Source organism: Bradyrhizobium sp. CCH5-F6, assembly GCF_001556045.1.
GTDB lineage: Bacteria > Pseudomonadota > Alphaproteobacteria > Rhizobiales > Xanthobacteraceae > Bradyrhizobium.
Window position 1 is genome coordinate 1 of sequence record NZ_LSIC01000003.1, and the last position, 47,182, is coordinate 47,182.

Below are 47,182 nucleotides of genomic sequence, written 5' to 3' on the forward strand. Positions count from 1 at the left end.
GCGTCGAGCAGTAGGGGCAGATGATCTCGTTGTCGTTGCCGAGGTCGAGGAAGACGTGCGGATGGTCGAACGGAGGATTGGCGCCCACACACATGAACTCTTTCGAGCCGATCTCGATGACGGGGACACCGGCATCGTTATGGAAGTGCGGGACGACATGGTCGGACATCGTAACTCATCCTGGAGTGGCAATGGCGGCAGATACAATCAAAACTGACGCGGCATAGGTAAGGCGCCGCGGACCATACTGGCGGGTGCAGATGATTGCTAGTCCAGCGGAACCGAAAGCCCCGCAATTGCCCCATGCTCATTTGCTCATGCAAATTCGACACAATCTTGCGGCCTGAGAGAAGCCCTTCTTTCGTCGGGGACGTTGTGTCGCAATTTTGGCATACTATGTCTGTGGACGAGCGCATTTGCGACCAAAGACGAATCGTCCGGCCGACGCTTCCAGGATCCTCCAGGTTTTCCGCATGAAATGGCTGCGAATCAGCACAGCGTTGGCCGGTGTCGCGGCATGCAGCTTCATGCTCGCGCAGATTGCGCCGCACGCCCGCGAGGCCGGCGCGATCCTCGCCGCCCAGGATGATCCGGCCGTGCTCTCCGAGCTCAAGCTCGATGCACTGTTGCGGCAGAACGAGCGCATCGTTCAGGACAACATCGAAGCTGCGCTCGCCGCCGGCGATGCCGACCTCGCCGACAGTTTCGTGGCGCTCGCGCGTGACCGCAACATCGCGCTGCCGGACGATCTCCTCGGCCGCGTCAGCGATGCGGTCAAGGCCGAGAGCTCCACATCCCATTTCGCCAAGCGATTTGCCACCGGCCTCGTCACCGGCAACGCCGACGACGTCGCGAGCCTGTCGGGAACGGTGGCCGGCGATCTCTTCGTGTTCGGTGACATCAGGGACGTCGTCCGCGAGGGCAAGCACCTCGCCATGGGCGAGGACACCGACCGCCTCGTGCTGGGGCTTGCGGCCGCGGGCCTTGCGGTGACGGCGGCGACCTATGTCTCCGTCGGCGGTGCCGCGCCGGTGCGCGCCGGCCTGACGTTGGTGAAGGATGCGCGCAAGGTGGGGCGGCTCGGCGAGGGGCTTGCCGCGTGGGCCGGCCGGTCCGCGCGCGAGGTCGTCGATGCGCCGATGCTGCGGAACGCGGTGGTATCAGGCTCGGTGTTGCGGCCGGGCCAGACCGTGAGTGCGATCAAGGCAGCGTTTCGCGCCGAGAAGGCGGGCGCGCTGGTCCGGCTCGGCAAGGACGTCACGCGCGTCGCCGAAAAGACCGGCACGCGCGGGGCGATGGACACGCTGCGCATCGCCGACGGTCCCAAGGACGTCGCGCGCGCGGTGCGGCTCGCTGAAGCGCAAGGCGGCAAGACGCGTGCGGTCATGAAGCTGCTGGGTCGCGGCGCGCTGTTGCTCGTCGGCGGCGCGTTCAATCTGGCGCTCTGGTTGTTCGGCGCGGCTCTGACGCTGTTCGGCCTTCTCTCCTCCATCAAGGCGACGACCGAGCGCCTGACCCAGGCCTGGTGCGATCGCAGGCGGGCGAGGCGGCTTCGCCGCGCGCAGGCCGCCGCCGAGACCGCTCTGGCGGATGCGGCCCTCAGGGCCTGAATCACGGTGAGATCAAGGAAATTCGTCGTCGCGTTTCGGGCGATTGTTTGAGCATGTTCTCCGTGCAAACGCGTTCCGCGTTCGTCGCTTGGAAAAACCGCTGCACACTTGTCCGGATCGTGTTTTAACATCGGCTTTTCCCCTCGAGACCTCTGGAACTGATGATGCCGAGCTTCCACAACGGCGCCGTTGAAATTGCCTATCTGGACGAAGGCGAGGGCGATCCGATCGTCCTGGTGCACGGCTTTGCCTCCAGCAAGAACGTGAACTGGGTCTATCCGACCTGGGTCTCGGAGCTGCGCAAGAACGGCCGCCGCGTGATCGCGCTCGACAATCGCGGCCACGGCGAAAGCGCAAAGCTCTACGAGTCTGCACAGTACTCGATCCCGACCATGGCCGGCGACGTGCTCGCGCTGATGGATCACCTCGCCATCCCGCAGGCCGACATCATGGGCTATTCGATGGGCGGGCGGATGACGGCGTGGCTCGCGCTCAAGGAGCCGCATCGCCTGCGCTCGGCGATCCTCGGCGGCATCGGCATCGGCGGCCTGATCGAGGGCTCCGGACCCGGCGAGAACGTCGCGAAGGCGCTGGAAGCGCCCTCGCTCGACGACGTCGCCGATCCCGTCGGCCGCACCTTTCGCGCGTTCGCCGATCAGACGCGCTCCGACCGCCGCGCGCTCGCCGCCTGCCTGCGCGGTACGCGCGACCTCATGACGAAAGACGAGGCTGCGCGCATCGAGGTGCCCGTGCTGATCGCGGTCGGCAGCACCGACGACGTCGCCGGCTCCGCCAGCGCGCTCGGCGCGATCATCCCGGGCTCGGAAGTGCTCGACATTCCCAATCGCGACCACATGCGCGCGGTCGGCGACAAGGTCTACAAGACCGGCGTGCTGGATTTCCTGTCACGGCGCGGGTGAGTCCGCAAAGGGCCAAGAGGGGTCTTCGCCTGCTGATTCCGAGGACCCGCGGCTCGGGTTTCTGGCGACCAAACTTCGGTGCCGGCCGATGCTTCACGCTGCCTTGTCGCTGAACCCTGCGGGAAGCGTGTTGAGGAATGATATGACGCGCTGTGTGCGCAGGGGCGGGCGGCGGCCCGAGGTGCGTACCATCCACAGGGGTTCCGCAGGCGCGCGCCAGGGCGCCAGCACCTCGACCAGCCGGCCGGCGCGAAGGTCTTGGCCAACGAGCCACGCTGGGCCCCAGCCGATCCCAAACCCATTCGCGACCAAGGCGAGCGAGGCATGCGCGTCGTCGCAGATGTGCTTGGGCTTGGGCGTGACGCGAATGGGTGCTTTGCCGCGCGGGTCGGCGAAGCGCCAGGTCAGGATCTGACCGCTCGCGGGATTGCGGAAGCCGACATGGTCGTGCGTGGAAAGCTCAAAGGGAGTGGCCGGCGCGCCGCGCGCTTTCAGATAGGCGGGCGAGGCGCAGGCGATCCAGGAGAACGTGCAAAGCCGCCGCGCCTGATGGCCCGGCGCGCGGTCGAGCGGCCCTGAGCGGATCGCGACGTCGACGCCTTCCGCCGCGAGATCGAGAATCTCGTTGCGGAATTTGACCTCGATCTCGATCTCCGGCCGTTCCCGCAGGAACGCGGGCAGTCGCGGCAGGATGCAGGCGCGCGCGAACGAGGCGGGGGCGGTCACGCGCACCCGTCCGCCGTCGTCGCGCGCGACGTCGCCGAGCGCGGACTGGACGCGGGCGAGACTTTCGACCAAAGCGCGCCCCGCCGTCATCAGCCTGTCGCCCTCGTCGGTCAGCGCCAAAGAATGGGTGGAGCGGTGCAACAGCCGCAGCCCATGAGCCTTTTCGAAGCGGGCGACCGCCTTGGACATCGCCGAGGTGGTGGTCCCCGCCCGCCGCGCGGCTTCGGCGAATGAGCCCGCCTCGACGACGCGGACGAAGGCGAGCAGACGCGAGAGATCGGGAGGCAAGGTCGTTGTTGACATGGAGTCCACATAGTCATGGCTGCGGGGTCACTACAAGAGCCATTCCCGAACGGGCTAATCAGGGAACGTCAGCGCGCATCCTGCGGCGCTCCAAACACCGGAAGTCCGATGAATCCCATCGAAATCACTCTGCAAGCCCTCGACGCCGCCGAGCGGGCGATTCCGCCCGGCCAGCCCGTTTATATGCTCAATCTGTTGCGCTACCGCCCGCAGGCGCGTTACGAGGACGGCTTCGACGCCGCGCCCTGCTCGGGCCGCGAAGCCTTCAATGAACGCTACAGGCCGGCATTCCGGCGTCTGGCGGCCGGCAAGCCGCTCGTGCGGCTGTTTTCCGTTCCGGTCCTGGCGAACCTCGTCGGCTCGCCAGGCGAACGCTGGGACGAAGCGGCGATCAACGAATACGGCGATTTCGCCACCTTCCGCGCGATCGTCGACACCGAGACCTACCAGCGCGACGTCGCCCCGCATCGGCACGCGGCACTGGAAGCTTTCCGGCTGTTCGCGCTCGCCAAGGCGATGTGAAATTGGCGACGTGAAACTGAACGGTGACAGTGCACAATCGTTTGCCTGACCAGCGCTGTCAGACATGGCATTGGTGCACTGTCATCGCTCTGGCCGCAGCTGCGCCGACGCATCTCGACCAACGACAGTCGCCCATTCGCGAATGCGCCAGCTTCGGATGAGACCGTTGTTCACATAGGGGTCTTCCTTCACGAATCGCTCGACGACCTCCTTGCTCTCCCCTTTGAAGAGAATGACGCCGGTATCGAGCGGATCGGTGAGCGCACCGGCAAGGACGAGTTCGCCGCGCTCGGCCGCAGCCCAGGCCTTCGTGAGGTGAGCATCGCGAAATTCTGGCCTGCGGGCCTCGTACGTCTCCCCGAACTCCAGAAGGAGAAGATAGTGCCTCACGTTCAATCCTCTTTGGTTGGGCTCAGGACGGGCGGACGTCACGTCCGCGAGAGAGTGCTCGATAGCGGCGGCAAGCCAGGCAGAAGCTTGTCGAGCGTAATCGGAAACTCGCGCACGCGCACGCCGGTGGCATTGTAGACCGCATTGGCGACCGCCGCGCCCGAGCCGCATACGCTCAGCTCGCCTACGCCCTTCGCAAGCAACGGATTGGCCAGTGAATCCCGCTCATCGAGGAAATGAACGTCGATGGCGGGGATGTCGGCATGGACCGCCACATGATACTCGCCGAGGTCGCGATTGACGACCTTTCCGGAGCGGGGATCATGGATGAGCTCTTCGCTCAGCGCACCGCCAATTCCGAGCACGACGCCGCCGATCGCCTGCGACGTCGCGGTTTGCAGGTTGAGGATTCGGCCGGCTGCAAAAACGCTATTCCATCGCGCGACCCGCACCTCGCCGGTCACCGCATGCACCCTGACTTCGCAGAAATGCGCGCCGTAGGACGTCTGGTTGAAGCGACTGTTGTTCTCGCCCGGCTCTACGACGCCTTCGACTGCCAGCCCATTGCCGACCAGCTCGGCGATCGCCCGCCGGATTCCCGGCGCCGTCAGCACGCCGCCCGCCAGCGTGATCGCATCGGCCGGCGCACCGGCCGCAGCGGCAAGCCGGGCGCGCAGTTCTGCGCACGCAGCATAGACCGCCGAGCCGCTCGTCGTCGCGCCCCAGCTGCCGCCCGAACCGGCGCTTGCTGGATCATCGGTATCGCCCAGCCGCACGTCCACCTGAGCGAGCTCCACGCCGAGCATGTCCGCCACGATCTGCGCGAGGATGGTGTAGGTGCCGGTGCCGATATCGGTCATCTCGGTTTCGACGGTCACCCGCCCGTCGCCTTCGATCCGCACCCGGGCTCGGCTTGGCCCGAACAGATTGCCGCGCGCCGCAGCCGAGACCCCGTGCCCGACCAGCCATTCGCCGTCCCGGAGCCCGCCGGGATCACGATTGCGCGCGGACCAGCCGAAGCGCTCTGCGCCTTGTTTGAGGCACGCCACGAGCGCGCGGCTGGAGAAAGGGGCACCGGTTTCGGGATGCCGCTCCGGCTCGTTGCGGAGGCGGAGCTCGATCGGATCGAGCTTCAACGTCTCTGCCAGTTCGTCCATGGCGCATTCGAGCGCGAGTTGTCCCACCGCTTCGCCGGGTGCGCGCATCGAAACGCCGAGTAGCTTGTTGGTGCGCACGACCTTGTGGTCGACCAGCCGGTTCGCGCCGGCATAAAGCAGGTGCGTGGCGAGGCCTGCGGGTTCGAAAAATACCTCGCCCGCGAGTTGATCGCTGATCGTTTCATGCTGGACGACTGTGAGTCGTCCGCCCGCATCCGCGCCAAGCCGCATACGCTGATAGGTCATCGGCCGCCGGCCGGTGATCTCGAACACCTGCTGGCGGGTCATCACGACCTTCACGGGACGACCCAGCTGCTGCGCGGCGATCGCCGCCGCCACGGCCTCGGGCATCACCCCAAGCTTGCCGCCAAATCCGCCGCCCACGAAGGATGACAGGACCCGAACCATGGAGGGCTCCACTCCCATCACTGTCGCCAGCTGATCTCTCGTCACGACCGGCGACTGATAGGATCCATGCAAGGTCAGTCGTCCGTCCTGCCAAATTGCCACGGAGGCGTGCGGCTCCATCGCCGCATGGCTCTGACTGGGCGTCTGCCAGACTGCGTCAATCAGAGCCGCCGCCTCGCTTGCGGCACGCGCGACATCGCCCTGTTCGGTATGGATGAGGAAGAGGCCGAAGATGTCGTCGGTCGGCGGTAGCGCGGTTTCACGCGCTGCAACCATGTCGAACACGCCGGGCGCCGTATCGAATTCCAAGCGTACGCACAACGCTGCCGCGCGGGCGCGCTCGAAACTGTCCGCGACCACGAGGCCAATCGGCTGGCCGAAATAGGCGACGTCCTCCACCCCCTGCACCGGCGCCGCTGCACCAGCAAAGCTGCCGCCATTGCGGATCAGCCGTTCGTCCCGGATCACCGCGAGGACGCCGGGCATTGCCAAGGCCTCCGCAGTGTCCACCTTGGTGATCCGGCCACGTCCGAGCGGTGCGCGCAGGAGAACGCCATGCACCATGCCCTCCGGAAAATGCTCGGCGGCGTACCGGGCGGTGCCCGTCACCTTGCGCGGTCCGTCGATCCGCGGCAGCGCGGTGCCGACGATCGCGGCCGGCGCGCGGTCGAGCAGGCTATCCGTGAAGGGCGCATCCATCTTCAGGAGTGCCTCGGTCATTGCGCATTCCCCGTCAGGTCCATGAGGCAGGCGGCGAGTGTCCGCCGCAGCAGCGTTATCTTGAAGTCATTTCCGCCATGGCCCTGCGCCTCGGAAGTTACGGCCTCCGCGACGCGGTCGAACAGGGCCTGGCTCGGCGGTTGGTCGATCAGGAGTGCCTCCGCTGCACGGTCTCGCCACGGCATGGGAGCGACGCCGCCAAAGGCCATGGCTGCTTGCGCGATCCTGCCGTCTTCGACAGCAAGCGTCGCGGCGACAGATACGAGTGCGAAGGCATAGGAGGCGCGATCGCGCACCTTGCGGTAGCGCTGCCGGCCTTTCGGCGGCGGAGGAAGCACGACGGCGGTGATCAGTTCGCCCATCGCGAGCGTGTGCTCGATATGCGGCGTTTCGCCCGGCAGGCGATACAGCTCGTCGAGCGTACGGAGCTCGACTTGACCATCCTGGCGCCGCGTCTCGACTTGCGCATCCAGCGCACGCATTGCCACCGCCATATCGGACGGATGAGTCGCGATGCAATGCGCGGAGGTGCCGAGGATCGCCATGATCCGGTTGACCCCGCCGATCGCCGCGCAGCCGGTCCCCGGTTCGCGCTTGTTGCAGGGTGAAGCGGGGTCGTAGAAGTAGTAGCAGCGGGTTCGCTGAAGCAGGTTGCCGGCGGTCGTCGCCTTGTTGCGCAGTTGGCCTGACGCACCCGCCAGGAGCGCCTGCGACAGCAACGGATAGCGTTCCCGCACCAGCGGGTGCGCCGCCAGCTCGGCGTTCGTCACCAGCGCCCCGATACGCAGGCCACCGTCCGGCGCCTTCGTCACGGCGCGCATGTCGAGTCCGCCTATATCGATCAGATGCGGTGGCCGCTCGACGCCGAGCTTCATGAGATCCAGCAAATTGGTGCCGCCGGCGATAAAGCGCGCGCCGGGGCGATCCGCGGCTGCCTGAAGCGCCTCCGCTTCATTGCCGGCACGGAGATAGTCGAAGGGCATCATGCGGAGGCTCCTTCGTCGGCGGCGTAACTTTGGATAGCCTCGACGATCCGCGGATAGGCTGCGCAGCGACAGAGATTTCCGCTCATCCGCTCGCGGATCTCGGCTGCATCGATCGGCTCGGCAGCGGCATGTTCGCCGACGTGGCTCGGCCAGCCTGCGCGCCATTCCTCGAGCATTCCGACTGCTGAGCAGATCTGGCCAGAGGTGCAATAGCCGCATTGCAATCCGTCGGCGGCCACGAACGCGGCTTGCAGCGGGTGCAGAGCCTCCGCGGTGCCAAGGCCTTCGATCGTGGTGATGGCGTCCGCGCCATGCATCGCGGCGAGCGAAAGGCAGCTGTTGATGCGGCGGCCATTCACCAGCACGGTGCAGGCACCGCATTGACCGTGGTCGCAGCCTTTCTTGGTACCGGTCAGTCGCAGATGCTCGCGCAAGGCGTCGAGCAGAGTCACGCGTGCGTCTACTTCCAGGCGGTGGGTGACGCCATTCACCGTCAACGTCAATGGGACGCTGGCGTTCGCTTCGATCCAGGGCACTGATTTTCCTCTTGAGAATACAATGAAAGGAGCAGGTAGGCTCAATCAGATCGCGCGGGCAACGCGAGCGCGGCCTTGAAGGCGGGGATGTCAAGGAACGCGGTGACCGCGACGATCTGCTGGTCTTTGACCGTCATGATCCACAGATAGCTGTTCCGGTAGAGGTTGCCGTTGATGAGCTCGGCGCTTCCGTCCCAATGGACCAGCACATCGTCGCCATCCGCCCAGACCTTGCGGACGTTGGGCTTGAGCGGTGTCTTCAGCCGCGCGGCGAGCGGGCGCGCGGCCGCCGCCAACAATGCTTCCCGGCTATGATAGGTCTTGGCGACATCGGGATCGGCACCGATGATCTGCCATTTCGCGTCATCGGCCAGAAGAGCAAAGATGTCTCCCTCGGCGCGAGCCCAGCGTTCGAAAGCGGCGGTGATGAAGGCCCGGTTCTGTCCCTCGGCGGGGCTCTTGCGGATGCTTTCCTGTGCTCGGCCCAGAGCCGGCGTGGCGAGGGTGAGGCAGAGGGCGAGGAGCATCGCCGTTCGAGGGGACATGTTCGCGCGTCTCCGATCCGAAAACTCGCTCTGTTAATAGCGTGACCCCCTCTCTGGTTCGTCTCCGAAATGTCGCGACAGCGGGGACCGTGGGTCAACGGTCCATCAGCGCGCGCCTTAGGAAGTCGCGTTCGAAGACGAAGCGTTTGAACGCCTGGATGGCCGGAGAGGGGTGCGCGGTTTCGGGCGTGTAGAGATAGGCAGGCCACATCCGCCGATTCCACGTCGGCAACACCTCGACCAGCCGGCCGGCACGCAGATGCTCCTCGGCAATGAAGTCGAGAAGCCGGACGATACCGACATGATTCAGCGCGGCTGCCACCAGCAGCGGCGCGTCGTTGACGACAAGGCTGCAATCCGGCGCGATCGATCGGGTCTCGCCGGCATGGTTCAGGAAGTCCCAGCTGTGCGGCTTGCCGGTGACATCGTCGATCAGGCGGACGCCGCTGCGGTCGGCGATATCCTCCGGTGCCTCGGGTGTCCCGTGCGCCGCTAGATAGGCGGGCGTCGCGCAAGTCACCACGCGGCTCTGCAGAATGGCCTGCTTGTCCAGTCCTCGCGCATCGGGGTCTCCAAACCGGATCGCCACATCGACCCCCTCGGCCAGAAGATTGTCGATTCGATCGCGAACCAGCACATCGATCCGCAATCGAGGATGTGCCGTCAGAAGTTCGGGCAGAGCGGGCATCAGCAGGAAGGGGCCGAACGCGGCATCCGTCGAAACCCGCAAGCGACCCCGCACCTCGGCCAGCGAATCGGGCGTGGCGATCGCGCCGAGCCGCTCCATCAAGGGCGCCACTTCCTCCAGGAAGCCGCGCCCTTGATCGGTCAGCTTCAGCGCACGACTATTCCGGTCGAACAGGCGCATGCCGGTCCGCTCTTCCAGGCGCGCGATGGCCTTGCCGACGCCGGAACGCGAGAGTCCCACCTGATCGGCGGCGCGGGCATAGCTTCCCGCTTTGGCGACCGCGACAAAGACGGTGATGCCACCGATGATCCTTCCGTCGAACACGATGATCTAACCTTTTTCTTCCGGCCGAGCTGGCGCGCAGACGTCTGCCCGCGAGATGCGCTCACTTCGTTGCCGGCAACGTGGGTGGCGATTCAGCGATCCACATGGTCGCGGCAGCAGCCCCATAGCGTTCACCGGAAACCGAGAAAGCAACGAGCGCGCCATTTAGCCGCTCCACGTCATCGGCAGAGAGCGTCAATTTGTCCGCCCCGAGATTCTCCTCGAGATAGCTTGGTCCCGAGAATCGGAACGACTTGGTCTTGGTCCCCGATCTGGAGCAGCCAGGCAAGCGCGACCTGGCCGGGCGTTGCGCCATAATCTAGATGCGTCCCGGGTTCCAGCCCCTGAGATCGCCTGAAAACAAAAACGCGATGACGTTTCATCTCAATCTCATCGCCTCTTGCTGTTCTCCCCAACCCTCCGCCCGACCGCCACCAGCACCACGAACGTCGCAACCCACACCATCCGCGCGCCGTAGCGGTCGTGCGGGCCGGAGATCACGCCGCAGATGAAGGCGTTGCCGAGCAAGGCCAGCGTCACCGTCGCGGCCAGCAGCGTCAGGTCGTCCAGCCGGCGCTTCGCCAGCGCATGCGCGAGCAGGGCAACCAGCCCCAGCATCGAGGCCAGCGCGACGGGGACATGCAGCCAGTTGACGTAGTCGAAATTGATGTCCCAGTGCTGCTGCCGCGCGGCGCGCATCGGCGCGACTTGCGAAGGCACGTAGCGCTCGATGATGCCGTAGGTGTGCGGGATCCAGCCGTTGGTGCCTTCGCCGGTCGCCACATGCAGCAATTGCCGTCCCATCGCGCGCAACGCGGCGCCGGCCTGCCAGGCCGGATAATCCGCGAGCGAATGCGCGACGATGTAGCTCATCTCGTCGTTCATGCCTTCGAAGCGGCCGAGCGTGTTGAACATGCTCTTGCCCCACAGGAATTCGTCGGCACTCGTCGGCAGCTCGTTGCGATAGGGGCAGAGCTTGTAACGTTCGCGCGGGCAGCGGTCGTTGAGATATTGTGCAACGATGCCGTCCTGCATCATGCGGCCGAAGGCGACGCCATAGCCGCCGGGCGTCCACGTCCATTTGCCCGACAGCGCATAATTCGCCGACACCAGCATCAGGCTGCCCGCGACGATGGTGAGGCTCGCCTGTGTCAATCCGGCAAGCGGAAGCCGTTTGCCCACGAACGGCCGCGCCATCCAGCCGGCGGCGCAGAGACCGAACAGCACGCCGAGCGTCGCGCTGTGGGTCGCGGCGGCAAAGGCGGTGAAGGCGAACAGCGCGATCTTTTCGAGCCGCGACGTGCGCTGTCCTCCGACGACCAGCAGGAACAGCGACAGCACCGAGAGTCCCGCGAAGATGTCGGTGAGCAGCATGCTTGCAAGCCAGGGCAGGGCGGTCGCCAGGATCAGCCCGAGGCTGATCGCGACGAAGCGAAAGGTCTGCATCATCGAGAGCACGCGCAGCGTGAGCTGCAGCAGCCACAGCGTCGCCAGCGACTGGACCGCGAGGTTGATCCAGAAGCCGGAACTCTCGCCATAGTGCAGGTAGAGGCCGAACACCGTGGAGCGGCTGGGGACCAGATAGCCCTCGTACCAGCGCGCCAGATAGCCGCCGGTATCCCATTGCAACAACGGATAGCCGTTCCAGAACGCCGGCGCGATCAACAGGAGGGGCAGGGCTACCGCCGCGAGCCGCAGCCAAAACGTATCAGCGGCGCGCGCGCGCAATCGGTCGGTGGTGATGCTCAAATCCGCTCCCGCCCTCGTTCGGACCCATGATCGCAATAACGGTTCGGGGAGAATTCACCAATAGTTTGACGCCGCCCCGCTTGAATTTGGCAAAACCCTGACCAAGTTGAGCCGACCTCGCCGTTTGGGGGCGTCAGAAGAAACTGTTGTGTTTCAAGGCCTTGGCGCGCCCCCGCGGGGCAAGGTGCTGTTCACTCTCAGGCAAGCCCGTCAGGATTTTGTCGCCTAGACTGTGCTATACAGCCAACAAAAGAAGCCAATTCGAGAGAGCAATCCATGGCAATGCATCAGGTCAATCCGGGAGGAAAGCTCGCATCCCTCGATCCGATCTGGGACCGGATCAGGAGCGAGGCGGAGGATATCGTCCACCGTGAGCCCGAGCTTGCGACCTTCATCTATTCGACGGTGCTGCACCACAGCCGCCTGGAAGACTCCGTGGTCCATCGCGTCGCCGACCGTCTCGATCACTCCGCGCTGTCGGGCGATCTGGTGCGCCAGACCTTTGACGAGGCGCTGCGCGACGATCCCGATATCGGCAACGCCTTCCGGGCCGATCTCGTCGCCATCTACGATCGCGATCCCGCGACGTCGCGCTTCATCGACCCGTTGCTCTACTTCAAGGGCTTTCACGCCATCGAGACCCATCGCCTCGCGCACTGGCTCTATCTGAAGGGGCGCAAGGATTTCGCCTATTACCTTCAGAGCCGATCGTCGGCCGTGTTCCAGACCGACATCAATCCCGCCGCGCGCATCGGCCGCGGCATCTTCCTCGACCACGCCACCGGCTTCGTCTGCGGCGAGACGGCGGTGATCGAGGACGACGTTTCGATCCTGCACGGCGTCACGCTCGGCGGCACCGGCAAGGAGAACGAGGACCGTCATCCGAAGATCCGCCACGGCGTGCTGATCGGCGCCGGCGCGAAGATTCTCGGCAACATCGAGATCGGCCATTGCGCGCGCATCGCCGCCGGCTCGGTCGTGGTCAAGCCGGTGCCGCACAACGTCACCGTCGCGGGCGTGCCCGCCAAGATCGTCGGCGAGGCCGGCTGCGCCGAGCCGTCGCGCACCATGGATCAGATGATCAACGCGATGGGCCTTTGACATCGCGTGAAAGGGCCGGATTTCCGGCCCTTTTTCGTCCCCAGATTGTTTGACAATTCATGCTGGCGGTTCGTCGCGTCTCGTCCTAAAACCCCGCCGACCAATTTCGATCGGAGGCTTGCCGTGGACGTCAAAGAAGTCAGAAAGTTAGATGCGTATCTGAAGCGCGTATTCGGCAATCCCAAGATCCGCGTCGTGCCGCGGCCGAAGAAGGACGATTCCGCCGAAGTCTATATCGGCGAGGAATTCATCGGCGTGCTCTTCGTCGACGACGAGGACGACGATCGCTCGTTCCAGTTCCAGATGGCCATCCTCGAGGACGATCTCGTCGATCAGGAGTAGAGCAGGCGCCTGCAAAGCTCGGCGTCACGCATCCATCGCGGCGAGCATGTCGGGGATCGTGACGAATTTCTCCCGGGGCTTGCCCAGTTCGGCTCCCCTGCGCTTCTCGGCCGCGTCGATCGTGCCCCAATCGGGATAGCTCACGATGCGTGCGACGCGGCCGGTCAGGCGCGCAAGCAGTGCCTCAGGTGTATCCGAGCGCGGCCGTCGATGGGTGATATCCGTTAGGACGGCCTCTGCGGTCGCAATCCCGCAGCCGCGATTGGTGCCGATCGTGCCGTTCGGCCCGCGTTTGCTCCATCCGCAGACATAGAGGCCCTCGATCACCGAACCATCGACTGCGACACGTCCGTCGACGTTCGCATGCACGCCCCGACGCGCGTCGTAGGGAACCCCAGCCACCGGTGTGGTCTTCCGGCCGACGCTGCTGAGCGAGAGGCCGCATGCGATGTCCTCGATGGCGCCCGACGCCTGCTTGAACGCGATGGCCTCCAGGCGGTCCCGTCCTCGGAGCGCGACGGGTGACAGACGAAATCGAAAAACGCAGCGCCGCTGCTTCGTCACGGACGTCCGCGAGAACGCGCGCAGCAACGACAATTTTTCGGTCAGCTCCGGATCGTCGGGAGGTCGCGGCTCGAATTCATCGGGGGCGACGTTGCCCATGTCGACGCAAGTGTCGCATGTGTCGAGTTCGAGAAAGTCACGCAATTCCTTTGCGGTGAACCTGGCCTGCGCCGGTCCGCCGCGGCCGACGACGTGGATTTCGCGGATCCGGCTCTCGGCGAGCACGTCGAGCGCGTGGCGCGCGATGTCGGTCCGGCGCAGCTCGTCCGCGGTCTTGGCGAGGATGCGCGCCACGTCGAGAGCGACATTGCCGTGGCCGATGACGATCGCGGTCTCATGATGGAGATCGAACCGCAGATCCGCAAACTGCGGATGTCCGTTGTACCACGCGACAAATTCGCCCGCCGTATGGCTGCCCGGGAGAGCTTCGCCGGGGATGTCGAGCGCCCGGCTCAGTTCCGCGCCTGTCGCTAGCACGACGGCGTCATAGGCCTCGCGCAGCTCGTCGATCGTGAGGTCGTCTCCGATGGTCACGCCGCCGATGAAGCGAAACCCGGGCATGGCGGCGATCCGGTCGAAGGCCGCAGTGACCTGCTTGAGCTTCGGATGGTCGGGGGCTACGCCGAACCGCACCAGCCCGTACGGTACCGGGAGCCGCTCGAACATGTCGACAGTCAAGGGCACGCCCGAGCGCAACAGGGCCTCGGTGGTGTAGAAGCCGCTCGGTCCGCTGCCGACGACGGCGATGCGGTTTTTGTTTGCAGCGGACCCCGTCATCGGCCCAGCGCCTGCCTGCGTTCATCGGCCCCCGGCAGGGCCGGCAGGCGCGCACTGATGACGGGAGTTTCGCTCGCGCGCTTGCGGTTGACGTCGATCCAGTACTTCTTGTCCGCGGCGAGGCGGTAGTCGGGCTCGATCGCGCCGACCGGGCAAGCCGGCGCGCAGCCACCGCAATCGATGCAGTTTTCCGGATCGATGTACGTCATGGTGTCGTCGACGTGGAAACACTCCACGGGACAGACGGTAACGCATTCGGTGTAGCGGCAGCCGCGGCAATTGTCGGTGACCACATATGTCATCGTCAGGCCCCGCTGACCTGAACGAGGATGTCCGAGAATGTTGGGGCACGGCCGAGGTCGGCGAAGGCGGGAGGCGTCAGCACGTGAACCGTCGCGCCCTGCGATTGGATCGCTGCCAGTAGCCGGACGGGGCCACCACCACACCCGGCATGACGTCGGCCGAAACGGTCGCGAAGGCCTCGAACGCGCCACGATCGTTGAACACGCGAATGGGCGCGCCCGCGACGATGCCACGCTGTGCCGCATCGTCCGGATTGAGGAGCACCGCTTGTTCCTCGCCCGCTTGCGCGGTCTGCGCCGGCAGGTTGCCGTAGTTCGAATTCAGGAAGGCGTGGCTCTTCGGCGAGATCAGGCTGAGCGGATAGCGCGTTGCGAGCATGGGCGCCGTGCGCGGGTTCTCGTTCGGCGGGATGTAGTGGGGCAGAGGATCGACCGGCGCGGCGTCCTGATCGCCATTGTAGCCCTGGCGGAACAGCGGCACCACGAAGTTGCCGCCGGCGGCGATGCTCGAGCTGAACTCGCACTTCCCTGATGCGGTCGGAAAATTTCCCTCGCGGTGTGGTGCCCAGTCGGCCGGCGCGGGCATGTTGAGGCGCGCGTAGCCCTTGGCCTTGACGTCGTCGAGCGTGATGCCTGCCAGAACCGGGCTGCTCCAGTCGAGGGAGGCTTCGATGATCTCGTCGTCGCTCCGGAAGAAGGAGGGGTCCGTGATGCCCATCGCGCGCGCGAGCCGGCGAAACAGCTCGGTGTTGGACACGGCTTCGCCGAGCGGCGCGATCGCCTGGTTGTTGTAGGATAGATAAAGATGCCCCCAGGAGAACATGATGTCCTTCTGCTCGAGCTGCGTGGTCGCAGGCAGAACGATGTCGGCGTATTTCGCAGTGTCGGTCAGGAAGTGCTCGCTGACGACGGTGAAGAGATCCTCGCGTTCCAATCCCTTTTCGAGCTTGCCCTGTTCGGTCACCATCGCCATTGGATTGGCGTTGTAGACGAACAGCGCCTTGATCGGTGGATCGAAGCCGAGTTCGCCCGTCAGCGCCGCTCCGAGGCGCCAGGAATTGAGCACGCGCATCTTCTCCGGCTGGAGATCGGGACGCATCAGCACGTCCCATCTGACCGGGAAAGCCCAGATCGGGAGCTGGAGCAGCCCGCCGCCGACGTGCTTCCAGGCGCCGATCAGTCCCGGAAGACAGGCGATCGCACGCACGGTCTGACCGCCGCCGGCATGCCGCTCGACCGCGACGCCGATGCGCACGACGGCCGGAGGTGTCGTCGCATATTCCCGCGCCAGCTTGACGATGTCGTCGACCGGAATGCCGGTTTCCTGCGAGGCGAATTCGGGTGTGTAGCTGGACGCCCGTTCGGCCAGCTCGTCGTAGCCCACGGTGTATTTGTCGATATAGTCGCGATCGATCAAATTCTCCTTGATGATGACGTGGATCATCGCGAGCGCCAGCGCAGCGTCGGTGCCGGGACGGATCGGAATATGCCAGTCGGCGAGGCGGGCGGTGCGGGTGCGGACGGGATCGATCACCACGAGCTTGGCACCGGCCTTTTTGGCCTGCTCGATGAACGGCCAGTGATGCGAGTTTGTGCTCAGTGTGTTGCAGGCCCACAGGATGATGTACTTCGAGTGCACGAAGCTTTCGGGATCGACGCCCGGCGTGTGCCCGATCGTCATCATGTACGCGGTGCAAGAGCCGGAATCGCAGAAGGTGCGCTCCAGAACCGTCGCGCCGAGCTTGTTGAAGAGGGGATCGCCGACGTTCAGCCCATTGATGATGCCCTGCGTGCCCAGATAGCTGTAGGGTAGGATCGCCTGCGCACCATCCTCGGCAATGACGGATGTCCAGCGCGAGGCAATGGTCGCGAGCGCTTCCTCCCAGGAGATCCGCTGGAATTGCCTGGTGCCCTTCGGTCCGACGCGTTTGAGCGGATACAGGACGCGCTTGTCACTGTAGACACGCTCCTCGTAGTTGTTGACCTTGACGCAAAGCCGTCCGCGCGTGAACGGATGGTCGGGATTGCCGCGGACGGCGACGGCCTTGCCGTCCTCGACCGTGGTCAGAATCGAGCAGGTGTCCGGGCAATCGTGGGGGCATGCGCCGATGACCGTGGTCCTTGCCATGGATCTCTCCGCTTCCTGATTTGAGGCAATCCGAAGGATGCGGTCGTCAGGCCCGGCCTGGCTTCTCAAAATGTGCGGTGTTGTTGTCCCAGCCTGCTCTCGGCCGGTGGACGCCCGGGCCGGTCTCTGGCATGCTAATTGCTGGATCCGGCACTACCTATGACCCGCACATCGCGTTATCTGACGGAGAGACACGATGGGTATGCTCGGCAATTCTGTCGATAAATATGTTACCGGCAGAATGCTTCAGACATCCAACGAGCGGCGTTGGTCGCACCTGCTCGCGGAGCGTTGGACCCATGATCCGGGCGATCTGCCGCCGCAATTGCCGCGCGACACCGAGATCGCGATCCTGCTCCGCGGCAATTCGGTGGTCGACCGCGAGGGCGCGGGGATGCGTCAGCGCACCTTCGCCAGGAGGGGCACCGTTTGGCTCTGTCCGGCCGGCATCCGCGAGGATTTCATCCGCGTCGAGAACCCGATGCAGGAATGCCTGCATGTCTTCCTGCCGGGCGAACCGTTCGATGATACAATGCTCAGGGATCTCGACATCGACCCGTCCGGAATGTCGATCCGCTACGAGAGCATCGACCAGGACATCTTCATCGAGCACGTCGCGGACCGGATCCTTGGCGAGCTCGAACATGAGACCTCGACCGGTCGCCTCCTGATCGAGAGCCTGGGACGGGCCCTGTCGGCTCATCTCGTTCACAGCTATTCGGCCACCTCGGTCCGCCTGAAGCAATCCCATGCCGTTCAGAAACCGCTGGACGCCAGGCGCCTGTCGCGCGTGACGGAGTTCATCGCGGCGTCCGTCGATCGAGAATTCACAGTGAAGGATCTGGCGTCAGTGGCCTGCATGAGCCCGGCGCATTTCTCCCGCAGCTTCAAGGCCGCGACCGGCGCGGCGCCGCATGAATATGTCAGCCGGCAGCGCCTCGACCTCGCCAGGCATCTCTTGTCGACCAGCGATCGTCCGCTGGTCGACATTGCTTACGCCACGGGATTTTCGTCGCAGGCCAATTTCAACCGCGCCTTCCGCAAGGCGGTCGGGACGACGCCGAGCCTGTATCGGGCGCAGAAGATTCGGGACTGAGGCCTCTGTCAGGGGTGGACGGACCTCGCCGCCGCGAGAGCTATGTCCTGTCGAGAACCCGGAGCTGCGCGGTCGCCTCCGCGACCGTCACCCCATGCCCGATGGGTCAAATTTACTTCGAAAAATACGAACAAGCGCAGAGGCTTGGCTACTGTGCATGGGGTTGTTTTCGATGTTTTGTCAGGGCTTCGGACTTGCGGCGGGCCAGGGGAGAGCGGCCGAGCTCAGCTCTTCGGCCCGCGCAGCTGCGCCGTCAGCCTGTCCATCGCGTCCGCGACGTCACGCCATTGCGACAGCCAGCTGCGTGGAAAGCGGAAGGTGAGGTCGGCGCCGCCGACGCGGCGCTCCGAGAGGCACATGCCCGGGGTGGCCGCATCGCGCGTGCAGCGCGCGGTCAGCGCGGGGCTCGCAGCGGAATAGAGATCCTCGCTGCCGTAAGGCGTATCGGTGCGGAACATCCGCATCGTCAGCCCGTCCACGGGCGTCGTCGCGGCCTGATCGAGGTAGCGCGGATAGATCGTCGCCGTCCGCTGCTCGGGCGCGAGCGCATCGTGATGGGCCGCGATCGACAGGAAGATGCGGTCGATCGATTGCAACGCCGTTTCCACGGTGTCGGCGGTGACGTGCTTGGGCGCGCCGGGCGGCTCCAGCGACGGATAGAGGAAGTCGAGATCGATGCGCTCCTGCGGCCCCGAGTGCCGCTGGATCTTCATGCGGATCGCAGCCGTCGGCAGGTTGAACAGCGTGCCGCCGATGCTCACCGGCAGCTTATCCGGCGCGTTCGCGCCCCTGGTGCGCCAGGTCGGCCACAGCAGATAGGCGACGAGCGCGACGGCACATGCGGCGGCAATGCCCCCGAGCACGATCGGAACGACGTGCCCGCGGGTGCGCGTGCGGGGGGGCCTGATGGGAGCTGCCGAAAACACCGTCATGAGTTGCGCAAGTCGATCCGGACATCGGCCGGTGGCCGACGAATCAGCGGCGAATATGGCATGCGACGGCGATTTCGCGGAGCGTTCCGGCCTGCGGGGAACGGGGGCGGCCCTGCATGGCCCGGCCGGCCGTGTTAACCTTCCCTTAAGGATAATGTAGCGTTAACCCGCACTCTTTGTCACAGGAAGGAGGTGGCGTTGCGTAAGGGCGGACCGTTCCGATGACACCTGAAGCTCTCAATACCTTTTTCTCGATCTGCATCGGTTTCGCGCTCGCGGGCGCGCTCGTGAACGGATACCAGGCGCTGGCGCCGCGGCCCGCCGGCTTCGGCCTGCTGCAGGACGGCGTCGCGCCGAAAACCTTCGCGGCGGTTCCGTTCCTGGTGTTCGCCGCGCCCTTCATCATCATGCGCAACACGCTGCGCGGCATCCGGGTGGAAAGCCGCCGTGTCGAGTTCGTGATGATGGCGACCGTCATCGCCAGCTTCTGGAGCATGATGAGCGGCACCTTCTTCCTGATGACGCTGCGGGCGGCCGGCATTCTGGTCTGATGCCCGTGCTTTGAGCGCGGCCGGCCCTTTGCCTCTGCGCCGCCGTTTGGCTATGCCAAGGGGCAACGCGACAGGAGACCTCCATGGCGATCTACGAGCTCGACGGGCAGGCGCCCGATCTTCCCGCCGACGGCGATTATTTCATCGCCGAGACCGCCACCGTGATCGGCCGCGTGCGCCTGAAGCCGGGTGCGAGCGTCTGGTTCGGCGCGGTGCTGCGCGGCGACAATGAGTGGATCGAGATCGGCGAGGGCGCCAACGTGCAGGACGGCTCGACCTGCCACACCGATCTCGGCTTTCCGCTGGTGATCGGGAAGAACTGCACCGTCGGCCACAACGTCATCCTGCACGGCTGCACCGTCGAGGAGGGCGCGCTGATCGGCATGGGCTCGATCGTGATGAACGGCGCGAAGATCGGCCACAACAGCATCGTCGGTGCCGGCTCCGTCATCACCGAGGGCAAGGAGTTCCCCGAGCGCTCGCTGATCATCGGCTCGCCGGCGCGCGTGATCCGCACGCTCGATGATGCGCAGGTCCAGAAGATGGGCAGTGCGGCCAGGTTCTACGTGGCCAACGGTCCGCGCTTCAAGAAGGGCCTGAAGCGGATCGGCTGAGATCAGCTTCCCTCGGATTCACTCGCTTCGATCGCGCCTGCGATCCTCTCATGGCCGGCGGCCCAGAGCGCATGCTCGTCGCTGCCGTCTGAATACGGATTGGCTTCAGCCGGAATGTTTTCGCGCGCGGCGCGTTCGCCCTCTGCAAAGGGATCGCGATCGGTCATCGTGATTTGGCCTCCTGGTCTTCAAGCTGATGTGACGGCATTTGTTCCGGAACCGGTCTTCGCCGCAGCGGTTGACCGGCAAAGGAGAATCCGATGGCCCGATCGTCCGCAATCAACTCCATCAAGACCATGACCGTGATCTTCGCACTGGCGGCGATGCCGGCCGTTTCGTTCGCTCAAGCGACCGGCGGCGTTGGCGGGTCGACCGGAGGCTCTGTGGGATCGACCGGAGGCGTTGCCAATTCGCCGGCTCCGCCCCCCGGCACCAACAGCCTGGGTACGGCACAATCATCCGGCCCGGGCGCCGGAGTCACCACCGGCACCGGCGGAGGCGGAGCGGCTGATGCCACCATCAACGCCGAGAACAAGCAGCTCGACAAGAAGGTCAAGAGCATCTGCCGCGGCTGCTGACGCTCGCGCGGAAGTGAGACAGTGTGGCTGTCACGGATTCCCAAGTGACGTTAGCTTTGGTCCTGCTTGAAGCGTGGAGCGTGTCCACGCGGAGGATCGAGTGATGTTACGCAAGATGATCATGGCGGCGTTGACCGTGGTGGCGGTCGGGCTGTCGGTGCCGCAAGTGGCTGAGGCGCGGGGCGGCGGCTTCCATGGGGGAGGCTTCCACGGCGGAGGCGGCTGGGGGCACCGCCACTGGCATGGCGGCGGTTTCTGGCCGGGGCTCGCAATCGGTGCGGGTATCGCCGGTGCCGGCTATTACGGCGGTTACTACGGCTACGGTTACCCCTATTACGGCGGTCCCTACTATTATGGCGTCGGGTATGATGACGGGTATGGCGGCTGCTATGTCGCGCGGAAGCGTGTCATGACGCCGTCGGGATGGCGATACCGCCGGGTCGACGTCTGCGAGTGAGGCGGGAGCCCTGTTAAAGAACAAGGCCGTTGACGCAGTATACCGTCAACGACCTTGCCAGCCCCGGATATTGAAATCGGCTCACGCCATCCGGTAAGGGCGAGCATCGCGCGGAATCATACGGGCGAATGTGATCCAGTTCACAAGTGGCGAAAATAAAGTTCCGTCACGCGGTGATCGGCTCAGCTCCGCGAGCGCTTGCGCGCGCTGGCGTGGACGCGGTGCCGGGCCGGTTTCCTGCGGGTAACCGACGGCGTTTCGACGTCGGTCGTCCGTGCACTGGCAAAGGACTGCCGCAGGCCATCGATGGATTCGTTCAGGCTTGCGACCTGCTCGGACAGCCGCTTGGTATCCGCCTGCTGCGCCGCCATCAGCCGCTTCATCGTGAGGAGCTGGTCCTGCACCAGCTGGAGCTGGTCGATGGATTCCTGCTGCGTCGCCTCCAGTCCCTTGGTCTTCTCGACCAGCTGCTCGGATGCCTGGGCCGTGCCGGCCTGGAGCTGCCGCGATGCCACCACCCGGTCGGTCTCCGGGGCGGCACCGGTATAGGCACGCCAGATCGCGATTGAAGTCGCTCCCGCAATCAGCAACAGGAGGGCTGCAGCGGTCAGCGCAATGGGCTGGCCGCCAAGCCGAAGCAGGGGGTTGGACCGTGTGTCCGCTGCGAGATCGTTCATCGCTGACAAAACCCAAACTGAAACTTTGGCGAATGGCGCAGAGCAGCGACTCAGAGCCGCCGTGGACGTCCTGAAAGTGTTACTGATCGGCAACAATTGGGACCAAAAAGAGGCTGGCCCGCCCAGACCAAACAGAATTCGCCAAAAAAGAGGTTTCGGGATACCGACTTGCTCTCAATGCAACGGTACGCAGCAGGTCCCCGTCCAGGCAGGCAATGCCGAGCTGGTTCGACGGAGCGCGAGTCGGTGCTTCCGCCTCAGAACTTATAGGCGATGCCGACCGTTGCGGTGTGGGTGCGGGCCTTCACATGTGCGGTGAAGCGGTCGTCGAACGCGAGTCCGTTCGCGGTGAAGAAGGTCTGGGTGAACGTCCCGAAATCGGCGTAGCTGTAGTCGGCGCGCACCAGCCAGTGACCGGCGATCATCTGCTCGACGCCGCCGCCGACGGTCCATCCGACTCGAGTCGACGCATGGGTTTCGTTGTAAGTGGCGCCGGTGCAGAAGCTTCCGGGAAACACGGTGCAATTGGCGTTCAATTCGAGGCGTTGCCACGCCACGCCCCCCGTGCCGTAGACCAAGGTGGCGGGTGCGACGAGATAGCCGAGGCGGCCGCGGAGGTTGCCGTCCCACGTTTCCTTCACCGAGGCGGTGGGGAGTCCATTCATCGGTGCGCCGAAAAAGAGACCTGTGATCCCCGGTGCGGGATTGGCCCTCTTGCTGGCATCGGCCCAGCCGAAATTTGCTTCGACACCGGCAACCCAGGACGTCGAGACCTGCGCGTTGTAGCCGAGATAGCCGCCGAACCTGGCCGCGACGCTATCCATCGCGCCGCCGGTCCCGGCCGTTGGAACGAAGATGCCAACGCCGAGACCGGGCGCGACGTCGCTGGTCCGCCAGTCATTGTCTCCCCAGCGGGCGCCGATCGAAACACCGGCGTAAAATCCCGACCATGACGGCGCCGCAGCCGGCGGCGCCTTCACCGGCATGTCGGCGGCCAGTGCCGGGCCTATCAAGGCAGCCCATGCCAGCGTCCCGGCAACGATTGAGATCAAGTATTTCGTCATGCACCGCCCCCGCGCGCGTCCCGAATCAGAATTCTTGCAGACTCGCAGGTCGCAGCGAGCGCGACAACGATTGTGGAACTCGATGCTGCAATAGGGTCACGATGTTGCCGACAGGACACGCCGCTTCCGGCAGGGAGCGGCACAGTTGCGCAACGCTTACGACTCGAAGCTCGACAACATTCCGGAAGTCTTCGACCGCGGGGCCGCATACGGGCCGAGCCGCGATGTCGTCAGCCCAAGCCGCACCAGCGATTCGGCCAGCGTCACGGCTGCCAGGGACGCCGTCGATCACGGCAGAGACCGTGTATGGCTTCGGCACGGTCGTCGCGGATCGCGGCCTCTTGTCAGTGAGTCCGCTTCAGAACTTGTAGGCGATGCCGACCGTCGCGGTGTGGGTGCGGGCCTTCACGTGCGCGGTGAAGCGGTCGTCGAATCCGATCCCGACTCCCCCTGCAGTGAAGAAGGTCTGGCTCCAAGTCCCGAAATCGGCATAGCGGTAATCGACGCGCGCAAGCCAATTGCCGCCAATCATGTGCTCGACACCGCCACCGAGGGTCCAGCCGACTCTGGTCGATGCATAGGTTTCATTGTGAGCACTGCCGAAGCAGAACGAGTTTCCGGGAACGACGGTGCAATTGGCGCTCAGTTCGAGGCGCTGCCACGCCACGCCGCCCGTGCCGTAGACCAAGGTAGCGGGCCCGACGAGATAACCGAGACGACCACGGAGGCTGCCGTCCCATGTTTCCTTAACGGTGCCGGATGGAAGGCCGACCAAAGGGGCGCCGAAGAAGAGCCCAGCTGTGCCCGGTAAGGGAGTCGCCGTCTTCTTGTTGTCGGCCCACCCGAAATCGGCCTCCACGCCGGCGATCCAGGATGTCGATATCTGTGCGTTGTAGCCGAGATAGCCCCCGAACCTGGCCGCGACGCTGTCGATTGCGCCGCCTGTGCCCGCTGTCGGGACGATCGCGCCGGCAAAGTTCGGGGAGACGTCACTGGTCTGCCAGTCGTTGGCAGCCCAGCGAGCGCCGATCGAAACACCGGCGTAAAATCCCGACCATGACGGCGCCGCAGCCGGCGGTGCCTTCACCGGCATGTCGGCGGCCAATGCCGAACCCGCGACAGCGGCGCAGGCCAGTGCTCCTGCAATCATTGCAGACAAGTATCTCGTCATGCTCCGCCCCCGCGTGCGCCCCGAATCAAAGTCTTCGCAGGCTCGCAGGTCGCAACAGGCGCGACAACAATTATGGAACTCGATGCCGCGAAAAGCTTGCGCTGTTGTCGGCCGGGCACACTGACGCTCTGCTGATGCAGTCCAGAGGTATGTGGTGCTGCACCTACGGACGAAAGCCCGACAACAATCCATCATAGGGTTTCGCCCGCGGCGCGGCGTACGGGCCGAGCCGCGACGTCGTCAGTCCCAGCCGCACCAGTGATTCGGCCAGCGTCACCGCTGCGGCGACGCCGTCGACCACGGGCAGGCCGTGCGTGGCGGCGAGCTCCGCGGCGAGATCGGCCATGCCGGCGCAGCCTAGCACGATGGCCTCGGCGCGGTCGTCACGGATTGCGGAAGTGATCTCCGCCGAAATTTTGCCGAGCGCATCGGTGTTGCGCTCTTCCAGTGCCAGCACCGGCACTTCGGCGGCACGGACGCGGGTGCAGCGTTCGGCGAGCCCATATTTCCTCAGATTGTGCTCGATCGGAATAATGGACACACCGAGCGTCGTCACCACGGCGAAGCGCGCGGCGACCAGGCTCGCCATGTGGAAGCCGGCCTCGCCGATGCCGATCACCGGCGCTTTCGCGGCGGCGCGCGCGGCATCGAGGCCGGTGTCGTCGAAGCAGGCGATGATGTGGGCCTCCGCGCCGTCACGGTCGGCGTCACGGATGCAGCCGAGCATGCCGGGGACGGCGAACGCCTCGTCGTAAAATCCCTCGATCGAGACCGGGCCCATCGTCGGCTGACGTGCATCGATCACCGTGTCGGGCAGGGCGACGCTGCGCGCCGCAGCGGCGATCTTCGCCGTCATCGACGCGGTGGTGTTTGGATTGACGACGTGCAGCCGCATCGGATCAGACAAGTCCCTTGTCAGACGAGTCCCTTGCCGGCGTCCGAGCCCTTGGCCGCCTGCCGCTTGTTGAGCATGGCGATGGTGCCGAGCGCAAGCGCGATCACCGTGAACGAAACGGCCGAGATCACGGTGCCGAGCGCATAGATGTCGGGGTTCGTCACTGTCGTAGTGAGGCCCTGAAGATCGAGCGGCAATGTATTCACCGCCCCGATCGCCTGGCTGGAGCGCGCGAGCTCGTCCCAGGACAGCGTGAAGCCGAACAGGCCGATGCCGATCACCGAGGGCAGGATGATCGGCAGTACGACATGGCGGAACGTCTGCCACGGCGTCGCCCCGAGATCGCGCGCGGCTTCCTCGAGCCTGGGATCGAAGCGGTTGAAGATCGCGAACATGATGAGCAGGCCGAACGGCAGCGTCCAGGTCAGATGCGCGCCGAGCCCGGAGGTGAGCAGGCCCATCGAGGTCTCGAAATTCTCGTTCCAATGCGCCTTGATCAGGTCGTCGATGATGCGGAATTCGAGCGAGATGCCCAGCGAGGTGATGATCGAGGGCACGATCAGGCTCGCGATCGCCGAATAGAACAGGATGCCTTGCGCTTTGAACTTGCGGCGGAACGCCATGCCCGCGGCGACCGACAGCACGACGGTGAGGACCATCACGACAAGGCCAAGCAGCAGCGAGCGGCGAAAGGCCGCGCCGAGATCGACGATGCCGGTGCCCTGGAACAGCTTTGCGATCCAGAAGGTCGAGACGCCGTTCATCGGGAAGGTGAGGCCGCCCTGTGGCCCCTGGAACGACAGCACGTAGATCGCGATCATTGGTCCGTAGAGGAACAGCACATAGGCCGCGAAGAAGATCGCGAGCACGTAGAAAGAGCGAGGACGTCCTTCCCTCATGCTCAGAGCTCCTTCTTGATGTCGACGATGCGCGACATCATGGTGATGATCAGGAAGGTGATGACGAGCAGGATCACGGCGTTCGCGGCGGCCGCCGGGAATTGCAGCGCGTTCACGCGCGTCTCGATGATCTTGCCGGCGGCGGCGATCTGCTGGCCGCCCATCACGCCGATGGTGATGAAGTCGCCCATCACGATGGTGATGACGAAGATCGAGCCGATCACGATGCCGGGCTTGGCCAGGGGAATGATGACGTTGACGAGCGTCTGGAAGCCGGTCGCGCCGGCGTCATAAGCGGCCTCGATCAGCGACTTGTCGATGCGGATCATCGAATTGAAGATCGGCACCACCATGAAGAAGGTGAAGAGGTGCACCAGCGCCAGCACCACGGAGAATTCGGAGAACAGCAGCCATTCGATCGGGTGGTTGATCAGGCCCGTCTTCATCAGGCCCGAGTTCACCAGGCCGTTGCGCCCGAGCAGTGGAATCCAGGCGATCATGCGGATCACGTTGGACGTCCAGAACGGGATCGTGCACAGCAGCGACAGGCCCATCTGCCAGGTCTTGGACTTGACGTGGAAGGCGAGGAAATAGGCGACCCAGAAGCCGATGAACAGCGTGATCGCCCAGACCAGGAAGCACAGCTTCAGCGTCTTCAGATAGGTCTTGCCGATCGTGCAGAGTTCGGGGAGCTGCGCGATGCAGCCTTCGAACGTGTCGGTATAACCGCGGCCGGAGAAGGCCGGCAGCAACTGGTATTCGTTGTAATCCCAGAACGAAACGATGACGACGAAGACCAGCGGGATCAGGAAGAAGGCGAGAAACACCAGCATCATCGGCCCGGCCTGGAGCCAGGAGATGAAGGACGGTGACAGGCGCGCAGCCTTGCCGCGGCGCGCCGTCTCAGATCCCCGGACGGCGTCCGGGGATGCGTGATGCAGGATGTCCTCGGAGGTGTCCATCACGTTACGCCGCGATGAACTCATTCCATTTGCGGACCATGTAGTCGTTCTCGTCCATCACGGCATTCCAGCACGCGACGGCGCCCATGCGGTCCTCGTAGGAGCCGCCGTCACGCACGGCGCCTGCCTTTTCCAGGAGCGAACCGTCGGGCGCCTTGATGTCCTTCTCGGCCGGCTTGCCTTCCATCCAGTACGCCCACTCGTAGGGCTCCATGTGCGCCTTCGCGGTGGAGAGCACGGCGGAGTAGTAGCCCTGACGGTTGAGATAGGCGCCGGCATAGCCTGACAGGAACCAGTTCACGAACTCATAGGCCCATTCGAGCTTGGCACCCGAGACGCCCTTGGAGACGCAGAAGCCCGAGGCCCAGGAGCGGTAGCCTTCCTTGAGCGGCTGGAAAGTGCAGGGGATGCCCATCGAGCGCACCTTCGTCACCGCCGGCGACCACATCGACTGAATGACGGTCTCGCCCGAGGCCATCAGGTTGACACTCTCGTTGAAGTCCTTCCAGAAGGCGCGGAACTGGCCGGCCTTCTTGGCTTCGGTCATGACCTTCATGGTGAGATCAATCTCTTCCTTGGTCATGTTGCCTTTGTCGGCATATTTGTACTTGCCGGAGGCTTCCACGACCATCGCGGCGTCCATGATGCCGATCGAGGGGATGTTGAGGATCGAGGCCTTGCCCTTGAACTCGGGATTGAGCAGCTCGGACCACGAGCTGATCGGCCGCTTGATCAGGTCGGGGCGGATGCCGAGCGTGTCGGCGTTGTAGACGGTGGGGATCAGCGTCACGAATTCGGTCGCCGACGTCGCGAATTTCTTGGAGTCCTTGCCTTCGAGGTAGAGCACCTTCCAGGGCGCGGTGCCCTGGCCGCCGATCTTCTTGCCGCCGGGCGTCTCGCCCTTGGTGAAGACAGGCGTGATGTTGTCGAACTGTTTGATCTTCCTGGCGTCGAGCGCGAGGATGTTGCCCGACGGAACGATCTTCTTCAGCGAGAAATACTCGGTGTCCAGCACGTCGAAGGAGTTCGGCTGGGTCATCACGCGCTTGGTGACGTCGTCGGTGGTCGCGGTGATGTATTCAATCTTGATGCCGGTGTCCTTCAGGCACTGCTTCGCGATGTCGTCGCCCTCGTTGACGGCGGTGCCGAGATAGCGAAGCACCTTCGCGTCGGCGGACTTCACGTAGGGAAAGCCGGTGATCGCCCCCGAGCCGGCGGCAAGGCCGGCGAGACCTGCGGTGCCCTTGAGCAGCGTGCGGCGGCTGACGCCCTTCGTCCTGGTGGTCTCGGTCATGTCATCACTCCTCTGTTGCGCATTCCAGTGGTCGATCGGCGCTATTGCAGGGGTTGCGCCTTGGCGGGATCCCAGGTCGCCAGCACGCGGTCGCCCGGACGGAACGGGTGGACGTCGAAGGCGGCTTCGGGAACGTGGGAGAACAGGGCCGTGCCGTCGTCGAGCGTGAGCGAGACGGCGATGTAGGAGCCCTGGTACTCGGTCTGGGTCAGCAGCGCCGGCGCACCGAATGCGCCGTCAGTGAACGGCACGATGCCGAGCTGATCGGCGCGGACGGCGATGAGCTTGCCGGCGTCGCTGAGCACGTTGTGGCCGCCGATGAAGCGCGCCACGAATTCGGTGCGGGGATGATGGAAGATGTCGCGGGCGGTGCCCTGCTGCTCGATGCGGCCGTGGTTCATCACCACGATGTGGTCGGCGAGCGCCATCGCCTCTTCCTGGCCGTGGGTGACCTGGATGAAGCTGATGCCGAGCTCGCGCTGCAGCCGTTTCAGCTCGCCGCGCATCCTGACGCGCAGGAACGGATCGAGCGCGGAGAGCGGCTCGTCGAGCAGGAGGATCTGCGGCTCGGTGATGAGCGCGCGGGCGAGTGCGACGCGCTGCTGCTGGCCGCCGGACAGCTGCGCCGGAAGACGGCCCGCATATTGGCTCATCGCGACCAGCTCGAGCAATTCGCCGGCGCGCTTGTGCCGCGTCGGCTTGTCGACGCCGCGCATCTTCAGGGCGAAGGCGACATTGTCCAGCACCGAGAGATGCGGAAACAGCGCGTAGGACTGGAACATCATCGCCGTGCCGCGCTTGGCCGGCTCGAGATCGGTGACGTTCTGCGCGCCGAGGATGATGTCGCCCTCGCTGACCGCCTCGTGCCCCGCGATCATGCGCAGGGTCGACGTCTTGCCGCAGCCGGAGGGGCCGAGCAGGCAGCAATAGGTGCCGGCCGGGATCTTCAGGTTGACGTTGTCGACCGCCAGCGTGGTGTCGTAGCGCTTGGTGACGGCGACCAGTTCGAGAGCGGCGGGAGTGGCCATGGCGTGTCCGAGCAGGGGCGATGCTCGCCTCTCTCCGCAAGCTCCGTGCCAATAGCCCTCAGCCGACCGGCTCCGGAAAACTGTGCAGTGGAGTCAGATCGTTAGGTCAAATTCCGGCTCGTTTGGCCGGCCGGTGTCGGCGCACCCATCTGCACACAAAACGAGCGCGGATTGTATAAAGTTTCGCCTGTGATTGGATACAGCTCGTCGACTACCATTCGGCCGAACGTCGCCGATCGAGCCCTCACACCAATGGCCGCCAAGACCCGCCCGAAATCCGATGCGCCAGATGCGAGCGATCGCGTCAGCCGTATCCGGGAGGGCGTGACCGCCGCGATCCTCGAACATCGCCTGCTGCCGGGCACGAAGCTCGGCGAGGACGAGATCGGCGACATCTACGGCGCGAGCCGCACGCTGGTGCGCACCGCGCTGCAGCAGCTCGCGCATGAGGGCATCGTCAACATCGAGAAGAACCGCGGCGCCTTCGTCGCGCGCCCGACTCCCGCTGACGCCCGCGAAGTGTTCGAGGCGCGGCGCCTGATCGAGCCTGCCATCGTCGATCACGCGATCGATGCGGCGTCCCCGGCCTGGATCGACCGCCTGCAGCGCCATCTCGCCGAGGAGCGCGAGGCGGAGCTGCGCGGCGATACGCGCGCCTCGGTGCGGCTCTCCGGCGAATTTCATCGTCTCGTCGCCGAGATGAGCGGCCACAGCATCTATCTCGGCTTCCTGAAGGAGCTGATCGCGCGCTCCTCGCTCATCATCCTGCTCTACCGTCGCCACGACACGCCGGCGTGCGGCACCGATCATCACGCCGGAATCGTCGAGGCGATCGGCCGGCGTGACGGCGAGGCCGCGCGCGCGCTGATGCTGTCGCATCTGCAGGAGATCGAGGCCGAACTGTTCCTGAAGGAACTCGCCGCCGGGGATTGGCGGCTTGCCGACGTGCTGGGCGCCTGAGCCGCCCTGATACTAGCGGCGCGCAGATGCCTTCGCCGGCTTTCGCCGCGTCTCCTTCACGGCCGCGGGACGTCGCTCATAGGCCGCCAGAAACACGTTGATGCCATTCTCGATCAGCGCGCGATGGCGGACCGGGCTCGGCGTCTTCATCGAGAGAGCCCATTTCAGGATCTCCTTGCCTTGGATCAGGCTGAGAAACTGCGTGGCCGCCATGGCGACGTCGGAGATGTCGACGAGACCCTGCGCCTGCGCTGCACGCAGGAAGGCTGCCACCTCGGCGTCGCAGCGCTCCGGTCCGGACTTCATGAAAACCTCCGCCACGCGCGGATAGCGCGAGGCGCAGGACATCACGAGTCTGTGCACGGCAAGCCCGCGCTGGTCGAGAAAGGCTTCGAGGAACGTCGTGGCAATGGCGTGGAGCTCTGCCCTGAGATCGATCTTGCCGCCGTGGTCTCGCCATAGCGTCTTCGGCCCGAAGCGCTTGCACTCCTCGTTCACCAGCGCCAGCAGCAGATCGTCCTTGTCGTCGAAATGAACGTAGAGCGTCGCCTTCGAGACCCCGGCCTCGCGCGCGATCGCGTCCATGCTGGTGGCATCGAAACCCTGATCGAGAAAGAGAACGCGGGCGCCGTCGAGAATCTGGCTGTACTTGGCCCTGGCGCGCGGCTTCTGACTCGTATCGGCCGATCCTTTGGTCTCTCGCATCTGCGTCTTGGGCACCGTAACCGTCATTTGACCGGCAACTCCACGGCTTGACTTTTGGTTCCTGTCTGCACCATACAGCCTGCCGGATAAAAACTAAACGGTTTAGTTCTTTGACAGCTCCTCTTCCATGCAGGCCCACGCACGTCCCCTTCGTCGCAGGAGGGGGGCGGCCGGCGCGGGTCGCGGCCTGGGCCGGCGTCGCGCTCTGCGGCGCTCTGCTGGCGTCCTGCGCCGTCGGACCGGACTTCGTCTCGCCGGCCGGACCGGCCGTGCACGGCTACACACGCGAGCAGCGCCCGGCCGCCACCGCGAGCGCGCCGGTGACCGGCGGCAATTCGCAGGGCTTCGAGACAGGCAGGGACATTCCCGGCGCGTGGTGGGCGCTATTCCGCTCCCGGCAGCTCAACGCCTTCGTCGAGGAAGCCATCCGCAATCATCCCGACGTGCAGGCGGCGCAGTTCGCCTTGCGCTATGCGCGGGAGAATGCGCTGGCGCAGCAGGGCAGCCTGTTTCCGCAGGTGTCCGGCAGCGCCTCGGCGGAGCGCGACCGGACGAGCACGTCGCAATCGGGGGTGTGGCCGGCGCAAGGTTCGACCTACACGCTCTACAACGCCTCCGTCAGCGTGTCCTACGCGCTCGACATCTGGGGCGGCACGCGGCGTCAGGTCGAGGCGCTGCAGGCCCAGGCCGACTATCAGGGCTTCAAGCTCGAAGCGACCTATCTCGCGCTGACCGCCAACGTGGTGACGGCCGCGATCACGGATGCCTCGCTGCGCGACCAGATCCTCGCGACCGAGGAGATCATCAAGGCGGAGTCGGACCAGCTCGCACGCATCCAGCGCCAGTTCGACATTGGCGCGATCTCCAAATCCGACCTGCTGTCGCAAGAGGCGACGCTGGCGCAAGCCAAGGCGACGCTGGCCCCGCTGCAGAAGCAGCTCGCACAGCAGCGCAACCAGCTGATGGCCTATCTCGGCCGGCTGCCGAGCCAGGACCGCGGCGAGCATGTGCGGCTGGCCGATCTTCGCCTGCCCGGCCGGCTGCCATTGTCGCTGCCCTCGACGCTGGTGCGGCAGCGGCCGGACATTCGTCAGGCGGAAGCGACCTTGCATCAGGCGACCGCAACCGTCGGTGTCGGCATCGCCAACCTGCTGCCGCAGCTCACGCTCTCGGGCAGCTACGGCGCCACCGGCCCCGAGCGGCTGTTCTCGCCGGAGACGATCGTCTGGAGCGCGGCTTCCAGCGTCAGCCAGAAGATCTTCGACGGCGGAACGCTGTATCACACCAAGGAGGCCGATGTGGCGGCCTTCGAGCAGGATCTTGCGCTTTACAAGAGCACCGTGGTGACCGCGTTCCAGAACGTCGCGGATTCCCTGCGTGCCATCCAGTACGACGCCGCGACGCTGAAGGCGCAGGCCGCCGCCGAGAAGGCGACGGCCGACAGCCTCGCGATGGCGATCGAGCAGTTCAAGACCGGCGCCGTGCCCTACGCCAACATCATCAACGCCCAGGAATCCTATCTCAACGCGCGGGTGTCGCGCATCAAGGCGCAGGCGACGCGCTTCACCGACACCGCCGCGCTGTTTCAGTCGCTCGGCGGCGGCTGGTGGAATCGCGTGGATGAAACGCCGGACGCGCTGCCGCGCGCCAATGCCGGTTACTTCGCCGGCGTCGACAAGAAGACCGAGGACGCGTTGCGATGATCAAGCGGATGACAATCATGCTGTGCGGGATGGCGATCCTGTTCGGCGGCCTTTACGGATTCCAGACCTTCAAGGAGATCATGATCAGGAAGGCCATCGGCGCGATGGCCAATCCGCCGCAGACCGTCTCCACCGTGGTCGCCGCGAACGCGCCCTGGCAGTCGAACCTGAGCGCGGTCGGCTCGCTGCGCGCCGTCAACGGCGCCGATCTCGCGCTTCAGGTCGCGGGCATCGTGCAGAGCATCGAGTTCTCCTCGGGTGACAGCGTCACGGCGGGACAGACCCTGCTGTCGCTGGTGGCGACCGACGATCTCGCCAAGCTGCGCTCACTGCAGGCGACGGCGGAGAACTACGCGATCGTGCTCAAGCGCGACGAGGAGCAGATCAAGTTCAACGCGGTGAGCCAGGCGACGGTCGACAGCGACAAGGCGAACCTGAAGAACGCCCAGGCCTTGGTGGAGCAGCAGAAGGCTCTGCTCGAGCAGAAGACGTTGAAGGCGCCGTTCTCCGGGCGCCTGGGCATCCGCGCCGTCGATCTCGGCCAGTATCTCTCCGCGGGCACCAGCATCGTCACGCTGCAAAGTCTCGATCCGATCTATGTCGACTTCTACCTGCCTCAGCAGGCGCTGGCCTCGATCCGCATCGGGCAGGACGTGTCGGCCGCGGTCGATGCCTTTCCGGCCGAGCGCTTCACCGGGCAGATCACGGCTATCAATGCCAAGGTGGATTCAGCCAGCCGCAACGTCCAGGTTCGCGCCACCTTGCGCAACGGCGAGGCCCGGCTGCTGCCCGGCATGTTCGCGAAGGTCGAGATCGCCGTCGGCAAGCCCGAGCAGGTCGTCACCCTCCCGCTCACCGCGATCGTCAACAATTCCTACGGCGATCTGGTCTACCTCGTCGACGATCTCCATGACGGGCAGGGCACCGCACGGCAGATGTTCGTCAAGACGAGGCCGCCGAAAGGCGATCGCGTCGCGGTCAACGATGGGATCAAGCCGGGCGAGACCGTGGTCGTCGCGGGCCAGCTGAAGCTGCGCAACGGCAGCCCGGTCAAGATCGACAATTCACACGTGCCGCAGGCGGAGGCCGCGCCCAACATCGTCGACCACTAGGCGTCGCGACGACGGCGCGGGATACCGCAACAAAGAGTGCCGAGAAACGAGTTCAGGACAAGATGCGCTTCACCGATATCTTCATCCGCCGGCCGGTGCTGGCGCTCGTGGTCAGCGCCCTGATCCTCGTGCTCGGCCTGCGCTCGATGTCGACGCTGTCGATCCTGCAATACCCGCGCACGCAGAACGCCATCGTCACGGTGAGCACCGCCTATGCCGGCGCGGATTCCGACATCATCGCCGGGTTCATCACGACGCCGCTCGAGAACGCCATCGCCCAGGCGAACGGCATCGACTACATGACGTCGAGCAGCGTCACCGGCTCCAGCACCATCACGGTCAATCTGCGGCTGAACTACGATTCCGGCAAGGCGATGACGGAGATCAACGCCAAGGTCAATTCGGTGCTCAACCAGTTTCCGACCGGCACGCAGCAGCCGACGCTCACGCTCAAGGTCGGCCAGACCATCGACGCGATGTATATCGGTTTCGCCAGCGACGTGCTGGCGCCGAACCAGATCACCGACTATCTGACGCGCGTGGTGCAGCCGCGGCTGCAGGCCGTCGCCGGCGTGCAGACCGCCGAGCTCCTCGGCGCCAAGAAGTTCGCACTCCGCGCCTGGCTCGATCCCGACAAGCTGGCGGCTTACGGCCTCACCGCGACCGACGTCTCGACGGCGCTCTCGGGCAACGACTACATCTCCGGCCTCGGCGCGACCAAGGGCCGGCTGGTGCAGGTCGACCTCGCGGCCTCGACCAACCTCCATTCGCTGGAGCAGTACCGCAACCTCGTGGTCAAGACCGTCAACGGCGCCATCATCCGCCTGCGCGACGTCGCCAACGTCACGCTCGGCAACGACGACTACGACAGCGAGACGCGCTTTAACGGCAAGACCGCGGTCTACATCGGCATCCAGACGGCTCCGACCGCCAATCTGCTCGACGTCATCAACGGCGTGAAGGCGGTGCTGCCTGACATCAAGGCGCAGCTTCCCAACGGGCTGTTCGGCGAGGTGCTCTACGACTCCACCGACTTCGTCAACTCGTCGATCAACGAGGTCATCCACTCGCTGCTCGAGGCGGTGGTGATCGTGATCGTCGTGGTGTTCCTGTTCCTGGGCTCATGGCGCTCGGTCCTGATCCCGGTCATCGCGATTCCGCTGTCGCTGATCGGCACGTTCGGCCTGATGCTGCTGATGGGCTTCTCGATCAACCTGCTGACCCTGCTGGCACTGGTGCTCGCGATCGGTCTCGTCGTCGACGACGCCATCATCGTGGTGGAGAGCGTGCACCGGCTGATCGACGAGGGCGTTGCGCCGGTCGAGGCGGCGATCCAGTCTGCCCGCGCGCTGGCGAGCCCGATCATCGCCATGACGGTGGTGCTGATCGCGGTCTACGTGCCCGTCGGCTTCCAGGGCGGTCTCACCGGCGCGCTGTTCACCGAATTCGCCTTCACGCTGGCCGGTGCCGTGACGGTGTCGGCGGTGATCGCGCTGACGCTGTCGCCGATGAACTGCGCCTGGCTGCTGCGCCGGACCGAGCGCGACGCGACCAATTGGGAAGCGCGCCTCGTGCGCCGGATCGACCACGTGTTGGAGTGGCTCTCCAGCGCCTATCGTCGCCGGCTCGAGGCCGTGTTCACCATGAAGCCGGTCGTGGCCGTGTTCGCGCTGCTGTTGCTCGCCGGCATCCCCTGGCTCTATGCGACCTCGACCAGCGAGCTGGCGCCGGACGAGGACCAGGGCGTCATCCTCACGCTGACGACGGCGGCGCCGTCGGCGACGCTCCAGCAGCGGCAGTTCTATGGCCGGCAGCTTTATGACCTCGTCGCCAAGCGCCCCGAGACCGCCACCGTATTCCAGATCGACGCCTCGACCCAGGTGATCAGCGGCTGGGTGCTCAAGCCCTGGGAGCAGCGCGCGCTCACCACCAAGACGCTGCAGCCGGACTTCCAGAATCTGCTCAACACCATCGCGGGCACGCGCTCGGTCGCCTTCCAGCCGTCGCCGCTGCCGGGCAGCAACGGCCTCCCGATCCAGTTCGTGATCGGCACGACCGGCTCCTATGACGAGCTCAACGAGGTTTCGCGCAATTTCATGGTGCAGGCGCTCAAGAGCGGGCAGTTCATCTTCCTCGACACCGACCTCAAGATCGACAAGCCGCAGACCATGGTCACCTTCGATCGCGACAAGGCCGGCGACCTCGGCCTGAAGATGAGCGACCTCGGCGGTTCGCTCGCGACCATGCTCGGCGGCAACTATCTCGACTATTTCAGCCTGGACGGCCGCTCCTACAAGGTGATCCCGCAGGCGCGGCAGAACGAGCGGCTCAACGCGGACCAGTTGCTCAGCTACTACATCAAGGCGAGCGACAATTCGATGGTGCCGCTGTCGACCGTCGCGCATCTCGAGAACAGGACCGTCCCGCAGTCGCGCAACCACTTTCAGCAGATCAATGCGGCGACGATCTCGGGCGTCGCGATGCCGACGGTGTCGATGGGCAGCGCGCTCGCCACGCTCAAGGATCTCGCGAAGACCCTGCCGGCCGGCTACACGGTGGATTTCGGGGGCGCCTCGCGGCAGCTCGAACAGGAGTCGGGCGGCTTCGTCACCACGTTCGCGTTCGCCGTCATCATCATCTTCCTGGCGCTCGCCGCGCTGTTCAACAGCTTCCTCGATCCCATCGTGATCCTGGTGTCGGTGCCGATGTCGCTGGCCGGCGCCCTGATCTTCATCAGCCTCGGCATCGGCGGCGCCAGCCTCAACATCTACACCCAGGTCGGGCTGCTCACCCTGATGGGCCTCGTCAGCAAGCACGGCATCCTGATGGTCGAGGTGGCCAACGAACTGCGCCTCGAGGGCAAGGCGGCGACGGAAGCGATCATCGAGGCGGCGGCGATCCGGCTGCGGCCGATCCTGATGACGACCGCTGCGATGGTGCTCGGCGTGGTTCCGCTGATCACCGCGAGCGGTGCGGGCGCGGTGTCGCGCTACAACATGGGCCTCGTGATCGCGACGGGCCTGTCGATCGGCACGCTGTTCACGCTGTTCGTGGTGCCGGTCGCCTATGCCCTGATCGCGCGGCCGACCGCGATGCCGACCGAGACGGCGGGGGCCTCGGCCCAACACGTTGCGGCGAGCCCCTAGGGGCCCAGCCATCTGGGGGAACGTTTCTAGCTCTGATCGCGGGGAACCGGTGGCCTCTGCGGCGCCCGACTTGCGGGCTCCGGAACCGCGTTGCGGTTCGCAGCGCTTGTCACAATCGCGGGTCTGTCATCGGACGCGTGGCTTCTAAGCGTCTCCAGAACCAGAAAGAATTTCTTTGCCAGCCATGAGTCGAGCTCGCGAAGGCGTCCATCTCGGTTTCGAGAACGACGAGATTCGTCATCGATTCGATCGCCCGCGAACCTCTTCAACAATATAGTTCGCAAGCTTGCTGCGGATTATGACAGTCGACAATCACGCGGCGCGACGTCACGTGACTATGCCTTGCGGGCCTGACCGGCTATATGCTGTCGCTCTGTCATTTAATTGTCATGTTACCTCGAATGCTGAAATCAGACGCAACACCGGCTCGCAAGACCCCGAGCGCGCCGGAAGGGAATGCTGTCCCGAAGGACAAGAGGACGCAAGTCGTCGCCGGCTTCCTCAGGCAGGTTGATCCGGCCGAGCCTGCAATCGTCGGGGGCGCCGTGAGTGATGAGACGCCATCGCCAGACGCCTCGCCCGCGCCGGAGCCGACGCAGTCGAGCGTTGCCGCGCATCCCCATGAAATCGAGCTCAAGCTGCTGGTCGATGCCGATCGCATGGCGCATTTCAACGCCGCGCCCGTCATCGCGGCCAATGCGCGCAACAAGGGCTCGCGGAGACATCTCAAATCCGTCTACTATGACACGCCCGAGCGGATGCTCCGGCGCAACGCCCTCAGCCTGCGCGTTCGCCAGAGCGGCGCGCGCTTCGTGCAGACCGTGAAGACCGACGCAGCGGACGATCCGCTGCGACGCGGCGAGTGGGAGGCGGGCGTAGCCTCGCTTGCGCCAGATCTCGCTCTGGCGATGCCGTTCATTCCGGAGAAGCTTCGCAGCCATCTCGAAGCCCTGCCGCTCGAAGCCGTCTTCACCGCCGACGTCCATCGCCACGCGCGGATGATCGAGCTGCCGTCCGGCACGGTCGAGATCGCCTTCGACCATGGCGCGCTGACGGCAGGTGATCGATCGCTGCCGGTGAGCGAGATCGAGCTGGAGCTCAAGAGCGGCAGCGCCAGCACGATCTTCGAGGTCGCCTTGCGGCTGGCCGAGCACGGCGCGGTGAAGCCGTCCATCCGCAGCAAATCGGCGCGCGGCTTCGACCTCGCCGCCGGCACGCCGCCCGCGGCAAGACGCCCCCGAAAACTTCGCCTCGACCCGTCGGTGACGCTCGACGAGGCGTTCGCGACGATCCTGCGCTCCTGCTTCCTGCATCTGCTTCAGTCGCTGCCGGCGGCCGAGGACGGGCGCAATCCGGAAGGCGTGCATCAGCTGCGCGTCGCGCTGCGCCGAATCCGTTCGGCGCTGGGCCTGATGCGCTCGGTCGGCGCGCTCAGCAATCTCGACGCACTGCGATCGGAGGCGCGGTGGCTGGCGCAAGACCTGTCCGCTGCACGCGACTGGGATGTGTTCCAACTCGAGACCTTGCCGGCGATCGCGAAGGCATGTCCTTCCGTCGCCGGCTTCGATGCGCTCGGCCGGGCTGCGGCCGAGCGCCAGTCCGACGCCTATCGCAGGGCACATCACGCGCTCGACGACCGCCGCTGCGCCATGTTCCTGATCGGTCTCGGCAACTGGATCGAGACACGGGGCTGGCGCAACGACGTCGCCGCCGAAGATCTCGGCCGGCTCGCCGAGCCCGCCGTCAATTTCGCGCGGCGCATTCTCTCGGAGCAGTACGCCAGGGTGCTCAAGCGCGGCCGCCGCTTCAAGTCGCTCACGATGGAAGAGCTGCACCGGGTGCGGCTCGCGACCAAGCGGCTGCGCTATCTCAGCGAGTTCCTGCTGCCGTTGTTTGCAGATCGCAAGTCCGCGAGGAAATTTGCCCGCAGGCTCGCCGGCTTGCAGGAGGAGCTCGGCGCCTTCAACGACATGGCGGTCACGGCCGCCGCGATCGCCGGCTGGCAGGCGCGTGCATCGATCGGCGTCAGGCCCGCCTTGCAAGGCACCTGGCGCGATTTCACCGCCGCGCGCGTGCCATGGTCGTCACAGGGCTGATTGGAGCTCCTCCCAAAAAGTTGCGGCCAGCCATTGGGGGATGGCTGGCCGCGCGCGAACCGGTCTGGGACGGGGAGGGGTGGGGATGTGACCGGGTCGCGTGTCTCGTTGTCTCTTTCTGCTAGTCTTTCGCGCTGGCGGTGGAGACCGCCGGCTTGGTATCGCCCAGCGAGACCCAGACGTTGGGATCGCTCTGCGACTGGCGCTTGACGAAGCGGTAGCCGGTCTCCGTCCAGGCAACGACGCTCTCGTTCTGATTGTCGAGAACGAACTCGCCCTTGTCGGTCTTCACCGTCAGCACCGCGTGGCCTTCGCCCTTCTTGTCGCGCACGACGGTGATCAGCAGGGCCTGGCGCGGCCATCCGGCGTCGATCAGCATCTTGCGCTTCAACAGCACGTAGTCTTCACAGTCGCCGTAGCCGTCGGTCGGCAGCGACCACTTCTCGATCACGCCCCAGTGCTCCTGGTCGGTCAAAGGCTTGACGGTCTCGTTGACCCAGCGATTGACCTTGACGAGGTCGCGCCATGCGGCCTGCGACATCACGATGTCGCGCGGCTGCATCGGTGCGCCCTGGCACTGAGCGGCATTGTCCGCGCAGAACTCGACCCAGCCGATCGGCGCACGCGTGGTGTCGCCGAGGCTCGCGTAGAGCAGACGGCTTTCGCCGGCCTGCGCTGCGGCGCTGATCCCGAAGAGCATGGCGACCAGCGCCAGCCTCTTCCCCTGTCCCTTGAAGTCGAACATTGCGGCCCCCGTTTCTTGTTGGGACCACATTGCGCACGGAGCTTTTGAGCTGCCGCTAAGTCAGTCGGGTCAAGTCGAGACGAATGCAACTAAAAGGCGCGGCGAATTCGATCTGTACTTGAATCGAATTCGAATAAAATCCGACAAGACTGCAATCGATTCAAATTTTACCGATTAACGCGGAGACGCTGCCAAAAGCGCCGTTTGCGCATATCCGCAACCGGCGCGTTAACCGCAAGGCGTCCGCCGCGGGACATGAAAAAGGCGGCGTCCGCATCGCGGAGACCGCCTTCGAGGCTGGGAATATCGGGATTTTCGCGTCCTCGCGCTTTACCGCGCGGTAACGCTCTCTTCGAGAGTTTCGATCGGCTGCTCGTGCATGAACTCCAGCGCGAAGCCGTCCTCGAGGTTTCGGACCACGCGGCCCTGGACCCGGCCGAGCAGAACCGTCGATTTCAGCGGCGGGCGGTTCTCGGCGGCGATCGCGGCGCCCGACAGCGAGAGGTCGATGATGCGGCAGGTCATCTTGGTGCCGTCCTCGAGCGTCAGCACCGCGATGGGGTTGCGCGGCACGATACGGTCGTGGCGGCGGTCCTCCGGCAGATTGAGGATGTCGCGGTTGGCGAGCCAGGTCAGCTGGGCCGCGAGCTTGTCGCGCTTCCTCGGCGTCGCACCGATCGTCATGGCGAAGCCGTTGTCGATGATGCGGGTGATCTTGCCCTCGACGCGGCCGATATGGTCGAGATAGGCGACCACGCGGTCCCCGACATTGCCGATGCCGGGGGCGAGCAAAGCGAGGCCCCCCGGCGACATGTTGATCACCTGGCAGGGGAATTCCCGGCGGTCCGGCAGCATGTAGCGGCCGAGCAGGTGAACCTTCACCCGCTGGAAGCGCCTGCGCTCCTCGGCGGCCGGAAGAAATTTTTTGTTCGCCAACGCCATTTTCAACACCCGACCCCCCGCCCGGGCGGAGTCCGGGACGACCCTAAGGTGCATAGGGTTAATGTCGCGTTAGGATTGGATGCTGGCGGTAACGGACAGACACAATGCGTACAAAAAGCCACGTCCCGATGGCCGGCGTTACCGTTCAAGCCGTCCTCGCCCCCGCCGATGTAACAGGCCCAGGAACACCAGCAGCACCGCGGCCGAGATCGCGGGCAAAGCCCGCCATCTGGGCATGATTGGCGTTGCCGGTCATGAAGGAGGTGAGGCCGGCAAGCCGGATCACCTCCGTCAGCACCGACTGGCCGTCCATAATGCGGATGGTCGCCCGATGCGGGCATGAGATGATGCGGGAGGATCGAACTTGGAACTGCTCATTCCTTGCGGCGGGTCCAGCTTACCTGGGGCTCGTCGGCCCATGCGGTCCCAAGACCAAGCATCGAGATCCAGGTCTCAGCGAGCTTGCCGCCCTCAATACGGTAGCTTTGCATACCGGCGCGGCTGCGCTGCTCGCCGGTCGTGGGATCCGGCCAAACGAATGCAAATCGGAACCACGCGCGGTCAGTCGAGAAAGAATGATCATACACCACGACGCGGATTCCGGGTCGGTCTCGGTGCACGGTCTGCAATTCCGCAGCATATTCGTCCCGCGTGACGGTCCGGTCGCCTTTTTCGTCATGTCGGATGTAGTGCGACCCCACGCAGTCCGGGATAAGGTCAAATCGTCCTTCATGCCACACCCGCTCCCAACGATCGAAGAGTGCGTGTATGTTGTAGGTCATGGGCTCCTCGAAATGGTTGGTGCGGCTCTGCGCGCGTCGCTGCAAATTTCTTGCCGAAATGCGGACTCTGCGCTGTTGAGCGTGAAAAGCACCTTGTCTGCACGAGCGAGGCCATATCCGGGCTACTTCAGCCTTGATATGCAAAGGACTGTCAACCAAAGGGGCTTGCGGAAGACATGGTGAGTTGTCCTTGGGAGAAGATCGACCGCTTCTCCTCGCAGAGCGAGTTGCGCCGCTTCTCAAATTGGATGGACGAACAGATCGGAAGCGGAATAGCCGAGGAGGTCGATGCTCCCGCCGATCGGCAAGTGATCACAGGCGAACGATGGCTAAAGCACATTTCGTCAGGCGTGCTTTGGCGCCTTGTTCCTGCCGATGGCCCGCTGGCTCCCGGCTTTTGGCCGGTCGAGAATTTAGCGCGTTCGTAGCCCGGATGAGCGCAGCGACATCCGGGGCAAGTGCCTCCCGCATATCGCTGCGCTCATGCGGGCTACGACTGCCCGCTTGGCACGAGCGCGCCTCTCACATGCGCTGTTGTGTGCCCTCCTGGTCTGATCAGGATGCTATCGATCACCTTGAGTCGGATGGACGGAATCAGACTCTGCGCCCCCCGCATGTCGTCGCCGCATCCGCCTCTTCGCTGCGTGTCTTCCGAGATTCCCGGCGAAAAGCGCGCCTCATGCAGCGCTCGTTGTATGCAAAGCCGGTGCTCTGCAGCCCGGCAAAGCCGGGCCTGGGCCTGGGAGCATTGTAAATGTCGCCCCAAGCGCAGTTGAGGTATCCATCTGTGGCCTGCACGCTACAGCAAAGAAGCGACCGCAACGCATATACAATCGTCAGTACGACTTGGAATTGGCGAGGAATTGTATGAACAAGCTCTTGATCGCAGCAGCATTGATTGGATCGGGTATCGTTTCGGCTTCTGCTGCCGATCTATCGGCCGGCAGGTATACCAAGGCGCCAGCGATTGTCAGCGATCCTTGGTCGGGCGCTTATGTCGGCGCGACCGCTGGCTATGGCTTTGGAGATGCGTCTACCGATCTGACGCCCAATGCAGCAGCGTTGGGAGGGCCGGGCATCGGATTGCCGCCGTTCGGCCCGCTTCCAACAGGACCGCGGATGGACGGCTTCGTCGGTGGCGGCGAGATTGGCTACAATTGGAGGTTTGGCAATATTCTGACGGGCCTCGAGGCAGATCTGTCGTACTCTTCGCTCGGAAGATCGAATTCGGCAACGGGAATACCGTTCATCGGCGGCACCTACCGAACAACCATCGACGCAAAGCTGGAATGGTTCGGAACTGTCCGAGGTCGTATCGGCTTCCTGGTGACCAATGATTTTCTCGTTTACGGCACCGGCGGTTTTGCCTACGGCGGCGTCGACACCACTGTCACTGGAACGAACCTCGCTGCCAACTGCCCCTTCAACAACTGCTTCTCAGGTTCAACCGGCGCAGCAACGGGATGGACCGCCGGCGCTGGTGCGGAATATGCATTCGCGCCGAAGTGGACTGCGAAGCTCGAGTATCTCTATTTGGACTTCGGCAAGCACACCTTCGTGATGAACGATGCCGTCAACGTGGGGGCGACGGTGACAGCCTCGACGCACACAACGGTCAACGTCGTCAGGGCCGGATTGAACTATCACTTCTAAGCGACGCGGTTCAGCTTACCTCGAATACAACCCCGGCCTCAGCGCCGGGGTTCTTGCTTTGAGTGTGTCTGGACGTTCGCCCTTGGCGCAAGTGTCTTTGCGATCGTCCATGCTCGCTCGTTCTGGGACGAAATCAGCCTGAATACCCTGCGTGTGCTGTCACGACGGGTGTAGGCATCTTGAAGATGAGCATCGCTGCACACCCGTCGCCTTGCACGTTCAGGTGCCGAAGCCCGGATGAGCGCAGCGATACCCCGGTTTTTTTTCCCGCTACGACCGCCCGCTTGGCATGGCCAGCCATCTCACATACGCTGCGTTTCACGCCCGCACCATCAATCACAACAGACGGGCATCGAGGAAACAGCCATGCAACAGATCCGCGTCTGCACCCACGCTGGTCCCGGCTCCGAGCCCGTCATCCGCACCGTGCCGTGGCCGAAGGTCGGCCGCAAGGCCGCGCTGATCAAGGTTGGCGCCTGCGGCGTCTGCGGCACCGACCTGCATATTCTCAAAGGCCATTGGCCGAAGCCGCTGCCCTGGCCGTTCACGCTGGGGCACGAGATCGGCGGCGTGATCGTCGAATGCGGGCCCGAATTCACTGAGGATTTCATGAGCAAGCCGCTGACGGTCGGCTCGAAGGTGATGATCCCGCCCTTGATGCCCTGCGGCCGCTGCTATTACTGCATCCACTATCCACAGACCGCCAACAAGTGCCTGACGCCGGTCTATTACGGCCGCTATCTCGGCTTCGACAAGGCGCCGCACATGTGGGGCGGCTGGGCCGAATACGTCTATGTCGATCTCGACATGCTGCCGGGCACCAAGGTCTACAAGCTGCCCGACGACATGTCGCTGCGGCTCGGGGCGCTGTCCGAGCCGCTGACCTCCTGCATCCGCGCCTTCAATCGCGCCACCCGCGCCGGTGGTTTCAGCTGGGGCGACACCGTGGTGATCCAGGGCTCGGGCCCGATCGGCATTCTGGCGGTCGCGGCCGCAAAGGAGATGGGCGCAGGGCGCGTCATCTGCGTCGGCGCGCCGGAGGAGCCGCGGCTCAAGCTCGCGCGCGAGTTCGGTGCGGAGGCGACCGTGAACATCGAGGAGCTCAAGTCGCCGCAGGAGCGCATCGATCGCGTGCGGAAAATCGTCGGCGGCTTCGGCGCCGATCTCGTGATGGACTGCTCGGGTCATCCCACCGCCGGCCCCGAAGGCATCGAGATGCTGCGCGACGGCGGCACCTATGTTGAGATGGGCCAGTTCACCGACGCCGGCTCCATCGACACGTCATGGCACCGCATCTGCACCAAGGATCTCAACGTGCTGGGATCCTGGGGCTTCACCGGCAACGACCTGCCGCTCGGCGTCGACATGCTGTATCGGACGCGCGACAAATACCCCTGGCTGAAGATGCAGACGATCTATCCGTTCACGGAAGAAGGCGTTGCGCAGGCGGTGAAGGATGCGATGGCGATGAAGACGGTGAAATCGACCATCGTGCCGTGGCCGGAATTGGTGGAATGAGATTCTGTAGCCCGGATGAGCGGAGCGACATCCGGGACCTTGCGGGCACACTACCCGCATATCGCTTCGCTCATGCGGGCTACGAGTCTGAGCTTGGAACCGAGTGACGAGATGACGGACGCAAAGCCACGAGAAGCAGGCCGACGCTCCCCCTTCCAGGCCATCCGCGCAATCGACTACACCGTCATCTTCGTGCGCGACATGGCCGCGATGCGCCGCTTCTACGAGGACGTTCTCGCCTTTCCTCTGCTGCGCGAGCTCTCGACGAACTGGATCGAATACGGCCTGGGCGGCAACACGCTCGCTTTGGCAAGGCCGAGACGAACCGCGGCCGATGCGCCGACGCCGCTAGGCAGCGCCTCGCTGCAACTGGCCTTCAGGGTTTCCGCCGCCGAAGTCGACCAATGCGCCGACGAGCTGGTTCGGCATGGCGTTGAGCTGCTGTCGCCGCCGACGGACCAGCCCTTCGGTCACCGCACGCTGTTCTTCCGCGATCCCGACGGCAATCTGCTGGAGATCTACGCGGAGATCTGAAAAGACGCCGGTGCGCAAACGCATGGATGAACGACCGCGAACGATCGTATGCAACCTTCGGGCGCGGTACTTTCCGTCAAGCCATGCAACATAGGCATGGCGATTTCCCGGCGCTTGGCGTAAAGAGCACCCAATCAAATCGCCCCGTGCTGCTGGCGTCCTGCCGCGCACGCGAGCTCAGGTCCGCCGTCCACCGTTTGCGCGCCTGAATTAACCAAGGTTCTCCATCCCGTGTCTTTTCCGGCCCTGACCCCGCCGCTCGCCCGCGCTTTGGCCGAGCGGAACTATGATTCCCCAACCCCCGTTCAGCTCGCTGTGCTTGCGGACGAAGCCTCTGGCCGGGACCTCCTGGTTTCGGCCCAGACCGGCTCCGGCAAGACTCTCGCTTATGGCCTTGCCATGGCCGAGGACCTGCTGGGCGAGGCCGAGCGGTTCGAGCAGGCGGGCGCGCCGCTCGCTCTGATCGTTGCGCCGACCCGCGAGCTCGCCTTGCAGGTTCAGCGCGAGCTGGCCTGGCTCTATGGGCATGCCGGCGGGCGCGTCGTCTCCTGTGTCGGCGGCATGGATCCGCGGCGCGAGCAGCGCGAGCTGGCGGCAGGCGCCCATATCGTCGTCGGCACCCCCGGGCGGCTCTGCGATCATTTGCGCCGCGGCCGTCTCGACATCTCCGAATTGAAGGCGGTTGTTCTCGACGAGGCCGACGAGATGCTCAATCTCGGCTTTCGCGAGGACATGGAGTTCATTCTCGAAACCACGCCGGAGACGCGCCGCACGCTGCTGTTCTCGGCGACCTTTCCGCGCGGCATCGTCGCGCTCGCCAGGCAATATCAGCGCGACGCGTTCCGGATCGAGGTCGCCGGTGACGAAGGCGGTCACGCCGACATCGAGTATCGCGCGATCCGCATCGCGCCCGCCGACATGGAGCACGCCGTCGTCAACGTGCTGCGCTTCTACGAGGCGCCGAGCGCGCTGGTGTTCTGCAGCACGCGCGACAACGTCAGGCATCTGCAGGCGGCGCTGCTGGAGCGCGGCTTTGCCGTGGTCGCGCTGTCCGGCGAGCTGACGCAGAACGAGCGCACCATGGCGTTGCAGTCGCTGCGTGACGGCCGCGCCCGCGTCTGCGTCGCGACCGATGTCGCCGCGCGCGGCATCGACCTGCCGAGTCTCGATCTGGTCATTCATGCCGATCTGCCCAATGATGCCGAGGTCATGCAGCATCGCTCGGGCCGCACCGGACGGGCCGGCCGCAAGGGCACGAGCGTCCTGCTCGTGCCGCCGGCGCGGCGCCGACGCGCCGAGATGCTGCTCAACGTCTCCGGCATCGATGCCGTCTGGGGCACGGCACCGCAGGCCGACGAAATCCGCAAGCTCGATCATGCGCGCATGAAGGACGTGCTGTTCACCGAGGAGACCACCGCCGACGATCTCGCGCTGGCACAGGCGCTGCTCGCCGAGCGTCCGGCTGAAGACATCGCCGCCGCGCTGGCGCGGCTCTATCGCGCGCGGCTGCCGTCGCCCGAGGACATCATCGATCCCGGCGAGCGGAGCGGGAAGCCGCGCGAGGATCGCAGTCGCGACAGGCTTCGAGGCGCGGACGGCGAGGATCGCCCCGAGCGGCTCCGATCGAAACCCGGCAAGGCATCGTCTAAACACGGCATGGCCGAGGGCAGCGTCTGGTTCCGCGCCGCCATCGGACGACGCAAGAATGCGGAGGCGCGCTGGCTGCTGCCGATGATCTGCCGCCGCGGCGGCATCGACAAGCGCGACATCGGCGCCATCAGGATCATGGACACCACAACCGAGTTCGAGATTTCGGAGCGGGTCGCGGAGTCTTTCGCCGCCAAGGTCAAGCGCCCGGACAAGGAAGACAGCATCCGCATCGAGCCGATGACGGAGGCTCCCCCGCGGCAGGAAACCTCGAGGGAGCGCGCTCACGCGCCCCGGCGCGAGGGCGGCGATCATCGCGAACGGCGCGACGATCACCCGCGCGAGGCAAGCGGATTCAAGCCACGCAGCAAGCCTCATGGCGAGCACGCGCCGAAGTTAGGCGATGCTCCTTCTTTCGGAAAGAAGAAGCACAAGAACAGGCCGGGCCACGCCGAGCCGTCGGTGACGCCGTGGCCCGCGAAAGGCGCGCCGGGAAAGAAGGCGAAGAAGAAACGGCGAGGCTGATCGGCCACCGATCAACCCAGACTGAATGATGCCGCCGGATTGGCACCGGCGACATCATCTGAAAAGGCAGGTGTGGGCTCAGCGGCCTCCGCCGCCGC

Annotated in this window: 45 protein-coding genes and 1 pseudogene; 19 read left to right on the plus strand and 27 right to left on the minus strand. The window is 64.9% G+C overall.

From position 1 onward, the window contains the following. On the minus strand, positions 1-169 hold a 169-nt coding region (locus AX729_RS00150), incomplete at its 3' end, for a zinc-finger domain-containing protein (protein ID WP_061019880.1). 304 nt (positions 170-473) lie between these two features. Between AX729_RS00150 and AX729_RS00155 the strand changes: the two genes are divergently transcribed. Then, positions 474-1,610 carry a hypothetical protein gene (locus AX729_RS00155; protein ID WP_061019881.1) on the plus strand — a complete coding sequence of 379 codons (1,137 nt, stop codon included), beginning with the start codon at positions 474-476 and terminating at the stop codon, positions 1,608-1,610. 164 nt (positions 1,611-1,774) lie between these two features. Beyond that, a complete protein-coding gene (locus tag AX729_RS00160; RefSeq protein WP_061019916.1) occupies positions 1,775-2,530 on the plus strand; it encodes an alpha/beta fold hydrolase in 756 nt (251 codons plus the stop codon). A gap of 93 nt (positions 2,531-2,623) precedes the next feature. On the opposite strand, the gene AX729_RS00165 is transcribed toward AX729_RS00160, so the two are convergent. Beyond that, positions 2,624-3,559 (minus strand): LysR family transcriptional regulator, encoded by a 936-nt coding sequence (locus tag AX729_RS00165; RefSeq protein WP_061019882.1) that lies wholly within the window; start codon positions 3,557-3,559, stop codon positions 2,624-2,626. Between the two features lie 108 nt (positions 3,560-3,667). Between AX729_RS00165 and AX729_RS00170 the strand changes: the two genes are divergently transcribed. Beyond that, positions 3,668-4,081 (plus strand): hypothetical protein, encoded by a 414-nt coding sequence (locus tag AX729_RS00170; protein ID WP_061019883.1) that lies wholly within the window; start codon positions 3,668-3,670, stop codon positions 4,079-4,081. Positions 4,082-4,162: 81 nt separating this feature from the next. Here AX729_RS00170 and AX729_RS40315 read toward each other — a convergent pair whose 3' ends face one another. From AX729_RS40315 to AX729_RS00210, 7 genes are all read right to left on the minus strand, one after another. Next, positions 4,163-4,471 carry a YciI-like protein gene (locus AX729_RS40315; protein WP_061019884.1) on the minus strand — a complete coding sequence of 103 codons (309 nt, stop codon included), beginning with the start codon at positions 4,469-4,471 and terminating at the stop codon, positions 4,163-4,165. A 38-nt stretch (positions 4,472-4,509) separates the two neighbouring features. Continuing rightward, positions 4,510-6,756: a xanthine dehydrogenase family protein molybdopterin-binding subunit gene (locus tag AX729_RS00180; RefSeq protein ID WP_061019885.1), complete on the minus strand. Its 2,247-nt coding sequence runs from the start codon at positions 6,754-6,756 to the stop codon at positions 4,510-4,512. After that, positions 6,753-7,742 carry an FAD binding domain-containing protein gene (locus AX729_RS00185; protein ID WP_061019886.1) on the minus strand — a complete coding sequence of 330 codons (990 nt, stop codon included), beginning with the start codon at positions 7,740-7,742 and terminating at the stop codon, positions 6,753-6,755. Before AX729_RS00185 ends, AX729_RS00180 begins: the two co-directional genes overlap by 4 nt. Beyond that, positions 7,739-8,302, minus strand: coding sequence for a 2Fe-2S iron-sulfur cluster-binding protein (locus tag AX729_RS00190; RefSeq protein WP_502686891.1), 564 nt, complete (start codon positions 8,300-8,302; stop codon positions 7,739-7,741). Before AX729_RS00190 ends, AX729_RS00185 begins: the two co-directional genes overlap by 4 nt. A gap of 17 nt (positions 8,303-8,319) precedes the next feature. Continuing rightward, the gene (locus AX729_RS00195) at positions 8,320-8,805 is read right to left on the minus strand and encodes a nuclear transport factor 2 family protein (protein ID WP_061019887.1); all 486 of its coding nucleotides are present in this window, start codon (positions 8,803-8,805) and stop codon (positions 8,320-8,322) included. A 112-nt stretch (positions 8,806-8,917) separates the two neighbouring features. Continuing rightward, positions 8,918-9,835 (minus strand): LysR family transcriptional regulator, encoded by a 918-nt coding sequence (locus tag AX729_RS00200; protein ID WP_061019888.1) that lies wholly within the window; start codon positions 9,833-9,835, stop codon positions 8,918-8,920. Positions 9,836-10,225: 390 nt separating this feature from the next. Beyond that, positions 10,226-11,584 carry a hypothetical protein gene (locus AX729_RS00210; protein ID WP_061019890.1) on the minus strand — a complete coding sequence of 453 codons (1,359 nt, stop codon included), beginning with the start codon at positions 11,582-11,584 and terminating at the stop codon, positions 10,226-10,228. Between the two features lie 276 nt (positions 11,585-11,860). Between AX729_RS00210 and cysE the strand changes: the two genes are divergently transcribed. After that, positions 11,861-12,685 (plus strand): serine O-acetyltransferase, encoded by an 825-nt coding sequence (gene cysE, locus AX729_RS00215; protein ID WP_061019891.1) that lies wholly within the window; start codon positions 11,861-11,863, stop codon positions 12,683-12,685. Positions 12,686-12,808: 123 nt separating this feature from the next. Continuing rightward, positions 12,809-13,027 (plus strand): DUF3126 family protein, encoded by a 219-nt coding sequence (locus AX729_RS00220; protein ID WP_007602550.1) that lies wholly within the window; start codon positions 12,809-12,811, stop codon positions 13,025-13,027. Between the two features lie 24 nt (positions 13,028-13,051). Here the strand turns inward: AX729_RS00220 and AX729_RS00225 are convergent, their stop codons facing one another. The 3 genes and pseudogenes from AX729_RS00225 to AX729_RS00235 form a co-directional block, all read right to left on the minus strand. Beyond that, positions 13,052-14,368, minus strand: coding sequence for an FAD-dependent oxidoreductase (locus AX729_RS00225; RefSeq protein ID WP_061019892.1), 1,317 nt, complete (start codon positions 14,366-14,368; stop codon positions 13,052-13,054). Then, positions 14,365-14,670: a ferredoxin family protein gene (locus AX729_RS00230; protein WP_061019893.1), complete on the minus strand. Its 306-nt coding sequence runs from the start codon at positions 14,668-14,670 to the stop codon at positions 14,365-14,367. Before AX729_RS00230 ends, AX729_RS00225 begins: the two co-directional genes overlap by 4 nt. 2 nt (positions 14,671-14,672) lie before the next feature. Then, a pseudogene (locus AX729_RS00235) lies at positions 14,673-16,798 on the minus strand (molybdopterin-containing oxidoreductase family protein). Positions 16,799-17,039: 241 nt separating this feature from the next. Between AX729_RS00235 and AX729_RS00240 the strand changes: the two are divergent. Beyond that, the gene (locus tag AX729_RS00240; RefSeq protein ID WP_082770305.1) at positions 17,040-17,894 is read left to right on the plus strand and encodes an AraC family transcriptional regulator; all 855 of its coding nucleotides are present in this window, start codon (positions 17,040-17,042) and stop codon (positions 17,892-17,894) included. Between the two features lie 224 nt (positions 17,895-18,118). On the opposite strand, the gene AX729_RS00245 is transcribed toward AX729_RS00240, so the two are convergent. Then, entirely contained in the window at positions 18,119-18,826 is a 708-nt protein-coding gene (locus AX729_RS00245) for a hypothetical protein (RefSeq protein WP_061019895.1), read from the minus strand. Between the two features lie 221 nt (positions 18,827-19,047). Here AX729_RS00245 and AX729_RS00250 point away from each other — a divergent pair, with 221 nt between their 5' ends. Together AX729_RS00250 and AX729_RS00255 are read left to right on the plus strand one after the other, a co-directional pair. Then, positions 19,048-19,377 (plus strand): DUF6949 family protein, encoded by a 330-nt coding sequence (locus AX729_RS00250; RefSeq protein WP_061019896.1) that lies wholly within the window; start codon positions 19,048-19,050, stop codon positions 19,375-19,377. Positions 19,378-19,460: 83 nt separating this feature from the next. Beyond that, positions 19,461-19,991, plus strand: coding sequence for a gamma carbonic anhydrase family protein (locus tag AX729_RS00255; RefSeq protein WP_061019897.1), 531 nt, complete (start codon positions 19,461-19,463; stop codon positions 19,989-19,991). 2 nt (positions 19,992-19,993) lie between these two features. On the opposite strand, the gene AX729_RS40320 is transcribed toward AX729_RS00255, so the two are convergent. Then, a complete protein-coding gene (locus tag AX729_RS40320) occupies positions 19,994-20,158 on the minus strand; it encodes a hypothetical protein (protein ID WP_197433510.1) in 165 nt (54 codons plus the stop codon). A 93-nt stretch (positions 20,159-20,251) separates the two neighbouring features. Between AX729_RS40320 and AX729_RS00260 the strand changes: the two genes are divergently transcribed. Together AX729_RS00260 and AX729_RS00265 are read left to right on the plus strand one after the other, a co-directional pair. Continuing rightward, positions 20,252-20,569, plus strand: a complete 318-nt coding sequence (locus tag AX729_RS00260) for a hypothetical protein (RefSeq protein WP_082770306.1) — start codon at positions 20,252-20,254, stop codon at positions 20,567-20,569. 103 nt (positions 20,570-20,672) lie between these two features. Beyond that, entirely contained in the window at positions 20,673-21,026 is a 354-nt protein-coding gene (locus AX729_RS00265) for a hypothetical protein (RefSeq protein ID WP_061019898.1), read from the plus strand. Positions 21,027-21,208: 182 nt separating this feature from the next. Here AX729_RS00265 and AX729_RS00270 read toward each other — a convergent pair whose 3' ends face one another. The 8 genes from AX729_RS00270 to AX729_RS00305 form a co-directional block, all read right to left on the minus strand. Next, positions 21,209-21,703, minus strand: coding sequence for a hypothetical protein (locus AX729_RS00270; RefSeq protein ID WP_061019899.1), 495 nt, complete (start codon positions 21,701-21,703; stop codon positions 21,209-21,211). A 257-nt stretch (positions 21,704-21,960) separates the two neighbouring features. Beyond that, positions 21,961-22,767, minus strand: a complete 807-nt coding sequence (locus AX729_RS00275) for an outer membrane protein (RefSeq protein ID WP_061019900.1) — start codon at positions 22,765-22,767, stop codon at positions 21,961-21,963. Positions 22,768-23,125: 358 nt separating this feature from the next. Further along, on the minus strand, positions 23,126-23,872 hold the full coding sequence (locus AX729_RS00280) for an outer membrane protein (RefSeq protein WP_245324990.1): 747 nt from the start codon (positions 23,870-23,872) through the stop codon (positions 23,126-23,128). A 229-nt stretch (positions 23,873-24,101) separates the two neighbouring features. Continuing rightward, positions 24,102-24,833, minus strand: a complete 732-nt coding sequence (locus AX729_RS00285) for an aspartate/glutamate racemase family protein (protein ID WP_061019901.1) — start codon at positions 24,831-24,833, stop codon at positions 24,102-24,104. Positions 24,834-24,853: 20 nt separating this feature from the next. Then, positions 24,854-25,732 (minus strand): ABC transporter permease, encoded by an 879-nt coding sequence (locus AX729_RS00290; protein ID WP_061019902.1) that lies wholly within the window; start codon positions 25,730-25,732, stop codon positions 24,854-24,856. A 2-nt stretch (positions 25,733-25,734) separates the two neighbouring features. Beyond that, positions 25,735-26,694 (minus strand): ABC transporter permease, encoded by a 960-nt coding sequence (locus AX729_RS00295; RefSeq protein ID WP_061019903.1) that lies wholly within the window; start codon positions 26,692-26,694, stop codon positions 25,735-25,737. A 4-nt stretch (positions 26,695-26,698) separates the two neighbouring features. Then, a complete protein-coding gene (locus AX729_RS00300; RefSeq protein ID WP_061019904.1) occupies positions 26,699-27,988 on the minus strand; it encodes an ABC transporter substrate-binding protein in 1,290 nt (429 codons plus the stop codon). Positions 27,989-28,029: 41 nt separating this feature from the next. Then, positions 28,030-29,016 carry an ABC transporter ATP-binding protein gene (locus tag AX729_RS00305; RefSeq protein ID WP_061019905.1) on the minus strand — a complete coding sequence of 329 codons (987 nt, stop codon included), beginning with the start codon at positions 29,014-29,016 and terminating at the stop codon, positions 28,030-28,032. A 252-nt stretch (positions 29,017-29,268) separates the two neighbouring features. Between AX729_RS00305 and AX729_RS00310 the strand changes: the two genes are divergently transcribed. Further along, positions 29,269-29,976, plus strand: a complete 708-nt coding sequence (locus tag AX729_RS00310) for a GntR family transcriptional regulator (protein WP_061019906.1) — start codon at positions 29,269-29,271, stop codon at positions 29,974-29,976. Positions 29,977-29,988: 12 nt separating this feature from the next. Here the strand turns inward: AX729_RS00310 and AX729_RS00315 are convergent, their stop codons facing one another. Further along, complete coding sequence (locus tag AX729_RS00315; protein ID WP_245324992.1) at positions 29,989-30,708, minus strand: TetR/AcrR family transcriptional regulator; 720 nt, start codon at positions 30,706-30,708, stop codon at positions 29,989-29,991. A 188-nt stretch (positions 30,709-30,896) separates the two neighbouring features. On the opposite strand from AX729_RS00315, the gene AX729_RS00320 reads away from it, so the two are divergent. The 4 genes from AX729_RS00320 to AX729_RS00335 all read left to right on the plus strand — a co-directional run bounded on the left by AX729_RS00320 (position 30,897) and on the right by AX729_RS00335 (position 38,738). After that, positions 30,897-32,384, plus strand: coding sequence for an efflux transporter outer membrane subunit (locus tag AX729_RS00320; RefSeq protein ID WP_061019920.1), 1,488 nt, complete (start codon positions 30,897-30,899; stop codon positions 32,382-32,384). Beyond that, on the plus strand, positions 32,381-33,496 hold the full coding sequence (locus AX729_RS00325) for an efflux RND transporter periplasmic adaptor subunit (RefSeq protein WP_061019907.1): 1,116 nt from the start codon (positions 32,381-32,383) through the stop codon (positions 33,494-33,496). The genes AX729_RS00320 and AX729_RS00325 overlap by 4 nt, the downstream gene beginning before the upstream one ends. 62 nt (positions 33,497-33,558) lie before the next feature. Beyond that, positions 33,559-36,642, plus strand: coding sequence for an efflux RND transporter permease subunit (locus AX729_RS00330; RefSeq protein ID WP_061019908.1), 3,084 nt, complete (start codon positions 33,559-33,561; stop codon positions 36,640-36,642). A 401-nt stretch (positions 36,643-37,043) separates the two neighbouring features. Then, positions 37,044-38,738, plus strand: a complete 1,695-nt coding sequence (locus AX729_RS00335; RefSeq protein ID WP_061019909.1) for a CYTH and CHAD domain-containing protein — start codon at positions 37,044-37,046, stop codon at positions 38,736-38,738. Positions 38,739-38,859: 121 nt separating this feature from the next. Here the strand turns inward: AX729_RS00335 and AX729_RS00340 are convergent, their stop codons facing one another. The 4 genes from AX729_RS00340 to AX729_RS00350 form a co-directional block, all read right to left on the minus strand. Next, positions 38,860-39,483, minus strand: a complete 624-nt coding sequence (locus AX729_RS00340; RefSeq protein ID WP_061019910.1) for a transglutaminase-like cysteine peptidase — start codon at positions 39,481-39,483, stop codon at positions 38,860-38,862. 330 nt (positions 39,484-39,813) lie between these two features. Next, positions 39,814-40,425 carry a PilZ domain-containing protein gene (locus AX729_RS00345; RefSeq protein WP_061019911.1) on the minus strand — a complete coding sequence of 204 codons (612 nt, stop codon included), beginning with the start codon at positions 40,423-40,425 and terminating at the stop codon, positions 39,814-39,816. A 145-nt stretch (positions 40,426-40,570) separates the two neighbouring features. Then, a complete protein-coding gene (locus AX729_RS39330; protein ID WP_156456623.1) occupies positions 40,571-40,738 on the minus strand; it encodes a hypothetical protein in 168 nt (55 codons plus the stop codon). Between the two features lie 61 nt (positions 40,739-40,799). Beyond that, positions 40,800-41,207, minus strand: a complete 408-nt coding sequence (locus AX729_RS00350; protein WP_061019921.1) for a nuclear transport factor 2 family protein — start codon at positions 41,205-41,207, stop codon at positions 40,800-40,802. Positions 41,208-42,074: 867 nt separating this feature from the next. On the opposite strand from AX729_RS00350, the gene AX729_RS00355 reads away from it, so the two are divergent. The 4 genes from AX729_RS00355 (at position 42,075) to AX729_RS00370 (ending at position 47,084) form a co-directional block, all read left to right on the plus strand. Continuing rightward, the gene (locus AX729_RS00355; protein ID WP_061019912.1) at positions 42,075-42,860 is read left to right on the plus strand and encodes an outer membrane protein; all 786 of its coding nucleotides are present in this window, start codon (positions 42,075-42,077) and stop codon (positions 42,858-42,860) included. A 366-nt stretch (positions 42,861-43,226) separates the two neighbouring features. Then, positions 43,227-44,378 carry a zinc-binding dehydrogenase gene (locus tag AX729_RS00360; protein WP_061019913.1) on the plus strand — a complete coding sequence of 384 codons (1,152 nt, stop codon included), beginning with the start codon at positions 43,227-43,229 and terminating at the stop codon, positions 44,376-44,378. A gap of 111 nt (positions 44,379-44,489) precedes the next feature. Further along, positions 44,490-44,912, plus strand: coding sequence for a VOC family protein (locus AX729_RS00365; protein WP_061019914.1), 423 nt, complete (start codon positions 44,490-44,492; stop codon positions 44,910-44,912). A 231-nt stretch (positions 44,913-45,143) separates the two neighbouring features. After that, the gene (locus AX729_RS00370) at positions 45,144-47,084 is read left to right on the plus strand and encodes a DEAD/DEAH box helicase (RefSeq protein WP_061019915.1); all 1,941 of its coding nucleotides are present in this window, start codon (positions 45,144-45,146) and stop codon (positions 47,082-47,084) included. The last annotated feature ends 98 nt before the right edge of the window (positions 47,085-47,182 follow it).

What these genes read in the sequence shown, in the direction of transcription:
- AX729_RS00155 (WP_061019881.1), top strand. Translation starts at nt 474, where the DNA reads ATGAAATGGCTGCGAATCAGCACAGCGTTGGCCGGTGTCGCGGCATGC.
- AX729_RS00160 (WP_061019916.1), top strand. Translation starts at nt 1,775, where the DNA reads ATGCCGAGCTTCCACAACGGCGCCGTTGAAATTGCCTATCTGGACGAA.
- AX729_RS00165 (WP_061019882.1), bottom strand. Translation starts at nt 3,559, where the DNA reads ATGTCAACAACGACCTTGCCTCCCGATCTCTCGCGTCTGCTCGCCTTC.
- AX729_RS00170 (WP_061019883.1), top strand. Translation starts at nt 3,668, where the DNA reads ATGAATCCCATCGAAATCACTCTGCAAGCCCTCGACGCCGCCGAGCGG.
- AX729_RS00180 (WP_061019885.1), bottom strand. Translation starts at nt 6,756, where the DNA reads ATGACCGAGGCACTCCTGAAGATGGATGCGCCCTTCACGGATAGCCTG.
- AX729_RS00185 (WP_061019886.1), bottom strand. Translation starts at nt 7,742, where the DNA reads ATGATGCCCTTCGACTATCTCCGTGCCGGCAATGAAGCGGAGGCGCTT.
- AX729_RS00195 (WP_061019887.1), bottom strand. Translation starts at nt 8,805, where the DNA reads ATGCTCCTCGCCCTCTGCCTCACCCTCGCCACGCCGGCTCTGGGCCGA.
- cysE (WP_061019891.1), top strand. Translation starts at nt 11,861, where the DNA reads ATGGCAATGCATCAGGTCAATCCGGGAGGAAAGCTCGCATCCCTCGAT.
- AX729_RS00225 (WP_061019892.1), bottom strand. Translation starts at nt 14,368, where the DNA reads ATGACGGGGTCCGCTGCAAACAAAAACCGCATCGCCGTCGTCGGCAGC.
- AX729_RS00230 (WP_061019893.1), bottom strand. Translation starts at nt 14,670, where the DNA reads ATGACATATGTGGTCACCGACAATTGCCGCGGCTGCCGCTACACCGAA.
- AX729_RS00240 (WP_082770305.1), top strand. Translation starts at nt 17,040, where the DNA reads ATGCTTCAGACATCCAACGAGCGGCGTTGGTCGCACCTGCTCGCGGAG.
- AX729_RS00245 (WP_061019895.1), bottom strand. Translation starts at nt 18,826, where the DNA reads ATGACGGTGTTTTCGGCAGCTCCCATCAGGCCCCCCCGCACGCGCACC.
- AX729_RS00250 (WP_061019896.1), top strand. Translation starts at nt 19,048, where the DNA reads ATGACACCTGAAGCTCTCAATACCTTTTTCTCGATCTGCATCGGTTTC.
- AX729_RS00255 (WP_061019897.1), top strand. Translation starts at nt 19,461, where the DNA reads ATGGCGATCTACGAGCTCGACGGGCAGGCGCCCGATCTTCCCGCCGAC.
- AX729_RS40320 (WP_197433510.1), bottom strand. Translation starts at nt 20,158, where the DNA reads ATGACCGATCGCGATCCCTTTGCAGAGGGCGAACGCGCCGCGCGCGAA.
- AX729_RS00260 (WP_082770306.1), top strand. Translation starts at nt 20,252, where the DNA reads ATGGCCCGATCGTCCGCAATCAACTCCATCAAGACCATGACCGTGATC.
- AX729_RS00265 (WP_061019898.1), top strand. Translation starts at nt 20,673, where the DNA reads ATGTTACGCAAGATGATCATGGCGGCGTTGACCGTGGTGGCGGTCGGG.
- AX729_RS00270 (WP_061019899.1), bottom strand. Translation starts at nt 21,703, where the DNA reads ATGAACGATCTCGCAGCGGACACACGGTCCAACCCCCTGCTTCGGCTT.
- AX729_RS00275 (WP_061019900.1), bottom strand. Translation starts at nt 22,767, where the DNA reads ATGACGAAATACTTGATCTCAATCGTTGCCGGGACGCTGGCATGGGCT.
- AX729_RS00285 (WP_061019901.1), bottom strand. Translation starts at nt 24,833, where the DNA reads ATGCGGCTGCACGTCGTCAATCCAAACACCACCGCGTCGATGACGGCG.
- AX729_RS00290 (WP_061019902.1), bottom strand. Translation starts at nt 25,732, where the DNA reads ATGAGGGAAGGACGTCCTCGCTCTTTCTACGTGCTCGCGATCTTCTTC.
- AX729_RS00295 (WP_061019903.1), bottom strand. Translation starts at nt 26,694, where the DNA reads ATGGACACCTCCGAGGACATCCTGCATCACGCATCCCCGGACGCCGTC.
- AX729_RS00300 (WP_061019904.1), bottom strand. Translation starts at nt 27,988, where the DNA reads ATGACCGAGACCACCAGGACGAAGGGCGTCAGCCGCCGCACGCTGCTC.
- AX729_RS00305 (WP_061019905.1), bottom strand. Translation starts at nt 29,016, where the DNA reads ATGGCCACTCCCGCCGCTCTCGAACTGGTCGCCGTCACCAAGCGCTAC.
- AX729_RS00310 (WP_061019906.1), top strand. Translation starts at nt 29,269, where the DNA reads ATGGCCGCCAAGACCCGCCCGAAATCCGATGCGCCAGATGCGAGCGAT.
- AX729_RS00315 (WP_245324992.1), bottom strand. Translation starts at nt 30,708, where the DNA reads ATGACGGTTACGGTGCCCAAGACGCAGATGCGAGAGACCAAAGGATCG.
- AX729_RS00325 (WP_061019907.1), top strand. Translation starts at nt 32,381, where the DNA reads ATGATCAAGCGGATGACAATCATGCTGTGCGGGATGGCGATCCTGTTC.
- AX729_RS00330 (WP_061019908.1), top strand. Translation starts at nt 33,559, where the DNA reads ATGCGCTTCACCGATATCTTCATCCGCCGGCCGGTGCTGGCGCTCGTG.
- AX729_RS00335 (WP_061019909.1), top strand. Translation starts at nt 37,044, where the DNA reads ATGCTGAAATCAGACGCAACACCGGCTCGCAAGACCCCGAGCGCGCCG.
- AX729_RS00340 (WP_061019910.1), bottom strand. Translation starts at nt 39,483, where the DNA reads ATGTTCGACTTCAAGGGACAGGGGAAGAGGCTGGCGCTGGTCGCCATG.
- AX729_RS00345 (WP_061019911.1), bottom strand. Translation starts at nt 40,425, where the DNA reads ATGGCGTTGGCGAACAAAAAATTTCTTCCGGCCGCCGAGGAGCGCAGG.
- AX729_RS39330 (WP_156456623.1), bottom strand. Translation starts at nt 40,738, where the DNA reads ATGGACGGCCAGTCGGTGCTGACGGAGGTGATCCGGCTTGCCGGCCTC.
- AX729_RS00350 (WP_061019921.1), bottom strand. Translation starts at nt 41,207, where the DNA reads ATGACCTACAACATACACGCACTCTTCGATCGTTGGGAGCGGGTGTGG.
- AX729_RS00355 (WP_061019912.1), top strand. Translation starts at nt 42,075, where the DNA reads ATGAACAAGCTCTTGATCGCAGCAGCATTGATTGGATCGGGTATCGTT.
- AX729_RS00360 (WP_061019913.1), top strand. Translation starts at nt 43,227, where the DNA reads ATGCAACAGATCCGCGTCTGCACCCACGCTGGTCCCGGCTCCGAGCCC.
- AX729_RS00365 (WP_061019914.1), top strand. Translation starts at nt 44,490, where the DNA reads ATGACGGACGCAAAGCCACGAGAAGCAGGCCGACGCTCCCCCTTCCAG.